Source organism: Legionella santicrucis, from assembly GCF_001468135.1.
Classification (GTDB): domain Bacteria; phylum Pseudomonadota; class Gammaproteobacteria; order Legionellales; family Legionellaceae; genus Legionella; species Legionella santicrucis.
In genome coordinates, this window is the sequence record NZ_LNYU01000009.1 from 71295 (window position 1) to 123833 (window position 52539).

The window sequence follows — 52539 nt, forward strand, 5'->3', positions numbered from 1 at the left end:
CCGGCTTCCAGGAAAAGCTGCTAGCCATAACTTATAGAGAACCGTACCGCAAACCGACACAGGTGGACAGGTAGAGAATACTAAGGCGCTTGAGAGAACTCGGGTGAAGGAACTAGGCAAAATGGTACCGTAACTTCGGGAGAAGGTACGCCCTTTTTGGTGACACCCCTGCGGGTGGAGCTGAAGAGGGCCGCAGAGACCAGGTGGCTGCGACTGTTTATTAAAAACACAGCACTCTGCAAATTCGTAAGAAGACGTATAGGGTGTGACGCCTGCCCGGTGCCGGAAGGTTAATTGATGGGGTTATCTTCGGAGAAGCTCTTGATCGAAGCCCCGGTAAACGGCGGCCGTAACTATAACGGTCCTAAGGTAGCGAAATTCCTTGTCGGGTAAGTTCCGACCTGCACGAATGGCGTAACGATGGCCACACTGTCTCCACCCGAGACTCAGTGAAATTGAAATCGCTGTGAAGATGCAGTGTACCCGCGGCTAGACGGAAAGACCCCGTGAACCTTTACTATAGTTTTGCACTGGACTTTGATGATGACTGTGTAGGATAGGTGGGAGGCTAAGAAGTATCCACGCTAGTGGGTATGGAGCCAACCTTGAAATACCACCCTGTTGTTATTGAGGTTCTAACTTGGTCCCATTATCTGGGATAAGGACAGTGTATGATGGGTAGTTTGACTGGGGCGGTCTCCTCCCAAAGAGTAACGGAGGAGCACAAAGGTACCCTCGGTACGGTCGGACATCGTACCAAGAGTGTAAAGGCAAAAGGGTGCTTGACTGCGAGAGCGACGGCTCGAGCAGGAACGAAAGTTGGTCTTAGTGATCCGGTGGTTCTGAATGGAAGGGCCATCGCTCAACGGATAAAAGGTACTCCGGGGATAACAGGCTGATACCGCCCAAGAGTTCATATCGACGGCGGTGTTTGGCACCTCGATGTCGGCTCATCACATCCTGGGGCTGAAGCAGGTCCCAAGGGTATGGCTGTTCGCCATTTAAAGTGGTACGCGAGCTGGGTTTAGAACGTCGTGAGACAGTTCGGTCCCTATCTGCCGTGGGCGTAGGAAAATTGAGAGGAGCTGCTCCTAGTACGAGAGGACCGGAGTGGACGAACCTCTGGTGTACCGGTTGTCACGCCAGTGGCATTGCCGGGTAGCTAAGTTCGGACGGGATAACCGCTGAAAGCATCTAAGCGGGAAGCCTCCCTCAAGATGAGTTTTCCCTTGAAGCCCGTTGAAGACTACGACGTTGATAGGCAAGGTGTGGAAGCGTAGTAATGCGTGAAGCTAACTTGTACTAATTGGCTGATTGTCTTGACCATATAATCTGAGTTACTTCAGAGTGTACTTAATATAAGATATAATATGACTCTCTTTATTTACCTGAGTGACGCGCTCCAATGCGTGGTACTCAAAACAGTTTTCCTGGCGACCATAGCGGTTTGGAACCACCTGATTCCATCTCGAACTCAGAAGTGAAACGAACATGCGCCAATGATAGTGTGAGGTTTCCTCATGTGAAAGTAGGTCATCGCCAGGGCTTTTTTCTTAAAGCGGCTTCTTAGCCGCTTTTTTTTTGATACGTCAATAACGTATTTTCAAATCGCTTTAAGCTCTTACAGTTACTCTTAATTGATTTTTATTGAACTTTAGTTTAAGGTAAATTTATTTAAATCAGGTCGTGCCATGTTAGTCCAGCGCATTTTGGATTTTATTAGGAGTATTGAAGAGGCAGATGAGCCTATTTTATGTGATGTATCACTATGTGATCATCTGTCAGTATATTTTTCCAACAAATCATCAGACGATAATTTAAATAATGAAGACATTTACTTTCTACTTGATTGTTATAAAAAACGCTGGGATTTAATTATTGATAGTGACAATGATTATACACTTAATCCTTCTAGTGTGAACCAGCGTTGGATTGATTTGGCTCGAGAACTTGAGCCTATAGCTAAACGGAATTATTTAAAAATATTAATACCTACTGTAATTAATGAGATAGATTTAAATGACTTTTCACTACTGACTGAAACAGTGAACTTATTTAATTTTTATCTTGGTTATGGAGGTCATACTTTATATAGAAAATTAAGTTTTTGTAGGCATTTGGAGCGTTGGCAGTTTGCTTTATCAACATATAGAAATGCTACAGACCGAACGTTGAGTGTGGTTACAATAGAAGAGTTAGCTCGTTTAAGGTCATGTAAACAAACAACAAAAAAAGTGACAATTGATACTGAAGTTTTTGATAATTTTTGGGATTTAATGAGAAAAAAGGTCTTCATTCACTTGAGAGATAATGGACAAATTCCAATAGGATTATTACCGCATTTATTAGAGTTAGTTGAACGGTATTATTTTTTAAAATCGAATGGGCTCGATTTTTCTATATTTAAAAATGATGTTAAAAATTTTTTTCATCGTGTGTATGCTTATGAGTTAGCAGATGTGAATTCTTTCTATGGGGCAAAAATCGCATATAAGGAAGAAGAACAATATTTATTGGATGCATTTATCGATCTTCATACGGCGACTAATTTTTCTGAGATAGAGTTAACCATTCAAGCACTAAGTAAGTGGTTGTTTCATTTTGATCCAGAACTAAAGGCCTCAAGTAAAGAGTTGGAAAGTGTTTACGACGAATTATCGAGACATGAGATACAAACAGTTGTAACCAATAGCAGCCAATCCAGAGATTTAGAAAATTGTTGTAGTTTGTTAGTTTCTCTATTAACGACAAAATTTAAGATTTCTACCTCGTTCACAAAAAAATCTTACAGTTTATGGGATAAATCAAACGAGATACTTCCTGAATTAGGGGATATTTTTACTATTTTACTGCCTTTGGTTATTGAAAACCGACCTGATTCGTTAGCAGAAGCTTATAGAGATATTATTAAGGACATTATTGCTCCTGTAAGTGCCGATAAAAGTTGGTATACTTGGGCGACTCGCTCTGAAGAAACGATTAAATGGTTAGATCTTGTTAAGAACCATAGACTCAATGAAATTGGCGTTTATTGGTTTGAACCAGAATTATTATTTTCTGCATTACTTTTATTCAATACAAATCACCAATCTTTGAAAGCACGTATTAATCTCTTTTTAGATGATATCATTCAAACCTATGCTCAGGATCAAAATGATTTAATGAAGCAGTTTCGAATCAATATTTTATTTAATGAATTCCTCATGGGACTAAGTGATCATCATCAAGTTAATTTATTGAGATTAATAAAACTTTGTAACCTTAAGACTGCCAAATCCAATTTTCTCAATAACTGTGCTTCATATATTGAAAATCGCTTGTCCCAATTAAGTCAAATTCCAACAGAGACTCGAACAGTGCATTTTTTTTCTCAACTGTATCAGCTAGATAGTGCTAAATTATTTAAATTGCCAGAAGAAAAGAAAGATGTAAGCTCCATAATAACGGAATATAAAACTCAATTGCTCACTCTTAACCTTGAACCAAAAATATCAGAGAAAATAGGCAAATATTTGCTTAAAATTGGACAGCCTATTTTGACTGTAGAGCAAAAGGAAATGGCCAAAAGTGGCAATCGACCTATGGATTATATGGGTCAATATACTTAGAAGAACTTCGTTGCCTAAAGAATCAACTTAAAAGATCCTCTTTTTTCATAGAAGATTCAATTGTCTTGTTGCAGTATAACTAAAAGTAGGAAGATTTGAGCCAGGGTATTTAGGTCTTAATTTAAGTTTTGGTCGTAACTCAAGAATTGAAAGGTTTTAGCTAAGTACTCCTTCTTTTTTATGGACTCATTTAAATGAATAACAAACGGTCTTTTTCATCAGAATCCCGACCGAACTTCATTTTTAGACTCTATTTCATCAATCCCCTTTTCTTTTTCGCTATAGAGCTCCTTCTCACGGCGAACGTCTTGTATCTCACTTTTCAAATCCTTCGCTTCATCAAGTTGAATATTACTGTTCACTTTAAGAGGTGGGGGAGCTATACCCACATTTATTTTTGGATCAATTTGTGCCGATAGATTATTTTGACTAAGCCTGCTTAAAGTACTCTCTATCTGAATAAGTGCTTCGAATGATTTTGATCGGCCTATCGCATTATTTTCCCCGAATTGTTGTTGTAACTCTTTTTTGATCTCACGGGTTTTCTCTAAAGCACCACTAATATCGGAATTACTTAAGTGTAAAACAGTAGAATAAAGATTTTCAATATGTTCAATTTTATTCATTCCAACTGTATTTATTCTTTTCTGGTGTAAAACTCTATCCTTATAATTGTTAATAAAATCAAGTATATTTTTTGAAGCCTTAGTGACTGGATCGTTTGGGTCATTTTCAACAAGATAATCAATGCGCTTTCTGATTATATACTGTTCTAAATCACCTTTAAAAGGTGGCTCATGTTTATTTTCTCTTATCCATTCAACCTTCCCATGGATTGGTTGGAGATCTTGATTTTTTGATAATGCATCGAAGATCTCATTAATATCATATCCTGCAGCTGCCAATTCATTGATGTAAAGCTGTGTTTTCATGAGATTACTTATTTTTAAGGCATTGTCACGATTAGTGATTACAAATGATTGAATCCTGGAAAAGACCTCGTCAATTTGGCCATCAATTGTCTGCTTATTATCAAGTGGTGTATCCGAAATATTCTTAGCGATTGCTGCAAGAGAGTTACGGACGTGAATAATCCCTTTTTTATCACTATTATTTAACATGCTCGTGATTAATGCATTGAACTCTTTTTTCGCTCCTGTAATCCCTTCAGTAATTTTATCATCAGAAATATTTCCAACGACATTTAATGCTCCTGCTATTTCCGGAGAAAACACGAAGCCAGGATAATCACGCCATAATTTTGACGGATCTCCCTTTTTGATTCCTGCAATTTTCTCGCGATTTATAAAATCTTTGATTGGATTGTTAGCATTTAATACACCACCACCCAAAACGGCGGGTGCATGTAACAAATCATTAAAAGCATGTCCAAAATCAATTCTTGCAACAGTGTTTTCTCCATTACGAGTGATAACCATCATATTTCCCGGATTGACATCATGGTCACCTAAGATAGCCGATATACAAATCGCTAAAGCAAGACTTGATTTGAGTGGAGAGATTGATTCGGATTCCATTCCCACTGTTCCTTGTTGGATTTGGTTTCCACTTACAAATTTAGCATGTGATGCGATCCTGGCCCCCTGTTCCTCTGCGAACTGATCAAGGGTACGCACTCCTCCTACATCTCCTTCTAAATACTTAGAAGCAATTAATGCCTTTTGATTATATGAATCATATACGAGCGAAACCGCTGGTATTGCATCGGGAGCAATGTCTTTTAGCAGGGCTCTACCGACGAATGATGCAATAACTTCTCCAAAATTTTCCCTATCAGTTCTATGCGCTTTCACCTGTCTTACTAATGTATTGTCAAGTATGGACGGTTTTAATTGGTAATTTTTACCATCAACTCTTCCTTTTACCCGAACACTTCCTGTTACCCCGCCTGTACTTGTTGAGGAAGCTAAATTAAAACTAGTAATTTTTTTCATAATGTTACAAAAAAAAATGATGTTCTTTTAGTATAGACTTTAAAGTTAGCTCTATGGACAAACAAAGCATATTTTTCATGATTTTAGTAATAAGCGGAAGTGTGGTTGTAATGTAATGGGTTCCAATGTAATGAACTCTCATCTACTGAGTTGGCATTTATTGGTAACCAGCTTAGTATTCAACTTAAAAGAGCTCAAGTTTTGATGGGTTTGCTGAATTGTTCATTTTTTAGGATTACTTCACCAGGAAAATGATGTCATTTAAATGCCATAGGTCGTATTTTAATATTATCTGACTGAATCGTATTGAGCACAAAGCTTCATGAAGTTTTCATACCGGTTAGTAGATATTAAACCTTTAGTTACCGCATGAATGATGGCGCAATGAGGCGTGTCTTTATGAGTACAATTGCGAAATTTACATTGCGACAAATAAGGCCTGAATTCAACATACCCACGTGCAATTTCTGCTATGTCGATATGCCATAAGCTAAATTCTCTTACTCCTGGTGAATCAATCAGTGCTCCGCCGCTAGGTAAATGATAATAGCGAGAGTTGCTGGTAGTATGCTGACCTAATTCTGAAATTTCGGAAAGTTCTTTGGTGGCAATATTATGTTCATGAGGCAAAATACTGGCAATGAGCGACGATTTGCCTACACCCGACTGACCTACAAAAACACTAACTTGATGATTAAGTACTTGTTGTAATTGTTCTAATCCGGTTGTAGAGTGCTGATTCATTAACAAAATTGGATAATTTAAATTTTCATAATGTTTGAAGAGCTGCTCTTTTAGTGATTCACAGGGTAAATCAGTTTTATTTAATAAAATAACCGCGCGCAGTTGTAGTGTTTCTGCTATGACTAAATAACTATCGAGTAAAGGCCAAGATATTTCTGGTTTTGGAGCAATAACGATAACTAGTTGCGTAATATTAGCAGCGACAGGTTTTTTTATCTCAGAATTAGTTGGTTTTGCTAAAAGGCTATTGCGTGGATAAATGCTGACAACTACGCCTTGATTTTTACCTTCAATTTGCCAAATAACTCTATCTCCGGCAACTAAGGTTTCCAGATTTGGTCTGATGGAGCAACGTATGTGATTCCCTTGATTATCTTCTACTTCAACATGTTTACTAAACCGAGTAATCACTAAACCTTCTATAAGAGCATTATCATTTTGTTTATGCTGATGATAATCTCGTTGTATTTTTTCAATTCGTGTCGATTGTTGTTTACTAATACGTCTTTTACTCATAGTTCGGATCTATAATATAATATACTTCCTGATTTTGAAGATAAGATCAGGGCTAATGTAAGAACTCAACTATAACCGTTTGTACTAAATTAAACGTCGGTGTCTGAGCTGTTACGGCTAAATAAACATACAGTATGAAGGTAAATTTAATTTAATGAAAGTATACTTAGTTGGTGGTGCTGTTCGTGATCAATTATTGAATCTGCCTGTAAAAGAACGTGATTGGGTTGTAGTAGGGGCCAGTCCTGATGAGTTATTGCAAAAGAAATTCAGGCAAGTTGGACGTGATTTTCCTGTTTTTTTACATCCAGAAACAAATGAGGAATATGCTTTAGCACGTACAGAACGAAAATCAGCACCGGGTTATTATGGTTTTTCTTGTGATTTTAGTAAACAGGTTACTTTAGAAGAAGATTTAGCACGACGTGATTTAACGATTAATGCAATCGCTATGGATAAGCAAGGTCAACTCATTGATCCTTATAATGGACAACTGGATTTAAAAAGTAGGGTATTGCGTCACGTTTCCCCTGCTTTTGTTGAAGATCCTGTACGTGTATTACGCGTCGCTCGTTTTGCAGCACGCTTTCATTATTTAGGTTTTAAATTGGCTGACGAAACACGGTCTCTAATGTATACCATGGTTAAAAGAGGGGAATTAGCTCATTTGGTTGCAGAACGTGTTTGGCAAGAATGGCAACAAAGTCTAGAAGAAAAAAATCCAGAGCAATTTATTTGGACATTGAGATCATGTGGCGCATTGCCTGTTATTTTGCCTGAAATTGAAACGTTATTTGGGGTGCCTAACCCTTATCGTTATCACCATGAAGTGGATAGTGGCGTTCATAGTTTATTTGTTTTGCAAGCAGCAGTAGCTTTAACAAATGATCCCATTGTCCGTTTTGCAGCTTTGGTCCATGATTTAGGCAAAGCTTTATCACCGATGGACAATTGGCCTAGCCATCATGGCCATGAAGAACGAGGGGTAGCTATAATTCAGTCTTTATGTACTCGTTTGCGAATCCCAAATGATTATCGCAATTTAGCAGTTATGGTCTCGCGGTTTCATCTCAATATTCATCGTTTATTCGAATTGCAAGCAGTGACTATCGTGAAGGTTTTAGAGCAGAGTGATGCATTTCGTCGTTCATCGCTTTTTTATAATATGTTAATTGCGTGCCAAGCTGATGCAGAAGGCTGTGGCAAAATTGTCGATTATCGCCAAAGTAAATTATGGAGTTATTTGTTAATAGAGTGTGCTAAAGTAAATACTAAAGCAATAGTAGCAGAGGGTTATGAGGGAGAAACAATTAAACAAGTTCTTCATCAAAGGCGTGTAGCATGTGTTGAATTGATATTAAATTCTTGGAAAGCAAATGAAAAATAATCAAAACTTAATTTGGATAGATTTAGAAATGACAGGGCTTAACCCTGAGCAGGATAGAATTATTGAGTTGGCTACTGTTGTAACAGATCCTCATTTAAATATTATTGCTGAAGGACCTGTTTTTGCCATATCTCAGCCTAAAGTTTTGCTCGATGGCATGGACTCTTGGAATACAAAGCAGCATGGTCAATCAGGTTTAGTCAAGCGTGTTCTTGAAAGTGATATTAATGAGGCAAAAGCAGAAAAACTCACTATTGAATTTTTAAAACAGCATTTGGATAAAGGTAAATCACCTATGTGTGGTAACAGCATATGCCAAGACAGGCGATTTCTCTATAAATATATGCCTGATTTGGCCTCTTTTTTTCATTATCGGAATTTGGATGTCAGTACTCTTAAGGAGCTTGCGATACGTTGGCGGCCTGAATTATTAAATGGAGTTGTTAAAGAATCAAAACATCTCGCATTAGATGACATTAAAGATTCTATTGCAGAATTAGTTTATTATCGTAAACATTTTATAAATTTGCTGGATATAACAAAATGATACAAAGAGAGCGATTGGAATTACCGAAGAAAGCAGATAAATTATTGCTGCATTCATGTTGTGCGCCTTGTTCTGGTGAGGTAATGGAGGCATTAATTGCTTCAGAGATTGATTTTACTCTATTTTTTTATAACCCTAATATTCATCCTGTGCAAGAATACGAAATTAGAAAAAATGAAAATATTAATTTTGCAAAAAAACATAATATTCCTTTTATAGATGCAGATTATGACAAGGACAATTGGTTCGCTCGTGCTAAAGGCTTGGAATGGGAGCCTGAGCGAGGTAAGCGTTGTACTATGTGTTTCGATATGCGTTTTGAACGCACAGCCTTATATGCTTACGAACATGGTTTTCCTGTGATTAGCAGTTCTTTAGGAATTTCACGTTGGAAAGATATGAATCAAATTAATGACTGTGGCGTAAGAGCTGCCAGTAAATATCCTAATTTAGAGTATTGGACTTACAATTGGCGAAAAAACGGTGGTTCAGAGCGCATGTATGAAATTGCTAAGCGTGAAGAATTTTATAAACAAGAGTACTGTGGTTGTGTTTATTCTTTACGTGATACCAATGCATGGCGTAAACAAAAGGAACGGAACAGAATTAAAATTGGCGTTAATTATTATTCTGAAAGTTTAAATAATGAAGGTACATCATGAGCATACACTCCCATGGTGAATCGCATCACCACCATCATCATCACCATGGGAATGATAAAGATGTAGTAACCTATAATAAAGCTTTTATTATTTCCATCATTGCCAATGGTTTGTTTGTTGTGTTGCAAATTGCGTTTGCCTATTTAGCTAACTCAACCAGTTTGCTTGCAGATGCTTTTCATAATTTAGGTGATGTATTAGGTTTGATGTTAGCATGGATTGCCACTGTTCTGATGAAGCGTGCACCAACCATGAAAGCAACTTATGGTTTAAAAAAGACGTCGATACTTTCTGCTTTGGCAAACGGAATTTTGTTGGTTTTTACATGCGGCATTATCGCTACAGAAGCAGTATATAAGTTATTTTCTCCAACAGAAGTTCAAGCGGTATCGGTGATGATCGTTGCTGCTGTTGGTATTGTGATTAATGCGACTACTGCATTATTATTTATACGTGGTTCCTCAGATTTAAATATTAGAGGTGCTTATCTTCATTTGCTTTATGATGCTTTGGTTTCAGTAGGTGTTGTCGTTTCTGCTGCATTACTCTATTGGACTGATTGGCTTTGGATAGATCCTGTAGTTGGTTTACTCATCGCAATTGTTATACTTAAAGGAACTTGGTCTTTATTTACAAGTAGTTTCAGATTAATTATTGATGGTGTTCCAGAGCATATTTCTTGGACAGCGGTAAGTGAATTTTTGTTAAATAAGCCTGGGGTGAAGGACTTTCATGATCTACACATATGGGCGCTTAGCACCCAGGAAAATGCGATGTCTGTTCATTTATATGTGCCAGATGAACCGCTTCCAGATTCATTAAGAGCTGAGTGGGTTGAACAATTGCGTCACCAGTTTAATATTCAACATGTGACTATTCAGGTAGAGCGCACTGCAACAGACTGTAATGATGCATGCCATCATCCCGGTTTTTTATAATGTGATCATTATTGACTGGAACGATGTTTTCGAGGCTCTCATTGTGGCGATTGTGTTTGGATTAAATGTAGGATGGTTACCTAGCCAATTATATGATACCCACTATCTATATAAATAACATCACCAGTGATATTTTTCGCATAGTTACTAGCAAGAAAAGCTACCATTGCGCCGACATCATCGATATCGATCAGTGATTTAAGCGGTGATTTCTCTTTTGTATGCTGGATTAAATGATCAAACTTTTCAAGCCCTGAAGCTGCGCGTGTTTTGAGAGGTCCTGGAGAAAGTGCAATGACTCGAATTTGATCTGGGCCTAGTTCTACGGCCATGTAGCGTACAGAAGCTTCTAACGCCGCCTTAACTGGCCCCATGAGATTATAATTTTCAACTACTTTTTCAGCCCCATAGAATGACATGGCGAATAATGAGCCACCATTTTTCATGAGTGGTTTAGCGAGATTGGCCATGCGAATAAACGAGTGGCAAGAAATATCCATAGCCATGAGAAATCCTTCTTTAGAGCACTCATACACAGGTCTTTGCAAATCCTGTTTTGGTGCATAAGCAATTGAATGGATGACTATATCAATTTGTCCCCATTTTTTGTCGATTTCTAAAAATAAATTGTCTAAATCATGATCTTTGGTGACATCACATTCACAATAAATAGATGGTTTAAGATCGCTTACAATTTTATCTACGAATGGCTTAGCTTTTTCATTTAAATAAGTGATCGCGAGCTCAGCTCCGACCCTTTTCAATGCGCGCGCACAACCGAAAGCAATGGAGCTGTCATTGGCAATCCCAATGATTAAAGCTTTTTTTCCTGCAAGTAATGTACTATCCATTATTCATAATTCCTTAATCTTGTCTTAGTATAGAGTATTAAACAGAAATTACTGGGGATATTCTTAATTATTGTTCCTTCGTTACATGCTGCAATTTTGGTTCCAGGTTTGATGATTTAGCCTCGCTTCGTACTCAAAATGGTTTATTGCTTTCTCAGAGTGCCCATTTTGAGTATAAATGCCTCCGCAGTGCGAATGGTTCGAGATGGAGACTGGATCTAAAATAGATTCTTTATCATGTCTAACGGCTGTTTAAAAGAGAGGATAAGCCATCTTATTACCTAAATAATCAAACAATTTTGTTAGTGATCAACTCTATGCCCTTCTTATAACTGTTGCAAGCGAGTGCTTCTTCTCCTAGCTTTTCATGTAGTTTTCCTTTGGCTTCATAGGCCAAAGCAGTGGGCTCTATCTCATTGGATTTTTCAAGATAATATTTTGCTTTTCCCCAGAGTTGAAGCTTAATGCACAGTTGGCCTAAACATAGATAAAGAGCTGCTGAGTGGGTATTTTTTTTCAATAAGGACTCAGCAAAAGTCAGTTGATGATCATCCGCGGGTAACATCGCGTAAAGCTCGATCAGCTGTGAATTAAAGTCCTTACGTAGTGTGCGGCATAATAGGTTTTTTGCTGCGGTGAATTCATTATTTTTTAATAGAAAACGCGTATATTCTGCAATAATTTCGGGATTATTAACCAAAGTTTTAGGGATGATCTGAAAGAAAGAATTTACTGCATCGGATTGATTCTGTTTGGCAAGATCAATAAGTCTTTGCAAATAAGCATTATGTTGTATTAGCTCGAATTCTTGTTGATTAATGACTTTATATTTTTTTAAATCTGGCAAAAGAGCAATGAGCTGTGGCCAATCCTTTACCTCTTGATAGAGTCGCATCATCAGCATTAACACATAGGGATGGCGCGGTGCAATAGCATGCAAATGCTTTAATGTTGCCAAAGCTTGTTCCCACTGATGGTTCGATAATTGCAATTCTGCCTGAGTTAATTCAACTGCAATTTTTGCTTCGGGCATGGATTGTTGGGCTTCCCGTAAGTAATCATCACGTAATTGATTATCACCCATTTTTTGAGCTGCTCGTGCTGCAGTTAAATAATTAAGTAAAGGAGTATCTGAATTGGGTAAAGCTTGGATTAAATGATTTTTTGCTTTTAGCCAGTTGCCTTCGCTATACTCGATTAAACCTTTTCGGGTGATTGCTTGAGCTTTTCGAAAGCGTTTTTTTGCATGCCATCGAGTTAATGTACTCGGAGTATGAGTGATTTTCTGACATAGACGCAAACAAAGATAGAGGATCATAAATAAAAGAATAAGGGTAAAAATAGCCACCCAAACAGTAGTTTCTATGGTCCAATGATTCATTGCAATTAATACATAACCAGGATCTTTATTAAGTTGAATGCCTAAGATTACCGCAGCCAATAAGATTAAGAAGGCAAAAAGAACACGCATCATTGTTGATTTCCTCCTTGCTCATTATTTGTGGATTGATCTGATGTTCCCTTTTTACTCTCAATCAATTCATTGAGCATGGGAAGTGCTAGGCCCAATGGTGCTCTTTTTTGAGTAATACTGATTTGCTGTAACGCGGATAGTTTTTTGATTAGAGACGCCGTATTTTGTGTGTTTTCATTAAAATTTGTTTTAAGCGTATTAATTGCTTGTTTAAGAACCAGTTGATAAACAAAAGAATCATGATTAAGAACAGCCCATTGAGCTTCCTGGAGGTTGAGACGTAGATTTTCTTTAAGTGCCTCCTCTAGTAAAGGGGATAAAAGCGGTTTGATTTCTTGATCATGGCGACGTATTACTACCAGTTTGCCTAATATATTCATACTTTCTTGTAAATGCGTACTCCAAGTAGAGGAATTATTGGATGATGCTTTTGATTGTTCCACTGTGGATTTATTTTCATTTTCAGGCAAAGGAATACTGAGATTATTAATGCTGTTTTGTGCTGCATCTAATTGACTTAACAAGCCGGAAATATCTACAGGAGGTATCGCTTGGATCTGTGCTATGTCTTTTGCTATTGCTTGTCTTATCGCAAAGATTCTAGGTTCGTTAAATTGCTTTAATAGCTGATCTGCTTGCTCCAATAATGCTATTGTTGCATCAGAGCTATTACTCCAATGGGCATTAATTTGTGCTAATTCGAGATAATAGCGCGCCTTAAGAAAAAGCCAATCTTGATTTTGATAAAATCTTTGACTCATCGCACTCTGTAATTGTTTGCTTAGAGCATCAAACTTTGTTTGAAATTGGGTTTGAATTTCTTCAGTATTTTTCGTTTTTGCATTAGTTATTTCTTGAGTTTGATTTTGTTTTTGTTTCAATTCCTCTAATTCTTTAGAAAAATTAGTATTTGTATTGGTTAATTGAGCGTGTAATTGGTTATTTAAGAAAAGCGTATATGTAGCAATGGCTAAAGCCCCTAATGCAATGATGATCGCTACAGCCAGTATGATAAAATTGTTTTTAGAAGCCCAAGAATTATTGTGGTGAGACTTCGGCTCTTTATTTTGTTCTATGTTTGATGTTTTTTTTACTTTTTGCATCTGTTCTTCATTGCTACTGGCCATAGTTAATCCTTGTTTACGTAGTCAATCAGTGTATTTAGCACCTGACTAGGGTGACTTATAGTAATCTTATTTATTCCTAATGAAGAGGCAATTTGAGCGAGACGCTCACTAATAACTACCCATGTTTTATTTTTTAACCAATCGTGAGCCTCTTTATTAAATAGTTTAAAAAGGTTAAGCAGCGACTGTTCGCTTGTTAACAGTATAATGTCCACTAAGTCATCGCGCCATATCGATTGAACGAATAAAGGACTTAGTTTGGGCATAACTCTTTGATATACCTTTAGAATAACTAGATTTGCTCCTTTTTGCACCAGTTGCTCTTCAATGAGTGGTCTGCCTTCATTTCCTTTAAATAGTAGCACGTTTTGCTTTTCAAGGTGTTGTAACGTTTCTAATGATAATAGATGTTCGCTATTAGGGAATTCAGGGATAGCACTCACTTGGATGTTAAGTTTTTGCAGTGAGGCGGCAGTTCCTTGACCAATTGCAATTACTTGGATTGAAGTTGGCCAATTCATGTGCAGTTGATTTAATTGAGTAAAGCAATAATGGACCGCATTGGTACTAATAAAAATAGCATGATCTACGTTGTTTAAATCAGGTAATAAAGAAACCCAATTGCTGGGCGATGCGTGAATTTCTAGGGCAGGGAGCTCTATGGCTATACCTCCTAACGTACGAATGCTTTGCGTGAGCTTATGTGCTTGTCCTAGAGGTCGAGTATTTAAAATGCGTAGACCTTTTAGCGACTGATTCATTGTCTAACCGATGCTAGAAGATTGGCTGCGCCTTGCGCCATCAAGGATTGTGAACAAAGATCAGCCAAGTTTTGGGCTTGATCCAATGCTCCTGTTTGAGCATCTTCGATGATCTGGGAACCATCAAGGGTTAGAATTTTTGCTCTTAAGCAAAGTTGATTTTTTTCAAGAGGGGTGCAGAAGACTGCTAATGGAACATGGCAGTTTCCACCTAATTGTGCATTGACTTGTCGTTCTGTATGGACACAAAGCGATGAAATGGGATCATTTAATTCTGCAACAAGTGCTAGTGTTTCTTGATCATCAGTTCTGCATTCGATTGCTAAGGCTCCTTGTCCACATGCAGGCAACATAATTTCTGCGGATAATTGCTCTGTAATAACATGAGTGAAACCCATACGCTCAAGGCCAGCAGCCGCGAGGATGATCGCTTGATATTCTCCAGATCTCAGTTTTTCAAGTCGCGTATTGATATTGCCTCGCAAGGGCTTAATACATAAATCAGGTCTATGGGCTAATAGTTGGGATTGTCTTCTCAGGCTGGCAGTTCCAATGATGGCCTGCTGAGGTAATGTCTGTAGGCTGGTATAATGATGACTGACAAAGACATCAAAGGGGTTATCTCTTTTACAAATTGCAGCCAGACAAAGCCCCTGTGGAAATTCTGCAGGCATGTCTTTTGATGAATGTACGGCAAAATCTGCTCTCTTATCCAGTAATGCTTCTTCTAATTCTTTGACAAATAAGCCTTTTCCTCCAACAGCCAAAAGCTTATCTTTGAGAAACTTATCTCCAGATGTGGTCATAGGTAATAATTCAATATTGAGTTTTGGCCATTTGTTTAATAAAAGTTGCCGTACATAATTTGCTTGCCACAGAGCGAGTGGGCTTTGACGTGTTGCTATACGTATTATTCTTGAATTCATTTTAATACTGCATTCAGGAGGAATGCAGTATCATACTCTTTTCATGATAAGGATGCACGCACTCCAAGGGCTATAAAAATATAGGTCCAGCCGTTAATTATCATATCAATCGCAATAAACATTCCTATAACCCAGAGTCCACTTATTGGCCATTGAATGAGAATTAACAAGCCAAGAATAATGGCTGTAATCCCAGCGAACAACAACCAACCCCATCCTTGCGCGCTTTTTAATGAGAGCGCCAAAACGATTCGAGTGATGCCAATAACAATAAGGACTATGGCTAATAAAGCAGTAATGAGTGTGGAGGCTAAAAATGGATCATAAAAAACAATTACAGCGCCAATCAGATATAAAAATGCGATTATTGCTTGCCAGAAGATTCCCTGCCAGTCTTGATGTTTAAAAATATCTATAAAATGGGATAGTGCAGAAACAATTAGTAATGCAGCAAAAAAATACATACTAACAAGGGTTAATCCAATCACCATGCTTAACCCGATAAAACCTAGAAAAACAAGTAATATACCTAATCCCAAGAGCCAACCCCAGTTATGCCTAAGGGTGTTTGGCAAGCCCAAGCCATTGTTTGTCATATCCATTTTCCTTTTATGTCATCCATTAATAATACCAATAGAAATATAACCTGTTTTTCAAAGGGTTGTCGAATTTTTAAATTCTTTTAATTTCATTGTCTGGAAAAAAAAATCACTTCTCTGTATTATCATTGATTATTATCATGAGGGTGTAGGGGCATGAGGTTACAATTATTGATTTCATTGTATTGTTTTTCATTGATGTTGTATGCCAGTGATGAGACGCAACAGCAGGAAATTCAATTAAGAATTCAACCTGTAGGCCAAGTTTCTGTACAAAAAAAAACCAAAGCAGATAATAAAACTACGAGCGATGAAGAGCCTGGACAAGAAATCTATGAACGTTATTGCGTTGTTTGTCATAAGGATGGGCTGGCCGGAGCACCTAGATTTAGAAATGAACAAGATTGGAAGCTTAGATTGACAGGTAGAAAGTTAGATGATTTAGTTGCATCTTCACTCAAAGGTTTAAATGCTATGCCAGCAAAAGGAACATGTATTAAATGTAATGAAGATGATCTTAAAGCTGCCATATCCTATATGTTGCCAAAATCATGAGAAAAAATACTTATCGAAAATTTCAAACATTCAATGCTGTACTGACGGCATTTGTATTATTCGCATCTTTTTATTTTGAATATGTCGTTGGATTGATTCCTTGTCCATTATGTATGATGCAACGTATTTGTGTTTTTTTATTATTGGCTATTATTGGGGTAAGTTTTTACACCTTAAAAAGAGCTCATATTATTAGTGTGTTGCAAATCATCATTGCATGTGCCGGCTTATATTTTTCGTTACGCCAATTATGGTTGCAGTCTTTACCTGCTGGAAAAGCGCCGGCGTGTATGCCGGGTTTAGATGTTTTGATTCGTTATTTTCCTTGGCAGACAGTAGTAAAAACTCTATTTTTAGGAACAGGTGACTGTGCTGAGGTTAATTGGCAATTGTTGGGAATTTCAATGCCTGGATGGTGCGCGCTGTATTTTTTATTTATCGCATTGATGGGATGCTTTTTGTTTTGGCATACGCGAAAAAGTATTCTTCATAAAATTTATAACCTGTAAAAGTACTTCATTACAGGTAATCTTTTAGTGGCACTTGCAATGCGAACCTTAGCTGACCATTGAGTAATATCCCTACGGATTTATTACATCAGCGTGTTCGCGTTTTTACAGAGCAAGCACTAAATTGTTTTTGAAGTATTAAATTGCAGATTTTGACTTGTGCAATCTGTATGGTGTTCTTGTTGCCCAAGTAACGTGTGTGATAAATAAGGTATCACTTGATTTTTTTCAGAATGAGAAAAGCGGAACATTTGATTTTTAAAATGGGTAATACGAGCAGCAGATTCCTCAGACTGGGGAAAAGTTACTGTTTGCAATAACTCCAATAATATATGTCGCGGTTGGTGACAGACAATTAACATATCACAACCGGCTTTAAGTGCTTCCTCCGCTCGAGTCATTAAATTACCTATATCCGCACCAGTCATACTCAAGCAATCACTTAAAATCAAACCAGTAAATCCGAGCTCATGGCGTAAAATTTCTTGTAACCAAATTGTTGAAAAACCAGCTGGTTTATTTGCATCCACTGCCGTATAAGTCACATGAGCAGGCATGATCGCGCTTAAGCGGTCTTTTTTCATTAGATCAATAAATGGTTTTAAATCCCTAACTTTCAATTCATCCAAAGAAGTAATGGAAACTGGCATTGTGGTATGTGAGTCGGAACTAATTCTTCCATGTCCCGGAAAGTGCTTACCTACAGCAGGCATTCCTACAGTATTCATTCCCTCAATAAACGCATTTGCTAGGGCTGTAACTGCATCAGGATCGTGATGAAATGCGCGATCTAAGCGAGCAATAATAGGACTCATGTCATGTAAATCAAGAACAGGCGCCAGGCTTAAATCAACACCACAAGTTAATAAATCCTTGGCCATGATCTCTCCATATTGTTTTGCAAGTTTAATCCCTGCTTCTGGAGATAGGTCATATACATCACCATAGACACGAGCAGCGGGTAAAGAGCGAAAACCGTGGCGCAAAAATCGCTGGATAAATCCGCCTTCATGATCAGTAGCAATGAAAATATGTGGATTAAGGGTATGAATTTCCGAAGTGAGTTTTTTTAATTGTTCTGGATTAGTGAAGTTGCGGGTGAAAAGAATGACCGCTCCAACGTTAGAATGTTTTAAAATTTCTCGTTCAATATCAGAAAGCTCAGTGCCTTCAAGATCAATCATAAATAAATTAGAGTTTGAGCCGGGCATATTGGAATCCTTATTAGAATTTGGGTAACCTTCATCACTGTAGCTGGTACCTAAGCGGATTTTCCAAAGCTTTGAAATTGTGGCGAAGGGTTACGAATTTAGATGAATAAGGCCGTGCTTTCATCAATTTAGCGCATGATATCATAAATTGCATAATTTTTAATATGCTTCATGCTGGTAATCTAAGTTTGACTTAGATATCATCGCATATTTTGAGTTATTTTTATCAAATGAAAACTTTCTCCTGCCAAGTGTTACATAAACACTCAGCTACTCAGGCACGCGTGACACGTGTTATTACAGCTCATGGTGAATTTATTACTCCTGTTTTTATGCCGGTAGGTACTCGAGCAGGCGTAAATAATATGACCCCAATTGAATTGCATGAGGCGCATAGTCAAATCATTTTAGGAGGTAATACATATCATATGTTATGTGCTCCAGGAATGAAAATTATTGAGCAAGCAGGCGGAATGCATCCTTTTATGGGATGGCATGGTCCTATGTTAACCGATAGCGGTGGTTTTCAAGTTTTTAGTTTGTCCAAGAATAATGAAATTTGCACTATTGATGAAGAGGGGGCTCATTTTAGAGTGCCTGGGAGCCAGAGTTTGATTCACATGACTCCAGAAATGTCCTTAGAAACCCAAAAAATCATTGGTGCTGATATAATTATGGCATTTGATCAATGCACTCCAGATAATTGTAGCAGGGATGAAGTAAGTCATATCATGGCCCGTACGCACCGCTGGTTAAAGCAATCAATGAATTATCATCGTCAATACCCCAATTCACGATATGGATATGAGCAGGCGCTTTTTGGCATTATTCAAGGTGGAACTTTTAAAGATCTGCGCCGTGAGAGTGCGGATTTTGTAGCATCAATGAATCCGGAGGGTATTGCTATAGGTGGCGAAACCATAGGGTTTAATATGGCAACTACAGTTGAGGTTATTCGCTGGGTTCGTGATTATTTACCGGAAAATAAGCCGCGTTATACCATGGGCGTAGGAATGTCGCCCCAGGACCTTTTAGAGGTGGTCGCAGAAGGAATCGACATGTTTGATTGTGTTGCGCCCACTCGTAATGCGCGTCATGGCTCTTTGTATTGTGGTGAGCTTGTTCGTGAAGGCAACTGGATGCGTTTTATCAGTGAGTATGAAAACGAGCGAATTCAAATAAAAAAATCATGTTTTGCTGATGATATGTCACCAATCATGGCACAATGCACCTGTTATACATGTCGCCACTACTCTCGTTCTTATTTGCATCAGCTCTCCAAGCAAAAAACGAATTTATTTACGGCATTAGCGAGTATTCATAATGTTCATGTCATGCATGATGTTTGTGATAAAATGCGAGAGTTGATAATTAATGAGAGTGCGGCATAAACATACCTTTTATGTCGCAGGTCAATGTTATTGCAAGCATCTGAGATAACATTTGGGTTTGATATAAAAAGTACTGCAAATTTTTATATCTTTAAACAGGCGCTATTTTGCATTAACTTAAAAATGATAGGAGCAATAATGATTGTAATTAGTACATCTAAAGGTGATATACATATACAGTTAGATACAGAGAATACCCCAGCAACAGCAGAAAATTTCCTTAATTATGTGCGCAGTGGTTTTTATAATAATACAATTTTTCATCGTGTTATTGCTGGTTTTATGATTCAGGGTGGTGGGCTTGATTCAGATATGAAACAAAAGACGACTCATGAGCCTATCAAAAATGAAGCAAAGAACGCAAAACCAAATAAGCGAGGTTCTGTCGCGATGGCTCGAACCATGGACCCCCATTCTGCAACCGCTCAATTTTTTATTAATGTTGTTGATAATCCATTTTTAAATTACAGTGGCGATCATATGCAAGGATATGGTTATTGTGTTTTTGGCGAAGTTGTTGAAGGTATGGATATTGTGGACGCTATTGCTAAGGTAAAGACAGGACAACATATGGGGCATGCAGATGTGCCTGTAGAGGAAATAAGTATTGTCGAAGTGAAAGAGATATAAGTAACGTGAGTTCGACATATAAGGTATGAAAATGCCTTATATGTTACTCCGGAAACATACTATCACATTAAGACTTTTGCTTACGTTTTTTGATACTTTCTGAATAATCGAAAATGGGTATTTCAATATGAAAGAAAATCGCTAATAGACGAGCGGTAAAAATGCTGGCAATTGTAATAATTACATTAATATTTTCTGGGATATGAAAATATCCTAGAGTGATAAAAAGTAATGCACCCGCAAGTGCAATCACTGCATAAAGTTCTTTTCTTAATACCAAAGGAATATCATTACATAGAATATCGCGCAGCATCCCTCCACAAATACCAGTTATCATGCCGCTAATAATGGCAATACTAGGTGATAACCCATGATGCAGTGCTTTTTGAGTGCCAATAATGACAAAAGTAGATAAACCTAATGCATCAAGTATTAAAAAGATCTTAATAATCCGTATCAGAGAATGGGCAATAAATATAGTTAGAAAAGCACATAACGATGTATACAAAAGATATTCAGGATGAATAACCCAAGTTAAGGGATAAGTATTAAACAGGGTATCTCTTACCGTTCCGCCACCTAATGCAGCAATACTCGCAATAAGCATAACACCAAAAAAGTCCATTTTTTTGCGTCCAGCAGCCAATGCGCCTGTAATCGCTTCAACGCAAATACCTATAATAAATAAATAATGAAGTAACATTTGGATTTAGTGTGTTTTTAAAATGCAATTATAGCACTATTAAGTCAAATGGAGAAATATTAGAGTTAGGGCGTAATAATATAAAAACATAGTGGGTCTGAGTCATTACGGACTCTTTAATGATGATTTTTATTAATTTTTATGCTCCATTCTGATGACTAAAATGTTTTGCTGAGGCTAATGCTAAATCAATAATTTTTTTAGATTGTTCTTCACTTGCCTTAATTTGGCTGACATCAGTAATTAGTTCCAGTAAAAAACTAGATATTTCTGGTTCTGATAAGGAGCCGCTATAAAGGCACGATGCTTTTGCGAAGATATAATGTAGCAAGTTTTTGCTAATAGAAATTTTATCTTGTGAGACACCTTGCTCATGGAGGGAATCGCCAAATAATAACCAACCAGGAGATACTTGGAGTTTTGTTGCAATATCTACTAGTTTAACCGGTTCAGGAATGGCTTCGCCACGAAGATACTTACGGCATATTTGTAATGAATAACCGGTAATTTCAGAAAGTTTATGGATACATACCCCAGAGGTAGAGCGTTGGGAATTATACCCTGCAGCAACCATGGCATCACGTAAACGATCAGCGAATTGTTTCGCTAGGTTGGTTTTTTCCATAGTGGAGATGTGTTAGAAGTTTGGATTAGTATTAGTATAACAAAATGAAATTTATCCGCAAATAAAAATAACAATAGGAAACTTTAAGTTTCCTTTAGAAATTTAAAGTTGACAAACAAAACTAAATAATTATAATGTGTACCTGAAACCAATAAAAAGGTTTCCACATTGTCCAAAGAAAATATGTGATACATGATGGAACAAGTGTCACATATAGAGTCCAAGTAAAGAGAAAGTGGTGTCACATAGCACTTAACTTCGCAATAAGGCCTGAGTGGTTCCCCTTCCACTCAGGCCTTTCTTTTAAAGAGAAAGGAATCAGATTTTGGGTAGTAAATTTAAAATAGAATGAATTTTTTGTTATATATCTTTTAATAAATTCACCAGTAAATTAATCGAGTTAGCAAGATTTATCTGCTCATTTTCATCCAAAGCCTGCAGGTTTTCATTTAATCTATTATGGAGCAGGTATGGGGCAGCGCTTACAAATTCTCTTCCTTTTTCGGTTATATCGATATAAATGATGCGGCGATCTTTAATATCGCGTGTGCGAAGAACAAATTCTTTTTCTTCCAATCGATCGATTACCCCTACTAAAGTACTCATTGATAAATATACTCTTTTAGAAAGAGTAGAGATTGTCATAATCCCATTTTCATAAATTTCATACAGGCATACGATTTGTGGTACGGTTAAACCATAACATTTATTTAACCTTCTGGAATGAAAATCCATTTGTTGCATGATATTGCGTAAAGCAAGAATGATACTCTTAGAGCGCTGCTCAGATTGCATTTCGCTCGGTTTTTTTTTCTCATTATGGTTTTTTAAAATATTATTCATGGATGGTCTTTCAAAGATTGAAGGTTGAAAAAAAGTATATTAACCGTTAGTATCCTTAAATAATTTGTATACGAATTATATCAATAGATATGAATATTCAAGGCACTATCTATTGTACCTGACTATTTAATCTAACTATATAGAGCTCCTCAAAAATATCGAAGAGCATGACTTGCCAATGGCATCCAATAATAATAAAAAGAAGGATTAATTATGCGAAGTCAACTCAACGAATCCTTATCAAAATTAACCGAAGACACGCCTCAACCCAATAACCAAGAAGAAATTGATTTTAATAGTGGGGGAGTACTCACTTTAGGTGTAGAACTTGAGCTGCAACTCATCAATGCAGAAACCTACAATCTATGTTCCAGAGCAGAAGATATTCTTGCAGCTATGTCTCATCTGGAAAAAATTAAGCCGGAATTTTACTTAAGCACCATTGAAGTAAATACTAACAAATGTAAAATTGTTCAGGAAGTTGAAGATGATCTGTATGCAACATTATTTGAACTTCAACATGTATCGAAAAAACTTGGAATTTTACTCTCAACAACAGGCTCTCATCCCTTTTCTAAATATTCAGACTGGGAGATTTCACCTACAGCTCGTTATCTGGATTTAATTGATCGTAATCAATGGCTTACGCGTCGTATGAGTGTTTATGGTTTGCATGTACACCTAGGTATGTCAAGTGGGGAAGAATGCATACGGTTTAATAATTTTTTTATGTATTTTCTTCCCCATTTATTAGCTCTTTCTTCAAGTTCCCCATTTTGGCAAGGAATAGACACCGGGCTTGCTTCATGCCGCCCGACTACGTATGAGGCTCTTCCTACAGCAGGCCAACCTTACCATGTACGTTCATGGCAAGATTTTGAGCATTTGTATAAAACACTAAAATCATGTGGTTCCATCAAGTCGCTCAAGGACTTATGGTGGGATCTAAGACCAAGTCCAAATTTTGGAACATTGGAGATTCGTGTCTGTGATGGTACGGCGACACTTGCAGAAACATTGGCTCTAGTTGCATTGATACATGTTCTTGCCCATTGGTTTGCTGATAATGGAAGTTGGCTTGAGTCCGTAGCCTATCCTCCTTATTGGCTTTCTCGAGAAAACAAATGGAGAGCAATTCGCTATGGTTTAGATGCGGAATTAGTCATGAGTACAGAAGGCAAAATCAAATTAATGCGTGACGATATTAATGAATGGATAGAAAAATTAAAACCTTATATCGAGCAACTTAACTACCAAACCTATTTTGCAACTCTTCAAGCGATTATGAGTTCAGGAACAAGCACTGAGCGCCAGAGAAAAGTATTTTCGTACAATAAATGTTTTAAAGATGTTGTGAAGCATAATGTGAGTGAGTTTTTACTGCAAGTTCCTTTATATAGACGTGAATTGATTGTTTCTTGAACAAATGCAGGAACAAATCTGTGAAATCATTTGCTTTGTAACATCACCTTATTATATACTTCCTGCCAATATAGATGCAGGTCAGTTTATAGGCACGTAGCTCAGTGGTAGAGCACCACCTTGACATGGTGGTGGTCGGTGGTTCGATCCCACTCGTGCCTACCATGCAACTGAATTAGTATTTCAGGAGTTGTCACTTTTTATATAGTGATTGATGCCTGAAGCTGAATCCATTAAAAGTTTTAAGCCCTGCCATGCAGGGTTTTTTTTTAGATGCTTACGGATAAAATCATGCCAAACATTAAATTACCTGATGGAAGTGTAAAACAGTTTGAAGCACCTTTAACTGTATATGATGTCGCTCATAGTATAAGCCCTGGGCTTGCTAAGGCCGCTTTGGCTGGTCGAGTTGATAACCGATTAGTGGATACTTCCTATCTGATTAAAAATGATTGCGCATTGATGATTCTTACTGAAAAGCAAGAAGAGAGTCTCGAGGTGATTCGTCACTCCGCTGCTCATTTATTAGCACAAGCCGTTAAAAGTATTTTTCCCTCAGCTCAAGTAACTATTGGTCCAGTGATTGAAGATGGCTTTTATTATGATTTTGCTTTCCAAAGAGCCTTTACTCCCGAAGATTTGGAGTTAATTGAAGCCAAAATGGCGGAATTGGCAAAAGCAAATTATCCTGTGACTCGCAGAGAATTGCCGCGTGATGAGGCAATCCAGTATTTTAAGAGTATTGGCGAAGAATATAAAGCGAAGATTATTGCTGATATTCCTAAAGATGAAGTGCTCTCGTTATACAAACAAGGTGATTTTGAAGATCTATGTCGTGGTCCTCATGTCCCTGCAACTGGTTTTTTAAAAGCATTCAAATTAACTAAATTAGCAGGAGCATATTGGCGTGGTGACTCCAATAATGAGATGTTACAACGTATTTATGGTACTGCTTGGGCTGATAAAAAGGCGCTGGCTGATTATTTGTTCCGTATGGAAGAGGCTGAAAAACGTGATCATCGTAAATTAGGCAAGAGTTTGGAGTTGTTTCACTTTCAAGATATTGCCCCTGGAATGGTTTTTTGGCATCCCAAAGGTTGGACTATTTATCAAGAGTTAGAGCGCTATATGCGTCATCGCTTGGCTGATTTTGGTTATCAAGAAATTAGAACACCACAGTTAGTTGATCGCGTGCTTTGGGAAAAGTCAGGCCATTGGGCTAATTTTAGAGATGAAATGTTTGTTACTGAAACAGAAAATCGTCACTATGCAGTAAAACCAATGAATTGTCCTTGCCATGTTCAAGTATTTAATCAAGGCTTAAAAAGCTATAGAGATTTACCTTTAAGATTTTCGGAATTTGGTAATTGTCACCGCTGTGAACCCTCAGGCTCATTGCATGGCCTCATGCGAGTTCGCAATATGGTTCAAGATGATGCCCATATTTTTTGTACTGAAGATCAAATTCAATCAGAAGTAGCGATGATGTTAGAGTTAGTCCAATCTGTATATATTGATTTTGGGTTTAAAGAAATTAAGTATCGTTTGGCATTACGCCCTGAAAAAAGAGTAGGCAGTGATGATGTTTGGGATAAAGCCGAAGCTGCTTTAAAACAAGCGATGAAAGACAGAAATATAGAATGGGTTGATGCACCTGGTGAGGGTGCTTTTTATGGCCCTAAAATTGAATGTTCCTTAGCTGATTGCTTAGGTAGAATTTGGCAATGTGGTACGATACAAGTTGATTTTTCGATGCCTGGGCGATTGGATGCTGTTTATATTGCCGAAGATGGTAGCAAACAAATTCCGGTCATGCTGCATCGTGCGATCCTAGGATCATTTGAACGTTTTATGGGAATTTTGATCGAACATTACGCAGGAAAGCTGCCTTTGTGGTTATCACCGGTGCAAGCAGTAATTATGACAATTAGTGAAAAACAGAACGAGTATGCAGAAAAAGTAACACAAATTTTGCAAAAAAGAGGAATTCGTGCCAACTTTGACTTGAGAAATGAGAAAATTGGTTTTAAAATTCGCGAGCATACTTTACAAAAAATCCCATATCTATTAGTAATAGGGGATAAAGAAGTTGAGTCAGGCCAAGTAGCAGTGCGTACACGAGAAGGTACAGACTTAGGTGTGATGACAATAGATACAATTTGTGATACCTTGATGCAAGAAATTGCTCATAAAGGGTCAGTTATTAATAAGCAGGGGGGATTAAACCATTAGTGCACCAACTAAGCGTGAAAATGATCGCGCACGAATTAATGAACAGATCAATGTACCTGAGGTACGCTTAATTGATGTCGATGGTAATCAGGCAGGAATTGTTTCCACACGTGAAGCCCTGCGTGCAGCGGAAGAAGGTGGATTGGATCTAGTGGAAATTTCTCCAACAGCCAAACCCCCTGTATGCCGTATCATGGATTATGGTAAGTTTCTCTTTGAGCTGAGTAAAAAACAAGCCGAAGCTAGAAAAAAGCAGAAGCAAATTCAGGTTAAAGAATTAAAATTCCGTCCAACAACGGAAGATGGAGATTATCAGGTCAAGCTACGCAACCTGATCCGTTTCCTAAATCATGGTGATAAAGTCAAAATTACGCTGCGTTTTCGTGGTCGTGAAATGGCTCATCAAGAGCTGGGTATGAAAATTCTTGAGCGTATTCAGCAGGATACAGCTGAGTTTGCCGTTGTGGAGCAGCAGGCAAAACGCGAAGGAAGACAGCTACTGATGGTATTATCGCCCAAAAAAACTAAAAGCTGAGTAAATGCGGAGTACATTGTTATGCCGAAGTTGAAGTCACATCGCGGAGCGTCTAAGCGCTTCCGTAAAACAGCAAGTGGCGCGATTAAACGTCGCGGTGCTTATAGGAATCACATCCTCACTAAAAAGTCTACCAAGCAAAAACGTCATTTGCGCGTTGAAGCTGGAACTTTAAAGCCATGCGATGCACGTTTGGCAGAACGTATGTTGCACGGTAGTTAAGGAGGAAATGAAAAATGCCAAGAGTTAAACGTGGTGTGATCGCCAAAGCGCGTCACAAAAAGGTTATGGATCAGGCAAAAGGTTATTACGGCGCTCGTAGTCGAACCTATCGCATGGCCAAACAAGCAGTAATTAAAGCAGGTCAATACGCATATCGTGATAGACGTCAGAAAAAACGTCAGTTTCGTGCATTGTGGATCACTCGTATTAATGCACAAGCTCGTGAGTGTGGTTTATCATACAGCCGCTTAATTGATGGATTGAAGAAAGCATCAATTGAATTGGATAGAAAAATATTGGCTGATCTGGCTGTTCATGACAAGGTAGCCTTTGCTGCAATTGCAGAACAAGCTAAAGCTGCATTAGCACAATAGTCTTTTAAGGTGTTCTTTTCTTGGAGTTTATAATCCTAGAATAATAACATGACTAAAGGTACCGTTTGCAAAATGAACTATTTGAGGAGGCTGCGGCCTCCTTTTTACTTGTGGGTATAACTATGCAGGATATCATCACCATACAAGAACAGGCTGCTGAAGCGATTAAAAATGCTCAGGATGTTTCTGGATTAGAGTTAATTCGCGTTGATTTTTTGGGCAAAAAGGGAAGGCTCACTGAAATTTTAAAAAGTCTTGCTCATTTATCTGCTGAAGAAAAGCCTAAAGTAGGCCAGCTTGTGAATCAAGTAAAACGCGAAATCAGTGCCTTGATTGAAACGAAAATGCTTGAGCTGAAACAAAAACAACTCTCAGAAAAGCTGTCAGCTGAACGTATTGATATAACACTTCCTGGTCGCAAGAAAGAGAGTGGGTCCTTACATCCAGTAACCCAAGTAAAGCATCGAATTAATGAATTTTTTAGTCGTATGGGTTTTGATATTGTTGACGGCCCCGAAATTGAAACTGAATTTTATAATTTTGAGGCACTCAATATTCCTGGACATCATCCGGCTCGTGCTATGCATGATACATTTTATTTTGGTGATGGCCGTCTTTTGCGAACGCATACTTCGCCAGTACAAATTCGTACAATGGAGCAACGCAAACCTCCGTTTCGGTTAATCGCTCCAGGAAGAGTTTATCGTTGTGACTCTGATCTGACTCATACACCGATGTTTCATCAAGTTGAAGGGCTATTAGTGGACAAACATGCTACTTTAGCGAGCTTAAAAGGTCTACTACAAGATTTTTTTGCTGATTTTTTTGGTCGTCAATTGGCATTGCGATTTAGGCCTTCGTATTTTCCTTTTACAGAACCTTCGGCTGAGGTCGATATTGAATGCACTCAATGCAGTGGTGAGGGTTGTCGCTCCTGTAAATTTACCGGATGGTTAGAGGTTTTAGGTTGTGGTATGGTGCATCCTAATGTTCTAAAAGCTGTAAATATATCGCCTGATGAATATCAGGGGTGGGCATTTGGCATGGGTATGGATCGATTAGCTATGTTGTATTATGGAATAGATGACTTGCGTATGATGTTTGAAAATGACCTGTCTTTTTTAAGTCAATTTTGAGGTGTAGGGGTTGTTAATATGTTTCGATGACCATGCGTTTATGGTACGAATTGAAAATATCTCGAGTAAAATCAATCATGCAGTAAGGACTTTAGATGAAATTAAGTAAATTGTGGTTACGTGAATGGGTAAATTTCTCATTATCTGAACAAGAATTGGCAAGCCAACTAACTATGGCTGGTTTGGAAGTGGATGCTGTAAGCCCTGTAGCAGGAGAGTTTTCTCATGTAATCGTTGCTGAAGTTCTTAGCACAAAACCTCATCCTAATGCAGATAAATTGACTTTATGCGAAGTAAACGCAAATACAGAGAAACCATTACAAATCGTTTGTGGTGCTTCGAATGTAAGAGCCGGATTAAAAGTGGCTTTAGCCATGGTTGGGGCGCGCTTGCCAGGTGGTTTTAATATCAAAGAATCAAAGTTACGAGGCGAGCTTTCACAAGGAATGCTCTGCTCAGTCAGTGAATTGGGAATGGCAGAGCAATCTGATGGAATTATGGAGTTAGAGAGTGATGCCCCTGTAGGAATGGATTTGCGCGAGTATCTTACACTTGATGATCATATATTGGATATTGATTTAACACCTAACCGAGCAGATTGTTTTAGTGTTTTAGGTATTGCACGTGAAGTTGCCGTATTGAATAAGTTACCCTTATTGGAAAAAGAGATTGCTGCGGTTACTCCAAGTATTGATGATGTATTTCCAATACAATTGAACAATCCGGAAGCATGCTCACGTTATTGTGGTCGTGTCATTCGTAAGATAAATACTCAAGCAAATACCCCTTTATGGATGAGTGAACGTTTACGCCGAAGCGGCATTAGAGCCGTTCACCCTGTTGTTGATGTAATGAATTATGTCATGCTTGAATTAGGTCAACCCATGCATGCTTTTGATTTGGGTGCAATCAACGGCGAAATAAACATACGTTATAGCAATCAACAAGAGCAATTAGAGTTACTTGATGGTCAAAAATTAACTTTGAACGAGACCGTATTAGTGATTGCAGATCAAGAAAAACCTTTGGCAATGGCAGGCATTATGGGTGGTGAAGCAAGCTCTGTGCAGGTGCATACCACTGATGTATTTTTAGAAAGTGCCTTTTTCAATCCCATAGTCATTGCAGGGGTAGCAAGAAAGTTTGGTCTGTTTAGCGATTCATCGCAACGTTTTGAGCGCGGTGTTGATCCAAGTTTGCAAATCAAAGCTTTAGAAAGGGCTACTGCACTAATTTTAGAAGTTGCTGGTGGCGAAGCGGGACCCATTATTGAGACCGCTAATCAAAAATATTTACCGAGCACAGTACATTTTTCTTTTGATACCGAAAAAGTTAAAAAACTAACTGGACTTAATATTTCTTTGAAGGAAATAAAACGTTTTCTTGAAGGTTTAGGTATCTCGATTACACGTGAGCAAAATCATTTTCTGGAGGTGAACATCCCTTCACATCGCTTTGATATCCAGCGAGATGAGGATTTAGTAGAGGAAATAATTCGTCTTTATGGATACGATAATTTACATGCTGAACCTACATATACGCTAGTACAGGCAGGAAAAACATGCAGTAATGAAGAAATAGCAACGATAGTAGCACATTGGTTTGCAAATAAAGGATATCATGAAACGATCAGTTACAGTTTTGTTGATCCTGAATTACAACATGAGCTTTATCCGCATAAAGAGTTTATGCAATTACTTAATCCTATTTCTTCTGAGTTATCGCAAATGCGTGCAGGGATGTGGCCTGGTTTAATTGCGTCACTGATTTATAATGTACACCGCCAACAAAATGAGGTTAAGTTTTTTGAAATTGGTGTGGTTTTTGATGTACACCAAGGGCAGCTAAAAGAACGTCCTTGCATTGCCGGTTTGTTGATGGGGGAGCAAGGGAGTGTTAATTGGAGTGAAACGACTCGATTGTATGATTTTTTTGACTTAAAAGGAGATCTGCAATCTTTATTTGCTTCATTAAAACTTAAGCAAGTAGAGTTTATTGCCACAACTCATGAAGCATTGCATCCTGGACAATCCGCTCAAATCAACATAAATAATGTTTCCTCAGGCTGGATAGGAACATTGCATCCTCGTTTAGCAGATGCTTTGGATTTAAATCACGATGTTCTTCTTTTTGAAATCAACTTAGAGGCCTTAATAGGACATGAATCGCCTCGCTATAAACCGATTTCAAAATATCCCCAAATTCGCAGAGATTTATCATTCTTAGTCGATAATGATATCGAGGTCATGCAAATCGAATCAGCAGTAAGAACTACTGTAAAAGAAAATTGGTTAAAATCTTTTGATGTCTTTGATGTATATACTGGAGAAGGTGTTCCTTTAGGTAAGAAAAGCTTGGCAATTTCTATAACAATTCAAGATGAAAGCCGTACTTTGGTTGATACCGAGATTAATTCTTTAATTGATGCTATAATCAATACGTTAGAGAATAAATTTTCAATCATATTGAGGGAGTAATCGTGAATGCATTGAGCAAAGCTATAATGGCAGAGACCTTGTGTGATGAATTAAAGCTGTCCAAACCTGCATCAAAAGAGATGGTCGAAAATTTTTTTGAAGAATTACGACATGCTCTTGAGCATGGACATCATGTCAAATTATCTGGATTTGGTAATTTTACCCTAAGAGATAAACCACAAAGGCCAGGCAGAAACCCAAAGACTGGAGAAGAAATTCCCGTGGTGGCTAGAAGGGTTGTGACTTTTAAACCAGGTTTGAAGCTAAAAAGCAAAATTGAATCTATAGGAAAATAATTCATTGAACTATTATTCGAAACATATTTTTTTATGTACCAACAAAAAGGCTGCAGGGAAACAATGTTGCGCCAATTCTGGTGGCGAAGAGTACTTTGATTATATAAAATCGCGGCTTTTAGAGCTGGAAATGCATGGTCCAGGAAAAGTTCGCATCAGCAAAACAGGTTGTCTTGGCCGCTGTAGTTCAGGTCCTTGTATTGTGATCTATCCTGAAGGTGTATGGTACACTTATTCATCTTTTGCTGATATTGATGAAATCATAGAAAAACATTTAATTTCTGGTAGTATTGTTCATCAATTGTTAATCGATCCAGTGTGAAAGTTGTCCGATTTACATGGATTTTAATAATTGTTTATAAATTTTTGTCCTTTATACTTGTAGGATGATTCTGTTTTGGTTAAAATCGCCCGTCCATGATAGAAGATTACCAATTTAGGCGGTTCGGAGTTCATTTAATGAAGACATTTAGTGCCAAAAGCCATGAAGTCAAACGTGACTGGTTAGTGGTTGATGCCAGCGATAAAGTTTTGGGTCGCTTAGCAACTGAAATTGCCCGTCGTTTACGTGGCAAGCATAAAGCTGAGTATACCCCCCATGTTGATACTGGCGATTACATTGTCGTTACAAATGCTGAAAAAGTTATTGTAACTGGTCGTAAGTTTACAGATAAGATGTACTATCGCCACACTGGATATCCAGGTGGAATAAAATCAGATAGTTTTGAGAAATTACAAGCAAGAAATCCTGTCAGGATTATCGAACTTGCTGTTAAAGGCATGTTACCAAAGAATCCTTTGGGAAGAGAGATGTATCGTAAGCTGAAAGTATATGTTGGCAATGAACATCCACATGCAGCACAGCAACCCAAACAACTTGATATTGAGGAATAAGTATTATGGCTGAAGTGAAGCAATACTACGGCACTGGTCGTAGAAAAAGTTCAACAGCTCGAGTGTTTTTACGCCCAGGTAAAGGCGACATTAAAGTTAATGGTCGTACTTTACAAGAATATTTTTGCCGTGAAACTTCTTGCATGGTTGTAATGCAGCCACTAGAAACCGTTGATCTTGTCGATAAGTTTGATGTGTACATTACAGTAACTGGTGGTGGAATTTCCGGTCAGGCAGGTGCTGTACGTTTAGGAATTGCAAGAGCATTGGTTGCTTATGATGAAAAAGGATTGGCAGAAGATGCAGAGCCAAGTCCTGATTCTGTGCGTAGAAAGCTTCGTGCTCGTGGTTTACTGACTCGTGATTCACGTCGTGTTGAAAGAAAGAAAGTTGGTTTGCACAAAGCTCGTCGTGCAACTCAATACTCAAAACGTTAATTGTTTTTTGGTTAAAGAAACCCCGCATTGGCGGGGTTTTTTATTTTGCTACGAAATCTAGTGAAACATATAGCGTCATCCCCTAAGTTCTAGAGAAGCTGCAAGTAAAGTGAGGAAAAGGAGTGTACTCAAAGTACATGACCGGGGCGAACGAGCTTGCAGCGATGTATAGAACTTGGGGGGCTATACAAAGCGGGCGGCATATGGTGAATGACAACTCTGAGCCTGAGCATGATCAGGATAAAAATGATTTGGTAGATACTGAACGACGTCGATTTTTGGTAACTACAACCAGTGTATTAGGAGGTATTGGAGCTCTATGTGCCTTAACTCCTTTTGTTGCTTCTTGGTTACCTAGCGCAAAAGCTCAAGCTGAAGGAGCCCCTGTACAAGTTGACTTAAGCAAATTGGAACCTGGAGAACAAGCCATCATTGAATGGCGTGGCAAACCTGTATGGATCATTAGACGAACCGCAGAAATGTTGCAACAAATTACAAAGAACTCTTCTTTGCTCCGAGATCCTCATTCATTGACTGCTCAACAACCTCATTATGCAAAAAATGAATATCGCTCTATTAATCCAGAATATTTAGTACTTATAGGAATTTGTACCCACTTAGGTTGTTCACCTAAATACAAGCCAAATCTTAGCGAATTAGGGCCTAACTGGCCGGGTGGTTTTTTTTGCCCTTGCCATGGCTCTACTTTTGATCTTTCCGGTAGGGTCTTTAAAGATGTTCCCGCACCGATTAATCTGGAGGTTCCTCCCTATTATTTTATTGATAAGCACACTATTGTAATTGGTGAGGATAAAGCATAAGTTTTATGTCTGCATCACTCGTTTTTATGATTTGAAATAAGATAGAGACTAATGAAATGAATAGACTCTTCACTTGGATCGATGAGCGTTTTCCTTTGGCGAGTACTTGGAGAAAGTACTTCAGCGCTTACTATGTTCCCAAGAATTTGAATTTTTTTTATATTTTTGGAGCATTAGCAATCGTAGTTTTCGCCAATCAATTTATTACTGGATTATGGCTTACTATGTTTTATACACCTAGTGTGGAGCAAGCATTTTCTTCGATTGAATACATTATGCGCGATGTTCACTTTGGTTGGTTATTGCGTTATATGCATTCAACAGGTGCTTCGGCATTTTTTATTGTCATTTATCTGCATATGTTTCGAGGTCTGCTTTATGGTTCCTATCAAAAACCTAGGGAGTTAGTCTGGCTTTTGGGAATGTTTTTATATGTGTTACTTCTAGCGGGTGCATTTTTTGGTTACTTGTTACCTTGGGGACAGATGTCTTATTGGGGAGCTGAAGTCATCACTTCCTTAGTTGATGCGATCCCGTATATAGGTAAAAATCTTGTTGTTTGGCTTAGAGGTGATTATGCAGTTGGCAATGCTACATTGCAGCGTTTTTTTGCGTTACATGTGATCGCCATCCCATTGTTGCTGTTTTTGTTTGTATATTTGCACATTGTTGCCTTGCATAAGGTAGGTTCGAATAATCCAGAAGGAATTGAATTTAAGCATAGATTGGGTGTAGAAAAACAGTTTGATTTGATTCCTTTTCATCCTTATTACGTTATTAAAGATTTAGTCGCCGTACTTGCATTCCTTATTTTGTTTTTTGCGGTGGTATTTTGGGCTCCTGAAATGGGCGGATATTTCCTAGAGCATAATAATTTTGTGCCAGCAAATCCACTTGTCACTCCAGATCATATCGCCCCAATGTGGTACATGTCGCCTTTTTATGCAATGTTGCGTGCTATACCCGATAAATTACTTGGGATTATGTGCATGGGGTTCGCACTATTATTATTATTTTTCTTGCCATGGCTTGATTGTAGTCCGGTACGTTCCATGCGTTATAAAGGGAAATGGTCTCAAATAATGCTCTTTTTAGGCGTGCTTGCGTTTGTAGTATTGGGTTATTTGGGAACGGTTCCAGTAACTCCTGCACGTTTGTTTTTTGCTCGGCTAGCTACCTTATTGTATTTTGCTTATTTTATCCTTATGCCCTTTTATACTCGTTTGGAAGTTACTGATTCATTGCTACTTTCCTCAGGAGAGAATTAATGCGTATAAAGACGCTTTTTTATCTTTTCTTGTTATTGGGCGTTTGTCAGCAGATGTGTGCCGCTTCATTCCCAATGAACATACAAGATAAGGCAAGCTTACAAAGAGGCGCTAAACTTTTTATGAATTACTGTTCGGGTTGCCATTCTTTAAAATATTTAAGGTATAATCGTATGGCCAAAGGATTGGACTTAATGCGTTTTGCAGGGCAAATTGATGAAGGTCTCTTAAAGAATAATCTTATTTTCACACAAGCAACAATTAATGATCCAATTCAAATTGCTATGCCACCTGAAGATGCAAAGCAATGGTTTGGGATAGTACCTCCAGATTTATCATTAATTGTTAGATCGAAAGGAGCTGCATGGCTCTACAATTACTTAAATAGTTTTTACAAAGATGATTCCAGGCCTTTTGGGACAAATAATTATCTTGTACCTGATGTTGCGATGCCCAATATTCTGGAAACGTTGCACGATCAAATACGATCACGACAATTTGATGAGAGCTTATTAGACTTGGTGACCTTCCTCGCCTACGTTAGTGAGCCCACACAAACTGAACGTTATCATATGGGATTTTTTGTAATTGGATTTTTAGTCATTTTATTTCTTGTCTCTTTATGCTTAAAAATAGTTTATTGGCGAAAAATCGGCATAAAGTAACCCAAAAAGGCAAAAATGTGGTAAAGTAGTGGTTTTGTTTATTCTTAACGTACTAGTACATATTTTTATGAATTGATAGGAGTTGCTCATGGCAATTGTTGCGAAGCGCACTATAATGTCTTTATTTTCTGATACTGATGATGTCTACAGTCATCAAGTTCGTATCGTGTTGGCTGAAAAAGGGGTTAATGTAGAAATTCTTGCAGCCAGGCAAGCTGAACCAAATGCTGATCTTTTATCAGTTAATCCATACGGAACAGTACCTACATTAATTGATAGAGAGCTTGTACTTTATGAACCACGTATTATTATGGAATATTTAGATGAGCGTTTTCCTCATCCCCCTTTACTACCTGTTTATCCTGTTGCTCGTGCGGAAACGCGGAAAATGATGCATAGAATAGAGCATGATTGGTATTATTTAATGAATAATATCTTAAGAGATAATAATGCAGAAGAAGCGAGAACGAATTTATTTGAAAGTTTAGTAGCTCTTGAGCCAGTTTTTGCAGATAAGCCTTATTTTTTAAGTGATGAGTTTTCTTTGTTGGATTGTGCATTAGCCCCCTTATTGTGGCGCTTACCTCGATTAGGGATAGACGTTTCACCGGAGTTTAAAGGAATAATTGCTTACATGCAGCGCTTGTTCAAACGGGAATCGTTTCAAGCAAGTTTGACTGATGTTGAGCGACAATTACGAGCGGCATAAATATATGACTATGACATCAAATAAACCTTATTTAATTCGTGCAGCCTATGATTGGATAGTCGATAACGAATTAACGCCTTATATCTTGGTCAATGCAGCATATTCAGGTGTACAGGTTCCAAGAGAGCACGTAAATCATGAGCGTATAGTGTTAAATATTTCTCCAGCAGCTACTCGAGGTCTTTTGTTGGAGAATGATCGGATAATCTTTACTGCGCGCTTTTCAGGAAAAACGGAGCAAATCTTTGTTCCACCAGTAGCTGTATTGGAAATATATGCCAAGGAAAATGGCAGAGGCATCGCTTTTGCACTTGAAGACGAAGAAGAACCGCCTCCAGCATCTTCCGGTTCGTCAACTTCAGATGTTGAGGGGCCGACGTCTTCTAAAAGTAAGCCTTCTTTGAAATTAGTGAAGTAGCATGTCAGAAAATGCTCTTTATCGTTGTGAGCAAATCAGAGTTTGTGAACAACAGGCTACTTCTTTATATCAATTAGACGAAAATACACTTATGTCTCGAGCTGGAGCAGAGGCATTTTCGCACATAGCAAAACTTTATCCTCATGTTCGACATCTTGCCGTTTATTGTGGCTCGGGAAATAATGCAGGTGATGGATATGTTGTTGCACGATTAGCACATGAACATGGGTTATTAGTTACTGTCTACCAATGTAAGGCATTGGTAGATTTGCCTCTTGCAGCCCAGCATGCAGCTTTGAAGGCAATAAATGCAGGAGTTGACTGCCAACCTGCTGATGAACCTTTAGATGGGGAAGCGGAGTTAATTGTTGATGCGCTACTTGGAATAGGTTTAAGAGGACCTGTGCGTGGAAATATTGCCTCAGCAATTCATCAGATCAATGCAAGCGGCCTTCCAGTAATCGCATTAGATATTCCATCTGGCCTTAATGCAGATACAGGGCAGGTGGAAAATTTTTGTGTTAACGCTAATGCTACTATAACATTTATCGCTCAAAAGTTAGGTATGTATACTGCAGATGGTCCAGATCATTGCGGGGATATTTATTGCTGTTCATTAAGTTTAGAGACATGTACCAATCAATTAGCTCCTGCTGCACGTTTGTTAAATTCTACTACCCTATCTTTGCCTCTTTCCAAGCGTAAAAAAAATTCGCATAAAGGGAATTATGGTCATGTTTTAATAGTAGGAGGAGGACCAGGTATGCCCGGAGCCATTAGTCTTGCGGCAAAAGCGACACTAAGAACTGGTGCTGGAGCCGTCACTGTTGCAACTTGGCCTGAGTATGCAAAGGGTGCTTTATCTTTAATTCCTGAAGCGATGGTAAGTGGTGTTAAAACTGCAAAGGATTTAAGACAACTCTTAGCAAATGCTTCTGTTTGTGTTATAGGACCCGGTCTTGGTGAAAGCGATTGGGCTATTGACCTATTTTTGACAGCAATTACTTCGCAATTACCTATGGTGATTGATGCATCAGCACTAAGATTATTAGCGAATAATCCACAAACTGATGATAATTGGGTTTTAACTCCTCATCCTGGAGAAGCAGCGAGCCTTCTTGCTTGTTCTACTGATTCGATTCAGAAGGATAGATACCAAGCAGCGGAAAAAATTCAACAACAATATGGTGGTGTTGTTGTATTAAAAGGTACTGGAACAGTGATTCAAACTGCTGAAAAAAGTATTTTTGTCTGTCCTCGAGGAAACCCTGGTATGGCGAGTGCAGGTATGGGAGATGTATTGAGCGGCATCATTGCTGGTTTTTGCGCTCAAGGTTTTTCTTTAGCCCAGGCAGCACAATATGGCGTTTGGGTGCATGCAGTTGCTGGAGATCATGTAGCGAAAAAATTAGGTGGAGCTGGGTTATTAGCCAGTGATTTATTAGACGCTATTCCATATGTATTGAACTATTCCGAATGATGAATACCAATCAATCTAATGTACTAATACTGGATTTACCTGACGAAAAATCGAGTGTAAATTTTGCATCTCGTTTAGCTTTATGTCTTTGCCCTTCTTTAATCATGGCTTTTAGTGGCGATCTAGGTGCGGGAAAAACCACGATCATTCGTGCCATGTTAAAATATTTAGGAGTGCAATCTGCGATTAAGAGTCCTACTTTTTCATTAGTAGAAAGCTATACATGTCATAACATGCTCGTGCATCATTTTGATCTGTATCGAATTCATCATGAGGAAGAGTTAGAATATTTAGGGTTTCGAGATTATTTTGTGCCAGGCAGTATTTGTTGTATTGAATGGGCTGAAAATGCAGGATCAGCATTGCCTTATATAGATATTCGTTTTAAGTTAAACATGAAAGGGGCTGGACGTGAGGTGCAAATAATAGCATTGAGCGCGGCCGGCAAAAAAATTTTAGCTCGCCTGGCAGGAGAAACATGATCGTTCGCTTATGGATTTTTGTTGTATTATGTCTTTGGTCTGTTGTTACATCGAGCGCCCAACTTAAATCGATTGTTTTAAAACAACAAGGCAACCAAACATCCCTTTACTTTACAATTGCTGGACCTTTTACACATAAGCTATTTTCATTAAGTCAACCAGAGCGAGTCGTATTGGATTTAAAAGAGACTCAATTAGCCGTAAATTTAAATCAATTGGGTTTGATTAATGGTTTAGTGAAACAAGTGCGTAGCGGACATTCTGATCCCAAAACGTTACGATTAGTTTTTGAGGTAAATCAAAAAGTACAACTACGTTCATCCCCCTGGCTGCCTAATGGGCCTTATGGAGGAATACGAGTTGATTTATTACATAGTGGCCGCCTTGTTACCCCAGTTGCTGCGAGTACTCCTAAAAAGGTGTTGCCAGTAACTCAAAAAGCGCCAATAAAACAGCCGCAACAACAATTTTTAAAACAGAACGTTAGTGCACCGCAACCGCCAATACAACCTATTTTAGCAAATCAAGCTCCTATCAAGGTAAATAATAAGCCTACTCGATTGCGTGATGTAATTGTGGTTTTAGATGCAGGTCATGGTGGCAAGGATCCTGGTGCTCGTGGTCCACATAATAGCCGCGAGAAAGATGTAGTATTAGCAATTACTTTAAAACTAAAGCAATTAATTGATAGGCAGCCTGGCATGCGTGCCGTATTAACGCGTTCAGGAGATTATTATGTAGGTCTTCGTCAACGCTTGAATATTGCCAGAAGACATAATGGCGATATTTTTGTCGCTATTCATGCAGATGCATTTAATAATCCTCATTCCCATGGTGCTTCAGTATTTGCTTTATCACAAAGAGGAGCAACGAGTGAAGCTGCTCGTTGGCTTGCTGAAAAGGAAAACTATTCTGAATTAGGTGGGGTAAATTTAGGTGATTTAGATGATCAGAATGGGGTAGTACGTTCTGTATTAATTGATTTATCGCAAACAGCTACGATTAATGCCGGTTTGCAAATGGGAGGACGTGTTTTAAACCAATTGGGCAATTTTACTGTTCTACACAATCACAAAGTAGAACAAGCTCGTTTTGTTGTTTTAAAATCTCCAGATATTCCTTCAATTTTAGTTGAAACGGGATTTATTTCGAATCCTATTGAAGAGCGCAATCTCACTAGTCCTGCCTATCAGGCTCGTTTAAGCCAGGCCATTTTTCAAGGTATTAAAGGATATTTCTGGGAGAATCCTCCGCATGGATCGCGTATTGAAGCAATGGCAACGAATACGATTCATTTAGTTAGGACAGGTGAAACTTTGCCTGCTATAGCTGCTCGTTATCATGTCTCTGTTGTAGCGTTACAATCAGCAAATCATTTGCGAGGTGTCAGTCGACTTCGACCAGGGCAGAAATTGGTGATTCCTCCAGCATGGGCATGAGAATTCGACAGTTACCTCTATTGATAGCAAATCAAATAGCTGCTGGAGAAGTAATAGAACGTCCTGCATCTGTAGTAAAAGAATTACTTGAAAATTCTTTTGATGCGGGGGCTACTGCGATTACCGTTGAAACGAGTTATGGTGGCTTAAATCAAATTAAAATAAGTGATAATGGTGTAGGAATTGTGGCAGAAGATTTGCCTTTGGCTATTGCACCGCATGCTACGAGTAAAATTAATTCACTTGATGATTTGTATGCAATTGATAGCATGGGTTTTCGTGGTGAAGCATTAGCCAGCATTGCATCAGTGGCTAAAGTCAGCATCAGTTCCAAGCCAGCGCAGCAAGAAACAGCGATGATGTTGCGTGTGATCGGTACAGAAACAACGTGCTCTCCTTGTGCTCGTGCAGTAGGAACAACAGTAGATGTTGTTGATTTATTTTTTAATGCACCGGTGCGGAAACGATTTTTAAAGAGTGAAAAGCTCGAGTTTCAGGCAATAGAAACAGTCGTCAAACGTTTTGCTTTAAGCGCACCTAAAATTACGTTAACACTAAAACATAATGGCAAGCAGGTGTTCTTTCTTCCTGCGGCAACGAATGAACAATCGTTATTATCCCGAATGACCCGTATATTAGGTAGCGCGTTTGTTCAAGATGCGATTTATCTTGATGTGGATCATGGCTCAATGAAACTGTGTGGTTGGATAAGCGGCATTAAATTTCAGCGTAGTCAAAGTGATCGTTTATGGGTTTATATCAATGAACGAATGGTAAAAGATAAGTTAATTCATCAGGCATTAAAACAGGCTTATGATGGTTTATTACATCCTGGTCGTTTTCCTGCATGTGTGTTGTATTTAACAATAAATCATGCTGAAGTTGATGTGAATGTTCATCCTACTAAACATGAGGTACGTTTTCAGCAGCCGCGGCTAATCTTTGATTTTTTTACGTCACAATTGGCTGCAGCATTGGATACTCAAAAAAAGGGAAATTACGAAACCGCAAGTGAGTTAAATATACCAGTCAATCAAGCAAAAGAGATTTATGAGCCTTATCCCAAGCTCACTCTAATAAGTGAGTGTGTTAACTCACAAGAGCAACCTTGGGTTATTTTAAATGGCCACTATATTTTGGTCTTTATTCGTCAACAACCTTATATCGTTAATCTTGTAGCTTTGCAGCACTATAAGGTACGACAACACTTGTCTGGCTTGGTTTTTCCATTGGCAAGCAGACCCTTATTGGTGCCAATTCGTTATTCTCTTTCTCACAAGATCGCTACAAATCTTCCAAGTTTTATTCAATGTTTGTGTCAATTAGGAATACATATTGAGCATTTTGACGATCAGGAAGTGTTAATTCGGAGTATCCCGCTTTGCATGCCCTATTTGGATTTGCGCTTATTTTTAGAAGCTGTAGCTGAGTTGGAAATAATTCACCCTACCAAGTTGACCGAACTCATGATTCAAGCTCAAGTTTTTGATCCTAGATTATTAAGCCCTGAGGAAAAAATGGAATTAAATGAATTGCTATTGAGGGCACATGCAGAGAAAAATAACGAAACCGGATTGTTTAGAGCATTGACCGTTGAAGATTGTCGGAATTTATTAGATGTCTAATTTGATTTTTTGTTTAATGGGGCCTACTGCTGCGGGAAAAACGGCTTTAGCTTGTGAGTTAGTAACACATTATCCTTTCGAAATTATTAGTGTCGATTCGGCAATGATTTATAGGGAAATGGATATTGGAACTGCTAAGCCTAGTCCTAAAGAGCTAGACCTTGCTCCTCATCATTTAATTAATATTAAAGATCCAGTGGAGTCTTATTCTGCAGCTCAATTTTGCAGCGATGCCTTATCTTTATGTGATGAGATCACTAGTAAAGGTAAGATCCCTTTGTTGGTTGGGGGGACAATGATGTATTTTAATGCGCTTCAAAAAGGTTTGGCAGTTCTACCTGAGGGGTGTCCTGTTTTACGTGAACAATTAGAAAAGGAAGCTGCTTTGCATGGTTGGGGGAGGCTCCATGAACAATTAATGCAAATTGATCCTAATACAGCTAAACGGATTCATACGAACGATGCACAACGGATTCAACGTGCATTAGAAGTGTATTATTTAAGTGGAAAAACTTTATCTTCTTTTTTTGAGCAACAAAAGGAAAAAGACGTGCATCATTTTATCAATTTTATCCTTTTTCCCGAAAATCGAGTATGGCTACATGAACGGATTGCACAACGTTTTGATCAAATGTTACAGATAGGGCTTATTGACGAAGTAGTACAGCTACAGCAAAAATGGCCGTTAGCTATAAATTTGCCTGCGATGCGTTGTGTAGGGTATAGACAAGTTCTAGAATATCTGCAAGATGCTTATGATTATTCTACAATGCGTGATAAAGGAATTGCTGCAACGCGACAATTAGCCAAGCGTCAATTAACTTGGTTAAGACATTGGGATGAAGCATTATATTATGATCCGCAAAATGAAGCTTTTCACGATCAGATTCTAGCGAAAATTAGGGAAATATTAGATAATTCTAAAAAACCGTTTTAAAGGACCATTATGTCAGAAACTAAAACAATACCTGCGAGTACTCAAAAAAATTATGTAGTACATCGTAATGAATTACCTCTAAGTTGTCCAACAAAAGATATGGTGTTATGGAATGCACATCCAAAGGTTTATTTGCCTATTGAAAAAACAGGAATAGAAGTTTGTCCTTATTGTGGTTCACGATTTGTTTTACAGAATGATTAAGTAATAGCTTAGGCTGCCCTTGTTCTATGTTTATTCGAATGGTGTTGAGCGCAGGTTGTGAGAGAGTTTTTCTAAAAAAATTAATATATAGCATTGATCAGGAAAGTTTTATCACAACTCGCGCTAAATACGTCCGTTCTCTGATAGAGACTAACCACCTACATGATTAATTCGATTTGTATTGTAAGATTATCTGCCTTAGGTGACGTTCTAATGGCTGTTCCTCTCATTAGAACTTTACAGGCTAGCTTACCACAAACTAAGTTGACTTGGATTATCTCCAAACCTGCCTTTGATTTAGTGGAGGGGATGGATGGTATTGAGTTTATTTTAATTGATAAACCTAAGAGCATTAAAGATTATTGGTATTTTAAAAAGCAAATGAAAGGTCGTACTTTTGACGTACTTTTAGCACCACAAGCAAGTCTTAGGACAAACTTACTTTATCCATTGATTCGAGCGAAACGCAAAATAGGCTACGATGATCATAGAGCAAATGATGCCCATGGATTGTTTGTTAATGAACGAATTCAACCCGGTTTAGAACATACTTTAGATGGGTTTTTAAAGTTTGCTCAAGCACTAGGGATACAGGAGCGGGTTGTTCGTTGGGATTTACCTATTTCTCCTGCTGACTATCAATGGGCTGAACATCATTTACCCAAAGAGGGCCCCATTTTGGTTATTAATCCAGCGGCGAGTAAGCCTGAGCGTAGTTGGCCTGTTGCGCGTTATATTGAAGTTTTACAAACAGCCAAAACCTGTTGGAATGTGCAAGTGGTCATTACAGGGGGCCCTAGTGATTTTGATAAAAATCTTGCAGAGCAAATTACTCAGGTTATTCCAGCAATTAATCTCGTTGGCAAAAGCAAGCCGAAACAATTGCTCGCTCTTATCAGTAAAGCAACAGTTGTTCTTTGTCCTGATACAGGACCTTCGCACATGGCTACCGCAGTGAATACTCCTGTGGTAGCATTGCATGCTGTAACCAATCCTCTTATTTCCGGACCGTATCTTTTCCAACATTTAGTAGTGAATCATTATCCTGAAGCAGCGGAAAAAATTTTAGGAAGCAAATGTATTGAAGATGTATGGGGACAACATGTGCATGGTGATGAGCCTATGCAGTTAATTTCTGTTACAGAGGTGCTGGAAAAGCTGTCTATGGTTTTAGATGGCTTTAAAAAACACTAAAGCATATTGGGCAACGTCCCCTAAAAGTTTTTTATAGATTTCCCAGCTTGAATTGCAACCTGAGTTTATGAATATTGTTTGATCCTATAAACTCAGATTTAATACCTGAGATGAACGAAAACGCAATCGATATTTAATTAGATACCATTAAATGACGTTTCGTTTCTAGGTTTTCGGAAGTATGTTCTGCGGTTAAGCTAGGAATACAACCACTCCAAAAAGAGTGGGTTGTAGCATTATTAGTTAATGGTTTCTGGGGCGCAGTAAGTTCTTGGATACAAATTAATTCATTGTTATATCTTGGCGTATGTTTATTCATTTTAACATGGGAGCCTTCGAAGGAAAGTTCTTTGGTATCTTCTTTTGTTTTTTGTTGCAAATGCTCTAAAGGCTGTTGTTTGAAGCGATAAACGTTCATGAAGGTAATACAAGCTTGAGTAATCATTAAGACGACACAGATAACTGGGTTCAGGGTAAAAATAGCTGCAACCGGTATTGCAGCACTGTTGTAAATCAAGTTCATCGCTAAATTTTGATTTATATTCGCCACAGTTTGTTGTGAAATTGCAAAAGCGGAGGCAATAGGTAATAATGTTTCATTATGAATGACGATGCCAGCTACTTGTTGTGTCAACTCATCGCTGCCATCAGAGGCTATAGCAATGCCTAGATCACAGGCTGCAATCGCCTCAGCATCATTTCCTGCATCACCTATCATGGCGACTTTTCGCCCTTGTTTTTTTAGAGTATGAATGTAGGTTGTTTTGGAGCGATGATTGTTTTCCATAGAGCTTGCAATGCAATTGGCGTAAACTTTTTCAATACCAAGAGCTTTTGCATAACGAAGAGCGGTTTCTTCATCAGCACCGGTGCATAAATGAATTTCTTTTCCCATGCTCTTCAAGGCATTAATGGTTTGATGTGCATCTTTACGTAAAGGATCTGTTAATACCATAACTCCAATGATTTCTTGGTTACGTGCTACATAAACAAGTTGATCTCCTGCTGCTAACGGCGGGTGTTTGAACTCTGATGGGATCGAAACTCCTTTTTCATGCATTAAAGCTTTGCTACCAATGGTATAATGATTATCCAGCACTACTCCACTTACTCCAGAATGATATGTTTCATCAAGTTCAGTTACATCTAATTTTTGTTTGTTTTTCTGATTAGCAAAAGAATAAATAGCTTTTCCTATGGGGTGGCTTGATTTTTTTTCTAAGGATTCGCAAATGGAAAGAAACTCTGCTTCTGATAGTTTACTATTATCTAATAAATAAAGATTTTTTACTTTAGGAACCCCTGTAGTTAAAGTGCCATTTAAGTCAAAAATTACAGTATCAATTTGTTCTGCTTGTTGTAATGTTTTTGCACTTTTGAATTGCACGCCATTTTCTGCTGCTTTATGCATGCCAGTGTTTACTGCTAAAGGGGTAATAAGACCCAAAGTACAAGGACATGCACTGGCTAAAACAGAAATGGCACATTGAATTGCTACAGCCGCGGGGAAAAAGAGCCCCATAATAACCCCAGCGATAACTGCTAATGCAATTACTGTTGGAATAAAGTAAGTCAATAATTGCTCTGTCTTTATCTCAATAGGCGCTTTGTCTAACACGGATTGCTCTATTGAGTCATCAAGCCGTTTTAGATAAGAGTTTGCATGCGTGTGAGTAACACGAATTTTTAACGGATTTGTATTCTCTGCTAAGCGCATACCTGCCAATACTTTTTTTTCAGCTGAAAAATAATGAGGTAGGGTTGCTCCCGTAATAATTGTATCGTAAACAATGCTTTCATTCATACAGATACCATCAAGTGGAATAATTTCACCTGGATGAATGACAATCACATCATTAATTTGAATATGCTCTAAGTTAATTTCTTCAATATCAAGATCAATTTGTTTTTTTGCAATTTTAGGTGCTCTGTCTTGAAAGCGAGCGGTACTTATTTTTTCTTTAATCGTTTCTTCTATAGCAACACCTATGTGTCTAAAACCATAGATGAGTAATCCTGCTTCAAACATCATTGGCAGCCAAGGGACAAATAATGAGGCAATGGAAACAGCCAAAATGGATAGTGAACTTAGAGCAAATAAACTATCCATGGTTAAGATACCTGTTTTAGTTAATTTTGACCAAGCCTGATAATAAGAATTTGCTCCTAATGTCAAAGTTGCTAAGGTACTGAAAATGGCTATTGGAACCATAAAGGCAAGAGAGCCTCCTGTAATAAGACAAGCAATAAGCACAGCAAGTCCAGCAATACATCCTATGGCACCAAGAAACCAATGTGAGGCGAAAAGCGCTTTTGTTTTTGTAATGAGGGTGCTCAAAGAACGTGTTTGCTGAAGTTTCGCTTGGGGCTCATTTTGAGTCGCTATTTTTTCAATGGATTCAGGGGAGTATTCATATTCCCTGCAGCTGAATCCAATATCCTCTATCTCTTCTTTTAATTCGGACCAAATTAGTTGATGTGCTCGTGTATCTTCATCGTTATCAAGGGTTACCAGCGTTTTTTTAGGATCAGCTGTGGTGATGGCTACATGGAAGTATTGGAGCTTGTCGCCAAATTTGTTTCTTAAACAATGTTTTATGCCGTTGCTGCAATTAATACAGGTCATTCCATCAATATAAAAAACGTAAGTTTTAGACATATAGGCTCGCCAATTTAAGGGTTAATGATTCACTTAGAAAAAGCAGTTGGAGGTCCTACGATACGTGCTAAAAGCACTGAACCTACTGGGTTTTCTAAGTTTCAGGCTTAATAATTATTCTTATAGCCGATACTCCATGATTTTCTGCATTTGAGGACGTATACATACCTCCGCAGAGATAGTTCCGAAAATATGCGTTGTTATTCTATTTTTAAACATAAAGTTCAGCGTTTTTTTCTTAAAAACATGACGTTACAATTTTGCTTGAAATCATATCATATATGGCATTTTTTGCACCTTTTTTATTAAAATAACGTGAGTTATGGATAGGGACACGAGTGATTACTGCGAAGCATTGGTATGGGGCTCGAGCACGCTTGCCAAGGCTATCGAGATAGTATTGGCGCGATTCCTCAGCAAATGGCTCAAAACAGAGACTGGCTCTTTATAGCACAGGTTAAAATAAGAAGATTGAGTGTAAGTCGATTATTAGTATTTTTTGCCAAACCAAGAAGATATTGATACGGAGAGGATTAATTGTCCTGGGTAAAGATCGTTTACCCAGGAATGAGTTTGAGGTGTTTATTGTTGCGGCTGTGTAAAATCAGCGGAAGGTGCACTGTTGCGCAGGCTTTGCATTAGCAAAATGGTGTTAGTGAGCAACAATCGCTCATGGACTTGGCGATCTAAATACATTTGGTAATTAATTTCAGCAAGTAAAATGGCGATTTCTTTTTCTACAGTTACAGATGATGCATTGTTAATCTGGCTAATCCATTGTGTATTACCTGATTGTCCTGTCGTTTCGCCTGATTGAGTTGTATTTGTGGGATTAAAAATTCTCCATGTTGCCATATTAAATTCATTTAAAGCCTGACTTGTTTGTGGTGAGCTAGGAATTTGGACATAATTAGTAAGCGGTTGTTTGGGCGTTTGAGGCAACCTTTTTGACAAAATGTAATATAAGTTGCTGACTCCCACCGAGTTTTGAGCAGCGTAAGTGCGCAAATTAGCCAGATATCGAGAGAGGGTGGCTTGAGACTGATGTTGCTGCATCGGGGTTACAGTCGGGCTATTCGACTGAGCGGATGCCTGAGCATAGAGATTATAATAATCTTTCCAAGCGGGTAATTTGATTGGAACAGCACCGCCTGTAACATAACGAATAAAATTAGATGCTTGTTGCGCTTGGTTATCAGCAGTTAATCCTTGCGCGGTATTATTTCCTGTTGATCCTCCTGTGCCTCCTGATGCTCCTTGACTTTGAGTCGTATACAGTAATGGCGCTGTTAATGAGTTGCTATTAAGCTGTCCTAAAAACTGCTGAATGTAGTTATAAGAGAAAAAGGTGGTTGCATCTGGAAGAGTTCCTATGACATTATCAGAAACAACAGCTTCAGTAAGGTAATTGCAGTTTTGATCCCATGAAGTCCCATCGTAACTCATACAGTAACTGTAATCGGGAGTGCCCAAAATATTTAATACAGACTGAGATACTGGATCGGATATTTGACTTGAGTTTGTTGCAATGCCTTGAGTTGACGCTTGGCTTGCTGTTTGATCGATTAAAGGATTAACACCTATCCCAGTTGAGGATTGGCTCGAATAATCTTGGAAAGTGGCATTAGCATAAGGGTTTATTGTTCCGGCGCTATTAATATCGGTAGGGACAAATTGCCCAAAATTACTGCTGTTAAGACTATTAAACGGGATGGCTCCTAGGTAGGTATAAAATAAAGAAACCTGAGCGAGTTGTGTTGTTGTTAAGTTAAGAAGGGTTTGGCTAAGGCTAAAGTTTTGAACTGTATTTGCAGGAGATTGGGTTATATCGTAGCCTATATACTGTCCCCAATTTTGTAAATATTGAACTAATTCTTGCATATTACTAGACATTTGTTGCTGGTTATACAAACCCGTTGCATTATCTGCTACGGCAGGAAAAGTCGTAAGGCAAAGCAGATTAAGCAATGCAAATTTAGATGGTAATTTCATTTATTCTTCCCCTTCGAGTGCACGTAAAACAAGTTTTAGACGATACTGACAAAAAACTCGAGACAATAACCTTAAGCGTTCAAACACAATGTTTCTTTTGAGAAAAACTCCCGCGGGATCATTGCTTCCAGTGCTAGTCTCTTCTGCATGTATTAAAATACGCGAAGCACTACCGGGGTGAACTGTATCAATTGCTTGGAGTAAACGAAGCCCCCTGCCGGATTTGATATTTCCCACAATGCGAATAAATTTTTCTTCTTCTGCTAAGAGGCCCATATCTATTTTTTCTATGTCATCAAGCTCTTTGCCCAATTGCTCCATAGCTTTTTCAAATTCCGGATTTCCATCCAGAGTCCAGTCTTCAACGCTTTCCATAAACGTGATAACTCTATAAATCATAGGATCAATATATTCAAACCAGTACTTGGCTGAGGCTTCATGGCTTAAATCAGGCATTTTTTACTCTTTCTTTACTGTAAATATGGAATGGACGAACTCTATACTTACTACTATAGTATATTATGAAGGGTAAAAGAAAGAAGTAAAAATATGAAAAAACACCATCGTTCACGCATTGGAAATTTATTCTCACAAATATTTAAAATTCGCATTTGGTTTGATTGGGAGCGAATGAAAGCGATCACTGTATCTTTGGGGAATGGGATTAAACATTTATTTGTACCTCATCAAAATATTGAAACGGAAGAGTCATTTACTGATGCCACAACGAAATTTGGACTCAGTGATGAAAGCTTACTTTCCAAACAGAAGGCATTATTTCGCCTGAGTATGTTAATGTTGCTTTCTGCAGTTTTGATTTTGGGTTATGCAGGTTACCAATTTTATTTGGGGTCTATGAAGGCTGGTCTTGTAAGCCTTGTAGTTACTTTAATCGCATTAGTTTTAGCTTTCCGCTATCATTTTTGGTACTTTCAAATTAAACAGCGAAAACTTGGATGTACTTTTAATGAATGGTATAGGCAAGGTTTGTTGGGGGCGAAGAAATGAATAAATTGGCAGTGTCTCTGCTTCTCTTTTTAGTTCCTGGTTTGGTTTTAGCAGATGGCTCCTTGAGTTTTGCACCTCCTGCCAGTGATTATTCTGTCGTATTTCTGGGTAACTTATTCGGTATTGTTGATGGGGTTTTAAGTGGTACTGGAAGCCAGATCATGGGGGCTATGTTTGGCGTATTTAATGCGGCAGTCCTCGCACTTGGTGGAATAGTTATTCTGTATACACTTATAGTAGCCACGATGAACACTGCTCATGAAGGGCAAATGCTCGGACAAAAGTGGTCCTCCATTTGGATTCCAATTCGCTCTACAATCGGTTTGGCATTACTAATTCCCAAGGCATCTGGTTATTGCATGATGCAGATTTTTGTGATGTGGGTTGTAGTACAGGGGGTAGGGGCGGCAGATAAAATCTGGGATGCTGCATTAAGTTATTTAAACCGTGGGGGCGTGATTATTCAGGCCCAACAAGTTAATCCTGCGGCATCGCTCACGGCAAATTCGAGCAGCGGTATTGGGGGTATTGCGACTGGTGCAGAAACGATACTTGCTGGACAAGTATGTATGCTAGGTTTACAAACTCAACTAGAAAATACAAGAGAATTTTATCTCAGTGACAAATCCAGTAAGAATATTTGTAATAGTGCTACTCCAGGTTCAGCAATGGATACGTTTTGTAAGACTACTGTGCCTGATTTTCTAAGCTCAGTCAATGCGGTTGCTGTGCAAACAGGACAACCCGCTCAATCATCATGGCAGGTTACCATGCCTAATTTTGACTCTGGGCCTTATGTGTTTTTAAATGGAATTTGCGGTACTATAACGTGGAATAGTCTTGCCAAGAGCTACCCAAACCAATTTGGTGCAAAGGGTTCAAGTCCATTACCAACGAATACAAGTGGAATTAATACAGGTAATGCAAGTCAACAGAATAATGCAACAAATAATACGACAATTTCTGGAAGCAAAGACAGCGGCTCTAGAACATTGACGCCTTCAGAAGTAGCAATGACGCAATTGTCGCGCGCCATTGCTGTGCAACAAATGTACAGTGATTTGTCGTCTACCGCGCGTTTAATGATTAATAATGATCCGCAAATGTCACCAAACAGTAATAATAACTCTCAACCTTCTCCAGCATGGGCAACCCAGCAATTTGGTGTTCCTTATACGGCAGATGGGACACAATGTGATCAGACAAAAAATCAATGCGTTACTTGGGGTCCTATACCTGGCTCAATAAATAGTGGTGTCTTGTTGGCTGGAACTGAATTAATCAATGCGATCAATGACTATAATGGCGTGATGATGCCAACAGTTAATTTAACGCGTATGATGACCAGTGGCGATAATGAACTATCCTCTACTGCTTTTATTAATCAAGCATCACTTCAGGGCTGGATTATGGCTGGCGCTTATTACTTTAATTTAGTAGGGATTCAAGGGACTTCTTCGATAAGCAATGCAAATCAGGTAGATAGCAATACAGGTTTGGATGGCAGTTCATTTGACCCAACTACAGTTACCAGTCCATTTACAAGTGGTAGTTACAGTAATAGCCAAGCTACTTGTAATAAAGGGACCCTAAAAGACCATGATCTCACTGATTTATGCATTTGGTTTAATTATGATGATACTGGTGTTAAGAAGGTAGAATCACTCGTTGCCGCATCTTCTGCACAAAATCCTACCACTAAGGTTCCTACTCTTAGCTCAAACATGACCTTAGTTGGTGGTACTACTGCATCAACAGTATTTGGGTACTTAAATAATGGCCTGATGGTGCAAACCCCTGGTCAACCAGGTCTCCAAACGCTGACTTTTGCCGACGACATCAACTTTCAGGTGCAGCCACAGCTATATTATTTGAAACAGCAATCTTTCTCTTGCGGTTCTGTAAAGCCATTTTACAGTATCTGTTTAGGAGGGTGGATTGCGAACGTAGTTTATAACTGGATCATCGTACCTTTATATAATATGTTCATTTTAATGTTTGGGAACATTATTGGCGCGGTTATCGGGGCATTCTTAGAAACCCCCTTAAAAGGTATGGCAGAAATCTTTCAACAAGGTCTATATATTATTGCGCAGCCAGGAGTTAACCCTGTAGTCGCCTTAGCTAATATGGGAAATCAATACATCAATTTTGCAGGCAATTTATGGATGTATTTATTGGGATTAGCGGTTGCTAGTGCATTAATCCCAATATTTGGTGTGTTTATTTTTGCGATGTTGACTTTAGCCATGCCGTTGATTATTGCTTGGGTTGGCATTATGGTGAGTATCGGTTTTGTCACTGCCTATTATATCCCGATCTTGCCCTATGTGATTTTTGTTTTCGGCGGAATGGGGTGGATGATTGCGGTGATTGAAGCTATGGTTGCTGCGCCAATTGTTGCCTTGGGCGTTACTCATCCTGAAGGGCATGATGCTTTTGGTAAAGGAGAGGCGGCAATCATGCTTTTGCTGAACATCTTTTTAAGACCCGGTATGATGATCATTGGTTATATCTCGGCTATCGCATTATCTTATGTTGGCGTTTGGGTTTTGAATGCCGGATTTGATCAAGCGATACAGTTTGTGTCACAAGAAACGAATGATAGCTCTCTTCTAAATGGCAATTCCGTGTGGGTTGCTGCTGGTGGTGCTACCCAATATACTGATTGGACCGCAATTTATGCATTCTTTTTCTCGATATTAAGTTATACAACGATTTATTTAACCATTATTCAAAAATCGTTCACCCTGATTACTTATTTGCCGGACAAGGTATTACGCTGGATAGGTGGTACCCATGAAAGTATTGGTCAAGAAAGTGCGCAATGGGGTGAAGAAGTAAAGGGTAAAGTCCAGGAGGCCGGTAAGGAGACGCAAACAGCCCAAGGTACTATGGAAAAAACTATGGGTGGTATCGGTATGAAGGCTGTTGGTAAGGTCAAGGGTGCTGTGGGCAAGGCCTTTGGTGGGAGTGGAGATACTAGTGGAGAAGGCTTGCAAACAGGCGGTGAGGCTGGTAGTGGCGGTTCATCGACTGGAGCTCAAAATC

Annotated in this window: 49 protein-coding genes, 1 tRNA gene and 2 rRNA genes (1 of these 52 cut by a window edge); 37 read left to right on the forward strand and 15 right to left on the reverse strand. The window is 38.4% G+C overall.

What is annotated here, in order from left to right:
- From Lsan_RS02225 to Lsan_RS02235, 3 genes are all read left to right on the forward strand, one after another.
- A 23S ribosomal RNA gene (locus tag Lsan_RS02225) occupies positions 1-1327 on the forward strand; it begins 1569 nt to the left of the window's first position.
- A gap of 102 nt (positions 1328-1429) precedes the next feature.
- Positions 1430-1545, forward strand: a 5S ribosomal RNA gene (gene rrf, locus Lsan_RS02230).
- Between the two features lie 146 nt (positions 1546-1691).
- A complete protein-coding gene (locus Lsan_RS02235; RefSeq protein WP_058512913.1) occupies positions 1692-3608 on the forward strand; it encodes a hypothetical protein in 1917 nt (638 codons plus the stop codon).
- A gap of 218 nt (positions 3609-3826) precedes the next feature.
- Here the strand turns inward: Lsan_RS02235 and Lsan_RS02240 are convergent, their stop codons facing one another.
- Both Lsan_RS02240 and rsgA read right to left on the reverse strand, forming a co-directional pair.
- On the reverse strand, positions 3827-5563 hold the full coding sequence (locus Lsan_RS02240) for a hypothetical protein (RefSeq protein ID WP_058512914.1): 1737 nt from the start codon (positions 5561-5563) through the stop codon (positions 3827-3829).
- 288 nt (positions 5564-5851) lie between these two features.
- A complete protein-coding gene (rsgA, locus tag Lsan_RS02245; protein WP_058512915.1) occupies positions 5852-6823 on the reverse strand; it encodes a small ribosomal subunit biogenesis GTPase RsgA in 972 nt (323 codons plus the stop codon).
- A 154-nt stretch (positions 6824-6977) separates the two neighbouring features.
- Between rsgA and Lsan_RS02250 the strand changes: the two genes are divergently transcribed.
- Genes Lsan_RS02250 through Lsan_RS02265 form a run of 4 tightly spaced genes read left to right on the forward strand, consistent with a single transcriptional unit; the run spans position 6978 to position 10357 of the window.
- Positions 6978-8210, forward strand: a complete 1233-nt coding sequence (locus tag Lsan_RS02250) for a multifunctional CCA addition/repair protein (RefSeq protein WP_058512916.1) — start codon at positions 6978-6980, stop codon at positions 8208-8210.
- Positions 8200-8757 carry an oligoribonuclease gene (orn, locus tag Lsan_RS02255; protein WP_058512917.1) on the forward strand — a complete coding sequence of 186 codons (558 nt, stop codon included), beginning with the start codon at positions 8200-8202 and terminating at the stop codon, positions 8755-8757. The genes Lsan_RS02250 and orn overlap by 11 nt, the downstream gene beginning before the upstream one ends.
- Positions 8754-9419, forward strand: a complete 666-nt coding sequence (locus Lsan_RS02260; RefSeq protein WP_058512918.1) for an epoxyqueuosine reductase QueH — start codon at positions 8754-8756, stop codon at positions 9417-9419. Before orn ends, Lsan_RS02260 begins: the two co-directional genes overlap by 4 nt.
- Entirely contained in the window at positions 9416-10357 is a 942-nt protein-coding gene (locus tag Lsan_RS02265; RefSeq protein ID WP_058512919.1) for a cation diffusion facilitator family transporter, read from the forward strand. Before Lsan_RS02260 ends, Lsan_RS02265 begins: the two co-directional genes overlap by 4 nt.
- 80 nt (positions 10358-10437) lie before the next feature.
- Here Lsan_RS02265 and fabI read toward each other — a convergent pair whose 3' ends face one another.
- From fabI to Lsan_RS02295, 6 genes are all read right to left on the reverse strand, one after another.
- On the reverse strand, positions 10438-11208 hold the full coding sequence (fabI, locus tag Lsan_RS02270; RefSeq protein ID WP_058512920.1) for an enoyl-ACP reductase FabI: 771 nt from the start codon (positions 11206-11208) through the stop codon (positions 10438-10440).
- 289 nt (positions 11209-11497) lie between these two features.
- Complete coding sequence (locus tag Lsan_RS02275) at positions 11498-12682, reverse strand: heme biosynthesis HemY N-terminal domain-containing protein (RefSeq protein ID WP_058512921.1); 1185 nt, start codon at positions 12680-12682, stop codon at positions 11498-11500.
- A complete protein-coding gene (locus Lsan_RS02280; protein ID WP_058512922.1) occupies positions 12679-13809 on the reverse strand; it encodes a uroporphyrinogen-III C-methyltransferase in 1131 nt (376 codons plus the stop codon). Before Lsan_RS02280 ends, Lsan_RS02275 begins: the two co-directional genes overlap by 4 nt.
- A gap of 2 nt (positions 13810-13811) precedes the next feature.
- On the reverse strand, positions 13812-14570 hold the full coding sequence (locus tag Lsan_RS02285) for a uroporphyrinogen-III synthase (protein WP_058512923.1): 759 nt from the start codon (positions 14568-14570) through the stop codon (positions 13812-13814).
- A complete protein-coding gene (gene hemC / locus Lsan_RS02290; RefSeq protein ID WP_058512924.1) occupies positions 14567-15496 on the reverse strand; it encodes a hydroxymethylbilane synthase in 930 nt (309 codons plus the stop codon). The genes Lsan_RS02285 and hemC overlap by 4 nt, the downstream gene beginning before the upstream one ends.
- A gap of 41 nt (positions 15497-15537) precedes the next feature.
- A complete protein-coding gene (locus Lsan_RS02295; RefSeq protein ID WP_133134219.1) occupies positions 15538-16092 on the reverse strand; it encodes an HdeD family acid-resistance protein in 555 nt (184 codons plus the stop codon).
- A 159-nt stretch (positions 16093-16251) separates the two neighbouring features.
- On the opposite strand from Lsan_RS02295, the gene Lsan_RS02300 reads away from it, so the two are divergent.
- On the forward strand, positions 16252-16650 hold the full coding sequence (locus tag Lsan_RS02300; protein ID WP_058512926.1) for a c-type cytochrome: 399 nt from the start codon (positions 16252-16254) through the stop codon (positions 16648-16650).
- A complete protein-coding gene (locus tag Lsan_RS02305; RefSeq protein ID WP_058512927.1) occupies positions 16647-17159 on the forward strand; it encodes a disulfide bond formation protein B in 513 nt (170 codons plus the stop codon). The genes Lsan_RS02300 and Lsan_RS02305 overlap by 4 nt, the downstream gene beginning before the upstream one ends.
- A 119-nt stretch (positions 17160-17278) precedes the next feature.
- On the opposite strand, the gene nagZ is transcribed toward Lsan_RS02305, so the two are convergent.
- Positions 17279-18370 (reverse strand): beta-N-acetylhexosaminidase, encoded by a 1092-nt coding sequence (gene nagZ, locus Lsan_RS02310; protein WP_058512928.1) that lies wholly within the window; start codon positions 18368-18370, stop codon positions 17279-17281.
- Between the two features lie 230 nt (positions 18371-18600).
- Between nagZ and tgt the strand changes: the two genes are divergently transcribed.
- Together tgt and Lsan_RS02320 are read left to right on the forward strand one after the other, a co-directional pair.
- Entirely contained in the window at positions 18601-19761 is a 1161-nt protein-coding gene (gene tgt, locus Lsan_RS02315) for a tRNA guanosine(34) transglycosylase Tgt (RefSeq protein ID WP_058512929.1), read from the forward strand.
- Between the two features lie 138 nt (positions 19762-19899).
- Entirely contained in the window at positions 19900-20391 is a 492-nt protein-coding gene (locus Lsan_RS02320; RefSeq protein WP_058513066.1) for a peptidylprolyl isomerase, read from the forward strand.
- 67 nt (positions 20392-20458) lie between these two features.
- Here Lsan_RS02320 and Lsan_RS02325 read toward each other — a convergent pair whose 3' ends face one another.
- The 3 genes from Lsan_RS02325 to Lsan_RS02335 form a co-directional block, all read right to left on the reverse strand.
- Positions 20459-21094 (reverse strand): trimeric intracellular cation channel family protein, encoded by a 636-nt coding sequence (locus Lsan_RS02325; protein ID WP_058512930.1) that lies wholly within the window; start codon positions 21092-21094, stop codon positions 20459-20461.
- 139 nt (positions 21095-21233) lie between these two features.
- Complete coding sequence (locus Lsan_RS02330; protein ID WP_058512931.1) at positions 21234-21719, reverse strand: helix-turn-helix domain-containing protein; 486 nt, start codon at positions 21717-21719, stop codon at positions 21234-21236.
- Between the two features lie 360 nt (positions 21720-22079).
- The gene (locus Lsan_RS02335; RefSeq protein WP_058512932.1) at positions 22080-22562 is read right to left on the reverse strand and encodes a MarR family winged helix-turn-helix transcriptional regulator; all 483 of its coding nucleotides are present in this window, start codon (positions 22560-22562) and stop codon (positions 22080-22082) included.
- 213 nt (positions 22563-22775) lie between these two features.
- Between Lsan_RS02335 and Lsan_RS02340 the strand changes: the two genes are divergently transcribed.
- The 24 genes from Lsan_RS02340 (at position 22776) to Lsan_RS02455 (ending at position 43829) form a co-directional block, all read left to right on the forward strand.
- Positions 22776-23984: a carboxylate-amine ligase gene (locus tag Lsan_RS02340; RefSeq protein WP_058512933.1), complete on the forward strand. Its 1209-nt coding sequence runs from the start codon at positions 22776-22778 to the stop codon at positions 23982-23984.
- Between the two features lie 90 nt (positions 23985-24074).
- Positions 24075-24149: transfer RNA gene (locus Lsan_RS02345), tRNA-Val, on the forward strand.
- 126 nt (positions 24150-24275) lie between these two features.
- Complete coding sequence (gene thrS / locus Lsan_RS02350) at positions 24276-26216, forward strand: threonine--tRNA ligase (RefSeq protein WP_058512934.1); 1941 nt, start codon at positions 24276-24278, stop codon at positions 26214-26216.
- Positions 26212-26751, forward strand: coding sequence for a translation initiation factor IF-3 (infC, locus tag Lsan_RS02355; RefSeq protein WP_058512935.1), 540 nt, complete (start codon positions 26212-26214; stop codon positions 26749-26751). Before thrS ends, infC begins: the two co-directional genes overlap by 5 nt.
- 21 nt (positions 26752-26772) lie before the next feature.
- Positions 26773-26973 carry a 50S ribosomal protein L35 gene (gene rpmI, locus Lsan_RS02360; RefSeq protein WP_027270874.1) on the forward strand — a complete coding sequence of 67 codons (201 nt, stop codon included), beginning with the start codon at positions 26773-26775 and terminating at the stop codon, positions 26971-26973.
- A gap of 14 nt (positions 26974-26987) precedes the next feature.
- Complete coding sequence (gene rplT / locus Lsan_RS02365) at positions 26988-27347, forward strand: 50S ribosomal protein L20 (protein ID WP_058512936.1); 360 nt, start codon at positions 26988-26990, stop codon at positions 27345-27347.
- 122 nt (positions 27348-27469) lie between these two features.
- A complete protein-coding gene (gene pheS, locus Lsan_RS02370; protein WP_058513067.1) occupies positions 27470-28483 on the forward strand; it encodes a phenylalanine--tRNA ligase subunit alpha in 1014 nt (337 codons plus the stop codon).
- Between the two features lie 95 nt (positions 28484-28578).
- Positions 28579-30960 (forward strand): phenylalanine--tRNA ligase subunit beta, encoded by a 2382-nt coding sequence (gene pheT, locus Lsan_RS02375; RefSeq protein WP_058512937.1) that lies wholly within the window; start codon positions 28579-28581, stop codon positions 30958-30960.
- Between the two features lie 2 nt (positions 30961-30962).
- Complete coding sequence (locus Lsan_RS02380) at positions 30963-31256, forward strand: integration host factor subunit alpha (protein WP_058463944.1); 294 nt, start codon at positions 30963-30965, stop codon at positions 31254-31256.
- Between the two features lie 4 nt (positions 31257-31260).
- Entirely contained in the window at positions 31261-31578 is a 318-nt protein-coding gene (locus Lsan_RS02385) for a (2Fe-2S) ferredoxin domain-containing protein (RefSeq protein ID WP_058512938.1), read from the forward strand.
- Between the two features lie 137 nt (positions 31579-31715).
- The gene (gene rplM / locus Lsan_RS02390; RefSeq protein WP_058512939.1) at positions 31716-32150 is read left to right on the forward strand and encodes a 50S ribosomal protein L13; all 435 of its coding nucleotides are present in this window, start codon (positions 31716-31718) and stop codon (positions 32148-32150) included.
- Between the two features lie 5 nt (positions 32151-32155).
- Complete coding sequence (rpsI, locus tag Lsan_RS02395; protein ID WP_058512940.1) at positions 32156-32587, forward strand: 30S ribosomal protein S9; 432 nt, start codon at positions 32156-32158, stop codon at positions 32585-32587.
- 203 nt (positions 32588-32790) lie between these two features.
- Positions 32791-33408: a ubiquinol-cytochrome c reductase iron-sulfur subunit gene (gene petA, locus Lsan_RS02400; RefSeq protein ID WP_058513068.1), complete on the forward strand. Its 618-nt coding sequence runs from the start codon at positions 32791-32793 to the stop codon at positions 33406-33408.
- Between the two features lie 56 nt (positions 33409-33464).
- The gene (locus tag Lsan_RS02405; RefSeq protein ID WP_058512941.1) at positions 33465-34676 is read left to right on the forward strand and encodes a cytochrome b; all 1212 of its coding nucleotides are present in this window, start codon (positions 33465-33467) and stop codon (positions 34674-34676) included.
- A complete protein-coding gene (locus Lsan_RS02410) occupies positions 34676-35341 on the forward strand; it encodes a cytochrome c1 (protein WP_058512942.1) in 666 nt (221 codons plus the stop codon). The genes Lsan_RS02405 and Lsan_RS02410 overlap by 1 nt, the downstream gene beginning before the upstream one ends.
- An 88-nt stretch (positions 35342-35429) precedes the next feature.
- The gene (sspA, locus tag Lsan_RS02415; protein ID WP_058512943.1) at positions 35430-36050 is read left to right on the forward strand and encodes a stringent starvation protein SspA; all 621 of its coding nucleotides are present in this window, start codon (positions 35430-35432) and stop codon (positions 36048-36050) included.
- A 4-nt stretch (positions 36051-36054) separates the two neighbouring features.
- The gene (locus Lsan_RS02420) at positions 36055-36468 is read left to right on the forward strand and encodes a ClpXP protease specificity-enhancing factor (protein WP_058512944.1); all 414 of its coding nucleotides are present in this window, start codon (positions 36055-36057) and stop codon (positions 36466-36468) included.
- Position 36469: 1 nt separating this feature from the next.
- Complete coding sequence (locus Lsan_RS02425; protein ID WP_058512945.1) at positions 36470-37948, forward strand: bifunctional ADP-dependent NAD(P)H-hydrate dehydratase/NAD(P)H-hydrate epimerase; 1479 nt, start codon at positions 36470-36472, stop codon at positions 37946-37948.
- Positions 37945-38430: a tRNA (adenosine(37)-N6)-threonylcarbamoyltransferase complex ATPase subunit type 1 TsaE gene (tsaE, locus tag Lsan_RS02430; protein ID WP_058512946.1), complete on the forward strand. Its 486-nt coding sequence runs from the start codon at positions 37945-37947 to the stop codon at positions 38428-38430. The genes Lsan_RS02425 and tsaE overlap by 4 nt, the downstream gene beginning before the upstream one ends.
- Positions 38427-39869: an N-acetylmuramoyl-L-alanine amidase family protein gene (locus Lsan_RS02435; protein WP_058512947.1), complete on the forward strand. Its 1443-nt coding sequence runs from the start codon at positions 38427-38429 to the stop codon at positions 39867-39869. Before tsaE ends, Lsan_RS02435 begins: the two co-directional genes overlap by 4 nt.
- Positions 39860-41494, forward strand: coding sequence for a DNA mismatch repair endonuclease MutL (gene mutL, locus Lsan_RS02440; RefSeq protein ID WP_058512948.1), 1635 nt, complete (start codon positions 39860-39862; stop codon positions 41492-41494). Before Lsan_RS02435 ends, mutL begins: the two co-directional genes overlap by 10 nt.
- Entirely contained in the window at positions 41487-42431 is a 945-nt protein-coding gene (miaA, locus tag Lsan_RS02445; protein WP_058512949.1) for a tRNA (adenosine(37)-N6)-dimethylallyltransferase MiaA, read from the forward strand. Before mutL ends, miaA begins: the two co-directional genes overlap by 8 nt.
- A gap of 9 nt (positions 42432-42440) precedes the next feature.
- Complete coding sequence (locus tag Lsan_RS02450) at positions 42441-42635, forward strand: zinc-finger domain-containing protein (RefSeq protein WP_058512950.1); 195 nt, start codon at positions 42441-42443, stop codon at positions 42633-42635.
- Between the two features lie 162 nt (positions 42636-42797).
- Positions 42798-43829, forward strand: coding sequence for a glycosyltransferase family 9 protein (locus Lsan_RS02455; protein ID WP_058512951.1), 1032 nt, complete (start codon positions 42798-42800; stop codon positions 43827-43829).
- 133 nt (positions 43830-43962) lie between these two features.
- Here Lsan_RS02455 and Lsan_RS02460 read toward each other — a convergent pair whose 3' ends face one another.
- The 3 genes from Lsan_RS02460 to icmW form a co-directional block, all read right to left on the reverse strand.
- The gene (locus Lsan_RS02460) at positions 43963-46488 is read right to left on the reverse strand and encodes a heavy metal translocating P-type ATPase (protein ID WP_058512952.1); all 2526 of its coding nucleotides are present in this window, start codon (positions 46486-46488) and stop codon (positions 43963-43965) included.
- Positions 46489-47070: 582 nt separating this feature from the next.
- The gene (icmX, locus tag Lsan_RS02465; protein ID WP_058512953.1) at positions 47071-48480 is read right to left on the reverse strand and encodes a type IVB secretion system protein IcmX; all 1410 of its coding nucleotides are present in this window, start codon (positions 48478-48480) and stop codon (positions 47071-47073) included.
- The gene (gene icmW / locus Lsan_RS02470; RefSeq protein WP_058463926.1) at positions 48481-48936 is read right to left on the reverse strand and encodes a type IVB secretion system protein IcmW; all 456 of its coding nucleotides are present in this window, start codon (positions 48934-48936) and stop codon (positions 48481-48483) included.
- 93 nt (positions 48937-49029) lie between these two features.
- Between icmW and icmV the strand changes: the two genes are divergently transcribed.
- Both icmV and dotA read left to right on the forward strand, forming a co-directional pair.
- Positions 49030-49488, forward strand: coding sequence for a type IVB secretion system protein IcmV (icmV, locus tag Lsan_RS02475; protein ID WP_058512954.1), 459 nt, complete (start codon positions 49030-49032; stop codon positions 49486-49488).
- The coding region (gene dotA, locus Lsan_RS02480; RefSeq protein ID WP_065236269.1) for a type IVB secretion system protein DotA at positions 49485-52539 on the forward strand (3055 nt) is incomplete at its 3' end. The genes icmV and dotA, both read left to right, overlap by 4 nt.

Excerpts from the sequence above, each read along its gene's own strand:
- Lsan_RS02235 (WP_058512913.1), top strand. The coding sequence starts at position 1,692 with ATGTTAGTCCAGCGCATTTTGGATTTTATTAGGAGTATTGAAGAGGCA.
- Lsan_RS02240 (WP_058512914.1), bottom strand. The coding sequence starts at position 5,563 with ATGAAAAAAATTACTAGTTTTAATTTAGCTTCCTCAACAAGTACAGGC.
- rsgA (WP_058512915.1), bottom strand. The coding sequence starts at position 6,823 with ATGAGTAAAAGACGTATTAGTAAACAACAATCGACACGAATTGAAAAA.
- Lsan_RS02250 (WP_058512916.1), top strand. The coding sequence starts at position 6,978 with ATGAAAGTATACTTAGTTGGTGGTGCTGTTCGTGATCAATTATTGAAT.
- orn (WP_058512917.1), top strand. The coding sequence starts at position 8,200 with ATGAAAAATAATCAAAACTTAATTTGGATAGATTTAGAAATGACAGGG.
- Lsan_RS02260 (WP_058512918.1), top strand. The coding sequence starts at position 8,754 with ATGATACAAAGAGAGCGATTGGAATTACCGAAGAAAGCAGATAAATTA.
- Lsan_RS02265 (WP_058512919.1), top strand. The coding sequence starts at position 9,416 with ATGAGCATACACTCCCATGGTGAATCGCATCACCACCATCATCATCAC.
- fabI (WP_058512920.1), bottom strand. The coding sequence starts at position 11,208 with ATGGATAGTACATTACTTGCAGGAAAAAAAGCTTTAATCATTGGGATT.
- Lsan_RS02275 (WP_058512921.1), bottom strand. The coding sequence starts at position 12,682 with ATGATGCGTGTTCTTTTTGCCTTCTTAATCTTATTGGCTGCGGTAATC.
- Lsan_RS02280 (WP_058512922.1), bottom strand. The coding sequence starts at position 13,809 with ATGGCCAGTAGCAATGAAGAACAGATGCAAAAAGTAAAAAAAACATCA.
- Lsan_RS02285 (WP_058512923.1), bottom strand. The coding sequence starts at position 14,570 with ATGAATCAGTCGCTAAAAGGTCTACGCATTTTAAATACTCGACCTCTA.
- hemC (WP_058512924.1), bottom strand. The coding sequence starts at position 15,496 with ATGAATTCAAGAATAATACGTATAGCAACACGTCAAAGCCCACTCGCT.
- Lsan_RS02295 (WP_133134219.1), bottom strand. The coding sequence starts at position 16,092 with ATGACAAACAATGGCTTGGGCTTGCCAAACACCCTTAGGCATAACTGG.
- Lsan_RS02300 (WP_058512926.1), top strand. The coding sequence starts at position 16,252 with ATGAGGTTACAATTATTGATTTCATTGTATTGTTTTTCATTGATGTTG.
- Lsan_RS02305 (WP_058512927.1), top strand. The coding sequence starts at position 16,647 with ATGAGAAAAAATACTTATCGAAAATTTCAAACATTCAATGCTGTACTG.
- nagZ (WP_058512928.1), bottom strand. The coding sequence starts at position 18,370 with ATGCCCGGCTCAAACTCTAATTTATTTATGATTGATCTTGAAGGCACT.
- tgt (WP_058512929.1), top strand. The coding sequence starts at position 18,601 with ATGAAAACTTTCTCCTGCCAAGTGTTACATAAACACTCAGCTACTCAG.
- Lsan_RS02320 (WP_058513066.1), top strand. The coding sequence starts at position 19,900 with ATGATTGTAATTAGTACATCTAAAGGTGATATACATATACAGTTAGAT.
- Lsan_RS02325 (WP_058512930.1), bottom strand. The coding sequence starts at position 21,094 with ATGTTACTTCATTATTTATTTATTATAGGTATTTGCGTTGAAGCGATT.
- Lsan_RS02330 (WP_058512931.1), bottom strand. The coding sequence starts at position 21,719 with ATGGAAAAAACCAACCTAGCGAAACAATTCGCTGATCGTTTACGTGAT.
- Lsan_RS02335 (WP_058512932.1), bottom strand. The coding sequence starts at position 22,562 with ATGAATAATATTTTAAAAAACCATAATGAGAAAAAAAAACCGAGCGAA.
- Lsan_RS02340 (WP_058512933.1), top strand. The coding sequence starts at position 22,776 with ATGCGAAGTCAACTCAACGAATCCTTATCAAAATTAACCGAAGACACG.
- thrS (WP_058512934.1), top strand. The coding sequence starts at position 24,276 with ATGCCAAACATTAAATTACCTGATGGAAGTGTAAAACAGTTTGAAGCA.
- rpmI (WP_027270874.1), top strand. The coding sequence starts at position 26,773 with ATGCCGAAGTTGAAGTCACATCGCGGAGCGTCTAAGCGCTTCCGTAAA.
- rplT (WP_058512936.1), top strand. The coding sequence starts at position 26,988 with ATGCCAAGAGTTAAACGTGGTGTGATCGCCAAAGCGCGTCACAAAAAG.
- pheS (WP_058513067.1), top strand. The coding sequence starts at position 27,470 with ATGCAGGATATCATCACCATACAAGAACAGGCTGCTGAAGCGATTAAA.
- pheT (WP_058512937.1), top strand. The coding sequence starts at position 28,579 with ATGAAATTAAGTAAATTGTGGTTACGTGAATGGGTAAATTTCTCATTA.
- rplM (WP_058512939.1), top strand. The coding sequence starts at position 31,716 with ATGAAGACATTTAGTGCCAAAAGCCATGAAGTCAAACGTGACTGGTTA.
- rpsI (WP_058512940.1), top strand. The coding sequence starts at position 32,156 with ATGGCTGAAGTGAAGCAATACTACGGCACTGGTCGTAGAAAAAGTTCA.
- petA (WP_058513068.1), top strand. The coding sequence starts at position 32,791 with ATGGTGAATGACAACTCTGAGCCTGAGCATGATCAGGATAAAAATGAT.
- Lsan_RS02405 (WP_058512941.1), top strand. The coding sequence starts at position 33,465 with ATGAATAGACTCTTCACTTGGATCGATGAGCGTTTTCCTTTGGCGAGT.
- Lsan_RS02410 (WP_058512942.1), top strand. The coding sequence starts at position 34,676 with ATGCGTATAAAGACGCTTTTTTATCTTTTCTTGTTATTGGGCGTTTGT.
- sspA (WP_058512943.1), top strand. The coding sequence starts at position 35,430 with ATGGCAATTGTTGCGAAGCGCACTATAATGTCTTTATTTTCTGATACT.
- Lsan_RS02420 (WP_058512944.1), top strand. The coding sequence starts at position 36,055 with ATGACTATGACATCAAATAAACCTTATTTAATTCGTGCAGCCTATGAT.
- Lsan_RS02425 (WP_058512945.1), top strand. The coding sequence starts at position 36,470 with ATGTCAGAAAATGCTCTTTATCGTTGTGAGCAAATCAGAGTTTGTGAA.
- tsaE (WP_058512946.1), top strand. The coding sequence starts at position 37,945 with ATGATGAATACCAATCAATCTAATGTACTAATACTGGATTTACCTGAC.
- Lsan_RS02435 (WP_058512947.1), top strand. The coding sequence starts at position 38,427 with ATGATCGTTCGCTTATGGATTTTTGTTGTATTATGTCTTTGGTCTGTT.
- mutL (WP_058512948.1), top strand. The coding sequence starts at position 39,860 with ATGGGCATGAGAATTCGACAGTTACCTCTATTGATAGCAAATCAAATA.
- miaA (WP_058512949.1), top strand. The coding sequence starts at position 41,487 with ATGTCTAATTTGATTTTTTGTTTAATGGGGCCTACTGCTGCGGGAAAA.
- Lsan_RS02450 (WP_058512950.1), top strand. The coding sequence starts at position 42,441 with ATGTCAGAAACTAAAACAATACCTGCGAGTACTCAAAAAAATTATGTA.
- Lsan_RS02455 (WP_058512951.1), top strand. The coding sequence starts at position 42,798 with ATGATTAATTCGATTTGTATTGTAAGATTATCTGCCTTAGGTGACGTT.
- Lsan_RS02460 (WP_058512952.1), bottom strand. The coding sequence starts at position 46,488 with ATGTCTAAAACTTACGTTTTTTATATTGATGGAATGACCTGTATTAAT.
- icmX (WP_058512953.1), bottom strand. The coding sequence starts at position 48,480 with ATGAAATTACCATCTAAATTTGCATTGCTTAATCTGCTTTGCCTTACG.
- icmW (WP_058463926.1), bottom strand. The coding sequence starts at position 48,936 with ATGCCTGATTTAAGCCATGAAGCCTCAGCCAAGTACTGGTTTGAATAT.
- icmV (WP_058512954.1), top strand. The coding sequence starts at position 49,030 with ATGAAAAAACACCATCGTTCACGCATTGGAAATTTATTCTCACAAATA.